Here is a 57,671-nt window from a genome sequence, read left to right as displayed (position 1 = left end):
AGGAAAATGCCAGACCAGGTTTCCGAACGTCATTTTTCTGGATTCGGTCTTGCGCGTGTCGGGTTGTGATAGTCAAGCGTTTATTCGAATGGAGTGTAAATATTTTCTGAATATTTCGGATGAAGCAGATGCCTGACTGGAGAAATATTCGATTAGTGAGGCTTCATGCTGCACATTGAATGTTCTTGATTAACCTCAAGAGGGCTAAAATGATTCAAGCGATTCTTAATAAATGCTTCATATTTGCAGCGATTTCCTGGCTGTTGATCGATACGACGGCCGCGAATGCGCAAACCATCCTGGCCAGGCCCATCACAACGACGAATTGGGCCGGATACGCGGCCAGCAATGCAACCTATTCGAACGTTTCTGCATCGTGGGTTGTGCCGACTGTGAATTGCGGCTCGCCCAGCGACGGCAAATTTTCCGTTTCATTTGCGTGGGTCGGCTTGGGCGGCAATAACGATCCAATAAAGAATACACTGGAGCAGATCGGAACTGCTCATTCATGCATAGGCCCAATACCGGTTTATGGCCTCTATTATGAGTTTGCACCTTCCACGCCGCAGATCGGCGACGCGAGCTATCCTCTTTCTGCCGGCGATACCGTATCAGCGAAAGTCACGCGAAACTCTGACGGAAGTTACACCTTGTCGGAGACGACAACCGCGCCAGGCGCCAATTCTCCCAAGTGGACATTCAGCATAACGGCACGTCGCCAGGGACCGGCGACTCGAATCCGGGGAACGACTCAGCTGAAGTCATCATGGAGCAGCCAGGAACGGGCCGTGGTACCCCGATGTCGCTCTGCAGCAGTATTACTTTATTCAATATCGCCTACACGAAAACAAGCACGGCGAGCGATCAATGGTTTCCGATCAACTATTCAAACTCGATCGACGGCAATACGATTTACAACGCCACGGCGGCGGTGGCCATGTTTTCGCCTGCCAGTTTCATGGTGTTCCAGTACTACAAGTAGAGACGCGTCCTTCACCGCCCTTACCGGTGGCGACGGGCAGCTATAAAGACTCGATGTGCATTCTGAGCAATCAGATTCGCATGGAAACCAAACTTTGGCGACAAGTCGTTGTTTCTATTATTTTCCGCTTACGCGCCGCTGCGAACTCCCCCCGTCGCGCCCTTACCTTCACCTCTCTGGCTGGCCGTACCTCCGGGTTCTCGATTTCCGAACGTCATCAACCTGGCTTCAACTGCGCTTGAATCAGGTCGAAATAGTGGAATGATTGGTTGATTGAAATCTGAAAAATTTCTTCAATTCCGTCGGGCAAGGTAGATGGATCAGCTGGAAAAGCCTTAATTTATAAAGGCTTCATGCCACACATTCAATGATCGTAATTAATATAGGAAGGTTGAAGTGAGAAAAACGGTGATTAATAAATGTTTCATGTTTGCAGCGTTTTCCTGGCTGTTGATCCATGCGACAGCTTCCGGTGCCCAAACCAGTTTGGCTAGCGTCAGCACGATGCTGAATTGGGCAGGCTATGTGGTCAGTGGCGCGTCATATTCGGGCATTTCTGCATCCTGGGTTGTGCCGGCATGTGACTGCAGCACACCCAGCGAAATTAATTCCGTTTCATACGCGTGGGTTGGCCTGGGCGGCTATAACGGCGAGACGCTTTCGGGCAAGAATGCGCTTGAGCAGATTGGGACTGCCCAGGGATGTAATGGTTCGACGCCGGCTTATGTTGTCTACCATGAGTTTTATCCCGCTACGGGCCAGTACGAATTATCCGGTTATCCTCTTACTGCCGGCGATACCGTAACGGCAAGCGTCGTACGAAACCTTGACGGGAGTTACACGTTGTCGGAGACGGCGACCGCGCAAGGCGCCAATTCGCCCAAATGGACTTTCAGTACAACCGGCGCGTCGACAGACGCCAGCAACTCGGATCCGGGCAACAGCTCCGCTGAAATCATCATGGAGCAGCCGGTGTTTTCCAGTCCCCTCCCGATGGCGGTCTATGGCAGTATCACTTTCTTCAATATCGCTTCCATGAAGGCAAGCACGGCAAGCGACGAAGTAACTCCGGTAAAATTTTCGAATCCAACGAACGGCAAGACGTTAGCCAACTCTACGTCGGTTCCATCCATGATTTCGCCCACCAGTTTCATCGTGTACCAGTATTGACAAAAAAAGAGGCACCCGTTGCCGCTCTGTATCTGTGGCGACGGGCATATAGAAAGACCCGAGGTCGCACTGCCCGCGTCGCCTGGTGCACCGTTACTACACTGGTAGCCCGTACCTCCGGGTTGTCATTTTCGGAACGCCATCATTCTGCATTCACTCACGCCTACATAGAGTCGAAATAATGGCGTGATTAATTGAATGGAATTGAAAACTTCTTGTAAGTCATCAGACAAGGTAGAGGCGTTGGCTGTCGGAACCTTAGATTAACGAGGCTTCATGTTGCACCGTCAGTCACCTTGAACATCGAATAGATGATTCGCTAGTGAAGGACAAACTGGCAGTGGCTTCGCATCATTGATCGAGATCGAAGCGTGCATCTGAAATCTGCAACGTGTCAACTGCGCTGACAACGAAGAACAAGCTTTGGCTAACGGAATTTGCAATTCACCGAACGGCAATTTCGTTAATCTCGAACGCATCAGAGATATACGTTTTCATTTTCCGACATCCGCCTGAAAAATCAGATAGATTATCAAGCGAATCTGAGGGGGATTTCGTGTAGCACGGCGCGGAACGAGATCATCGAGCTGGAATTAAAGACCGCATGCGCCTAGTGCGCATGTTGAATAAATCAGACAATCAAATGGCGGGAAAATGGGGAAATCAGTCTGCAGAAGGTGTTTGATGTTTTCAATGCTTTCATGGCTGTTGATCGATACGACTGCCTCTCTTGCAGAAGACACGAACAGTACTGCCTGGGCCGGCTACGCTGTAAACAACGCAGCCTACTCGAATGTCTCCGCGTCCTGGGTCGTTCCGCAAATCGATTGCAGCTTGGTTGCCGCCGGCAAGGCAACCACTGTCTTGGAGTGGGTCGGCTTGGGCGGCAACGGCGACGCCACACTTTCTCAAACCACGCTCGAACAAATCGGAACAGGTCAGGGATGCAACGGGCCGACGCCTTTCTACATTCTCTTCTACGAGTTTTTTCCGGCGGCAGGACAATACGGAAGTTCGAAATATCCCGTGTCGGCGGGTGACACAGTCTCGGCAAGAGTCATGCGAAATTCCGACGGCAGCTACACTCTTTCGGAGACAGCTACGGCCAAGGGCGCCGAATCGACGAAATGGACATTCAGCACAACGGGCTCGTCACCTGCCGCCAGCATTTCCGATCCAGGAAACCGGTCCGCTGAAGTCATCATGGAGCAGCCGACTTCTTCTGGGAGCGCGGCCCGGCTGCCTGTCGCGAGTTACGGCAGCATTACCTTCTTCAATTTCAGCTACACAAAAGCAAACGCGATAGCCGACGTTTCGGATTCAATCCAGTTTTACGAACCGCTTGACGGAAACACCTCGTCAACCCAGAGGGCCATCCCGGCCATGCTTTCACCGACGAGTTTCATCATCTATCAACTTTAAAGGGCAGACGCGCGACCGTTGCCGCCATAGACTTAATGGCGACGTGAAGTCGGCGACCCCGCTCACGGCACGCATGAAGACCCGAGGCGCTTTTCCGTACAATCGGATTCACTCGAACAACAACGCACAACGACATGCCGTGGCTCCCCGTCTTCACTGCCGACGCGCCCATGCACACTGCCCGCGTCGCGCTCTGCACCTTCGCCTTGCTGACAGGCTGTACTTCGAACACATCCGCGCAAGGCGAACAAACGTCGCAGCCGCTCGATACGACCCAGCCCCAGCCGCTGCATCACGCGAAACGCACGGCTTCGGGCTTCGACAACAACTACGGCACGTTGCCGCGCGAGTCCTTGTTGAAATGGCGCTGGGAGCGCTTCACGCAAGGCCTGCCGAAGCCGCCAACGAACGGCTATCACTTCCCGACGGCGCAGCCCGACGTCTCGTGGCTGAAGGCGAACCGCACGGAAAACACGCTCACCTGGATCGGTCACGCGAGCGCCCTGGTGCAGATCGGCGGCGTGAACATCCTCACGGATCCGATGTTGTCGGAGCGCGCCTCACCGTTCTCGTTCGCCGGCCCGAAACGCAAGACGCCCCCCGGCCTCACGCTCGAGCAACTGCCGCACATCGACATCGTGCTCATCTCGCACAATCACTACGATCATCTCGACAAGCCCACCGTCGAGGCGCTGAATCGGCAGGCAGGCGGCCCGCCGCGCTTTCTCGTCCCGCTGGGTGTGAAGGCGTGGATGAACGACATCGGCATCACGAATGCGCAGGAGTTCGACTGGGGCGATGAAACGCAGGCATCGGGGCTCGATGTCTGGTTCGTGCCGAGTCAGCACTGGTCAGCCCGTACGCCGTTCGATCGCTCTGAAACGCTGTGGGGCGGATGGGTGGTGAAAACGTCTGCGGGCGCGGCGCATCCGTATTCGTTCTACTTCGCGGGCGACACCGGCTATTCACCGGACTTCCGTGACATCGGCGCGCGGTTTGGTGGCTTCGATCTCGCGTTGATTCCGATTGGCGCCTATGACCCGCGCTGGTTCATGCACGCGCAACACGTGGATCCGGAAGAGGCCGTGCGCATCTTCCAGGATGTCCACGCGAAGAAGGCGATTGGCATTCACTGGGGCACGTTCGAACTCACCGACGAGCCGCTCGACGAACCTCCGCGCCGTCTGGCCGAAGCCGTCCGCCATGCTGGTCTGCCTCCCGATGCGTTCACGGTGCTGAAATTCGGCGAGACGCTGAAACTCGAGACGACGGGCCGCTGAATCGCGTGGCCATAAAAAAACGCGCGGACTCGACAGCAGTCCGCGCGTCTTGCGTGCGTCAAAGTGGCGTCATCGCCTGAACACGCCCAGCAGCAAGGTCGCGAGGAAGATCACGATAAAGATGAAGAACAGGATCTTGGCGATCTCCGCCGCGCCTGTTGCGATCCCGCCAAAGCCAAAGAAGGCAGCGATGATCGCGATGATGAAGAAGATGACAGCGTAACGAAGCATGAAGTCCTCCACGGTATCGGTTGATCGAATGATTCGCAGCCAGGCTGATGCCGATGCCGCTTCGCTCATGGCGTGCATGCCGCGCGATGGCATCAAGCAACGCCTGTGCCCAGAAGCAAAAACGCCACACGTCTGGATGACAGTGCGGCGTCGCAGGGTGCGCCATTGGAGACGCAAGGGGCACGGCTTGAGAAGGCTAACGGCCTACGGTGCGTTCGGAGTCGGATTCATCGTCGAGATCGTCTTCATCATCGACGCTGTTTAGCGCATCCGGCAGGTTGTTCTCCAGTTCATCGCGCTCGATCTGATCGGCGAGATCGAGGGATTTGCGCGTGGCGGGACCGGACGGGCGGTTGGCTCCAGACATGACGTACTCCTTGAACAGATTGCAAAGCCGCGCCGGAGATTCGGCGCGAATTGACGAACAAGCAAGGCATGTACGCGCCAGATTGTGCCGTCCCAGAAGCAGTGACGCAGGTGCTTTCTGGAAGCGGCCGTCCCGACCTGCCCAAACTTGCAAGCAGGACGGCAGATTTTGCGTGCTGGCGCGTCGGACCAGTATGCACCGGTCCCGACGATCCGGCAAAGCGCACGGCGCTTCAGTGCATCATGCGAAAAAATGGGCCACGATCGGGTACAACGAAAGGACCAGCAGCAGCGCCATCGACAGGTTGAACATGCGCAGCCAGCGCGGATTGGCCAGGAAGCGCCGCAGCGACATGCCGAATGCCGCCCACATCGTGATGCAAGGCAGGCCGATGACGACGAGCACGAGCGCCATCAGCGCCGCATTCAGCGAGAGGCTGGCATGCAGGTGAATGGTGGTTGCGGCGGTCAGCACCATCATCCACGCCTTCGGGTTGATCCACTGGAACGCAATCGCTTCGTGAAAGCGCATCGGGCGGCTTTGGCCGTCGCGCAACTGCACCGACGACGACGTGCCGATCTTCCACGCCAGATACAGCAGATACGCGACGCTCGCGGCTTCGAGCACGGTGTAGAGCCAAGGCAACCGCTCGAAGGCCTGCGCGAGTCCCAGTCCGACCGCGATCATCAGGATCGCGACGCCCGTGCTGATGCCGAGCACGTGCGGCAGCGTGCGCTTCAGGCCGAAATTGACGCCCGAGGCGAGCAGCATCGTGTTGTTCGGACCGGGCGTGATGGTCGTGACCAGGGCGAACAGCGCGGCGGCGGGCAGAGCGTTGAAGAGTTCCTGTGGCATGGCGCGCTCCTTGAACTGAGATTCGATGAACCCAGTGTACTGGAGTGGTCCGGTACAGTACCGGTACAGATCACCGACAGATTTCCGGTACGGAAAAAGAACGCGCCTCGTTGCTTACTCAAACGGGAAACGGATTGCGCTCCGCAAAGCCCTGCTGATGCCAGTACGGATACGCCGGGCGTACGACGCTCGCTTCATCGAGTTTCCTGACCTGTTCCGGCGTGAGGTTCCAGCCCACCGCGCCGAGGTTCTGCCTCAACTGTTCCTCGTTGCGCGCGCCGATCAGCACGGTTGCAACCGTCGGACGCTGCAGCAGCCAGTTGAGCGCAACCTGCGGGATGGTCTTGCCGGTTTCCTCGGCGATGGCATCGAGCGCATCGACGACACGGTACAGATATTCGTCCGGCACCGGCGGCCCCATGTCGGCGGTCTTGTGAAGGCGGCTCGTCTCGGGCAGCGGCTGACCGCGCCGGATCTTGCCCGTCAGACGCCCCCAGCCGAGCGGACTCCACACCACGGCGCCGACCCCCTGATCGAGTCCGAGCGGCATCAGTTCCCATTCGTAGTCGCGGCCGATCAGCGAGTAGTACGTCTGGTTCGCGACATAGCGCGGATAACCGTAGCGAGCAGCGACATCGAGCGATTTCTGCAGATGCCAGCCTGAGAAATTCGACACGCCCGTGTAACGGATCTTGCCCGCGCGCACGAGGTCGTCGAGTGTGGAAAGCGTCTCTTCCACGGGGGTTTTCGCATCGAAACCATGTAGCTGGAACAGGTCGATGTAATCGGTCTGCAAACGCGTGAGCGCGGCGTTGACTGCCTCGATCAGATGAAAGCGCGACGAGCCGACCGCGTTCGGTTGATCGGGATCGAAACGAAACGTTGCCTTCGTCGAGATGATGGCCTTGTCGCGGCGGCCCTTCAGAGCTTCACCGAGAATCGATTCCGATGCGCCGCGTGAATAGAGGTCGGCGGTGTCGAACATGGTGACGCCGGCGTCGAGACAGATGTCGATCAGCTTGCGTGCCTCGCTCACGTCGGTCTCGCCCCAGGCCTGGAAGAATTCGCCCTTGCCTCCGAACGTGCCGGTGCCGAAGCTCAGGACCGGAACCTTGAAGCCGGAAGCGCCGAGATGTCGATATTCCATTTGCGTGTCCTCGTTAAGATGAACTCGAAGAGACGCCGCTCGTTTTCCTCATCGGTGACGAGCGGCGCGCGAGTATTCAGCGGACGAGACTACCGCAACCGCCCGCGGAATGCAGAATGCAAAACGCATAATGCCAACGCGCAGCCCGCAGCCCGCAGCCCGCAGCCCGCAGCCCGCAGCCCGCAGCCCGCAGCCCGCAGCCCGCAGCCCGCAGCCCGCAGCCCGCAGCCCGCAGCCTGCTGAACGGTGAACGGTGAACGGTGAACGGTGAACGGTGAACGCAAAACGCAAAACGCAAAACGCAAAACGCAAAACGCAAAACGCAAAACGCAACCGCAGGATCAGCGTTTGTCCGCCGCCGCGCGGTCGCCCAATGAGTCATAGATCGGCGGCACGCGCAGCAGCATGGGCACGATCATCGCGGTGAAGCAGGCCGTGAGCATCGGCAGCAGCAGGGTGAAGCTCGCGGTCATCTCGGTGACGAGCACGATGCCCGTCAAGGGCGCACGCACCACCGCGACGAAGAACGCGGCCATGCCGACAACCGCGAACGTGCTGGTATCGCCCGTCACCGCCGACATGCCGGGGAACCAGTCGAGACACAGGCGACCGAACACGAGGCCGGTCTGCGCGCCGAGCACGAGCAGCGGCGCGAACAGACCGCCGGGCGTGCCCGCCGCATACGACACGGTGCCCAGCACGAAGCGCAGCGCCAACGTCGCAAGCACGCCCGCGACGGTGCCCGCACCGAGCAGCGCGCGTTCGGTCAGCGCATCGCCGCCGCCCGCGAGATCCGGCGCGAACCACGCGAGCACGCCGACCGCCGCGCCGATGAGCGCCGCGCGCGCCGTCGCGTGCGTGACCGTCAGCGGTCTCGAAAGCGATTCGGCGAGATCGAGCGTCCACAGAATCGCGCGGCAATACGCCACGCCCAACAGCCCCAGTAACACGCCGAGCAGCAGATGCGCGCCGGTCATCGCGAAGCCGGGGAACGGTTGCGCGGGCACGTGGAAGTCGGGCAGATCGCCGTGCAGCAGACGGGCCATCGCGATGGCGCTCGCCGAGGCGCCGAGCGCCGCGACCGCCGTGCGTGTGTCGAAGCGCCGCATGAGTTCTTCGAGCACGAAGACCGCGCCGGCGATGGGCGCATTGAAGGCCGTCGCGAGTCCCGCGCCCGCGCCGGCCGCGAGCAGCACGCGGCAATCGCCGCCGGTGCGTCGCATGAACCGGCCGATGGCATGCGCGATCGATGCCCCCATCTGCACGGTCGGACCTTCGCGGCCCAGCGCGAGCCCTGCACCAATGGCGAGCACGCCGCCCACGAACTTGATGGGCACTAGCACGAGCGGCGCGGGCGGCAGCTTGCCGTGCAGCACGGCTTCGACGTGCGGAATGCCGCTGCCGCTTGCCATCGGCGCGAAGCGCGCGACGAGCCACGTCGCGAGCCCGGTGCTCACGGCCGCCGCAAGCACGACGAGTACAAACGCGGCCTCATGTCCCGCGTGGCCCCACGCGACGAATGCCGTGCGCCACGCCTCCGCGCGTTCGAGGGAAAAGCGGAAGAACACGCCGATGGCGCCCGTTGCCGAGCCGACGATGACCGAGGCCACCGCCAGCGATATAAGTCCTGCGCGTTCGTCGTTTTGTTCGAGGGAGTCGGTGTCGTTCATCGCGCAAGATGCTCCGCATCGGCATGTGCTGCGAAGGGTAGCATCGCGCCGGGCATGCTGCTTGCAAAACACAAGTCTCATTGGAAGCAAAGGAACGCGAAGGCGTGAGACACGCATGAATCAGGCAAGCGACGATGAGCCGTTTTTCCAGCCCGGACGCAACTGCGCGAGCGTGCGTCATGCGGAGCGCTTCAGCCTGCTCATCGATGGCGCGGATTATTTTCGTGTGCTGCGCGAGGCGATCACGCGCGCCGAGCGCACCGTGTTCATCCTCGGCTGGGACATCGACAGCCGCATGAAGCTCACGCCCGAAGGCGCGAACGACGGCTTTCCCGAAGCGCTCGGCGACTTCCTGCATGCGGTCGCGAATCACAAGCGGCGTCTGCGCATCTACATCCTGGCGTGGGACTTCGCGATGCTCTATGCGTTCGAGCGCGAGTGGCTGCCCATCTACAAGATGGGCTGGCGCACCAGCCGGCGCATTGCGTTCCAGATGGACGGCAAGCATCCGATGGGCGGCTCGCAGCATCAGAAGATCGTCGTCATCGATGACCGGCTCGCGTTCGTTGGCGGTCTGGATCTCACGCGCTCGCGCTGGGACAGCACCGCGCACGCGCCCGACGAGCCGCTGCGCCGCGATGCGAACGGCACGCGCTATCAACCCTTTCACGATGTCCACACGATGTTCGACGGCGCGGCCGCGCGTGAAATCGGCCTGCTCGCGCGCGAGCGCTGGGCGCGCGCCTGCGGCAAGCAACTCGCGATCCGCGCGCATCGGGCGAACTTCGAACACGATGCCTGGCCGCCGTCGCGGCGCGTCGATCTCGAAGATGTCGAGATTGCCATCTCGCTGACCGAGCCCGGTTATCTCGGCCGCGAACCCGTGCAGCAGATCCGCACGCAGTATCTCGATGCCATCGCGCGGGCGCGGCAGAGCATCTATATCGAGAACCAGTACTTCACGTCGGGCACGATCGGCGCGGCGCTGGCGAAATCGCTTGCGCGCGAGGACGGTCCGGACCTTGCCATCGTCGTGCCGCGCAACCAGAGCGGCTGGCTGCAGGAAGTCACGATGGGCGTGTTGCGGGCGCGGCTGCATGCATTGCTGAAGCACGCCGACACGCATGGCCGCTACCGGCTCCTGTCTCCGAGCGTGCCGAAACTCGGCGACGAGATCGTCAACGTGCACAGCAAGCTGATGATCGTCGACGACGAATTGCTGATGGTCGGTTCGGCGAACCTGAACAATCGTTCGATGGTGCTGGACAGCGAATGCAATATCGCCATCGATGCCGGCGCCGACGTGCGCATCCGCCGCGCCATCGCCACGATGCGCGACACCTTGCTCGCGGAGCATCTCGGCTGCGACATCGCGGACATCGAGCGTGAACGCGCCGCGCACGGCGGCATGAACGCGGCGATTCAGGCGCTGCTGCGTGAGCGCGACGAACATCGCACGCTGGTGCCGCTGGACCCGGTGGTATCGAGGGAACTCGATCAACTGATTCCGACCGAAGCACTGATCGATCCAGAAACGCCGATCGCCGCCGACGAACTCGTCGACCAGTTCGTGCCCGCCGAAAAGACCCGGCCGCTGATCGGACGCTTCGCGTTGCTCGGTGTGCTCGCGCTGCTGGTCGTGGTCGTCGCGGGCGTGCTGCACTGGACCTCGCTCGGCGACTACGTCAATCTCCGCTCGCTGACGACCGCGACGCGCCGCATCGATGCGCTGCCGCTCGCGCCGCTCTGGATCGTGCTGGCCTATGTGGTGGCCGCGGTCATTTCCGTGCCGATCACACTGCTCATCGCGGCCACCGGACTCGTGTTCGGCGCGGCATGGGGCGGGCTGTATGCCTTCCTCGGCACGATGGCCGCGGCGGCCATTTCCTATTCGCTCGGCAACTGGCTCGGGCGCGATGTCGTACGCAGAGTCGCGGGAGCGCGCGTGAACCGCCTGTCCGAACGCGTCGCGAAGCGCGGCATCGTGGCCGTCGTCGTGCTGCGGCTGCTGCCGGTGGCGCCGTTCTCGATCGTCAACCTCGTCGCAGGCGCCTCGCATATCCGCATGCGTGACTTCATGATCGGCACGATGCTCGGCATGGGGCCCGGCATCTTCCTCACAGTGGCGTTCGCGCATCAACTGGTCGCCTCCCTGCACCGGCCGACGGTCGGCTCGTTCGCGGTGCTGATCGGCATCGGCGCGGCGCTGATCGGCGTGTCGCTGCTGTTGCAGCGCTTCCTCGGCGGCGCTCAGCCCGACCCGCACGAAGGCGCACCCGGCGACGCCGACAAACCGCGCGCCAGCGAAGAAGCGAAGCGCGCGAGCGAACTGCACGAGACCGGCGCGATGCCGCGCGATCCGGCGGCGCGCAACGAGCGGCCCGACGAGGTCAACTCATGACGCCGCTGCGCGAACCCGTGATCGACTTGCATGACAGCAGCGCAAGCCGCGCGCGCGAACTGCGTATCGCGACCTACAACCTGCATGGCGCGGTCGGCATTGACGGGAGGTTTGCGCCGCAGCGCATCGGCGAAGTGCTCGCGGAGATCGACGCCGATGTCTTCGCGCTTCAGGAAGTGCCGCTTGGCGGCAGCGGCGCGCATGACGTGCTGGAGGTGTTGCAGCGCATGACGGGTCTGCATGCCGTCGCCGGTCCGACGCTCGATACGCCAGAGCGCCGTTATGGCAACGCAGTGCTCACGCGCTATCCGGTGCGCGCGGTGCGCACGCTCGACCTGTCGTTCAGGAGCCGCGAGCCGCGTGGTGCGCTGGATGCCGACATCGATTGCGGCGGTGAAGTGTGGCGCGTGGTCGCAACGCATCTCGGGCTGGCGTCGAGCGAGCGGCGCGCGCAAGTGCAGCAGGTGCTGCAGAGCTTCGACACGCCCGCACTGCCGGTGATCCTGCTCGGCGATCTCAACGAATGGTTCGTCTATGGCCGCACGCTTCGGCGGCTCGTCACGCACTTCCATCGCGCCACTGCGTTGCGTACCTTTCCGACGCGCTTTCCCTTGTTCGCGCTCGACCGCATCTGGGTGCATCCGGGCGAGCGTCTGATGCGCGTGGACGTGCATCGCACGCCGTTGTCGCGCGTCGCGTCGGATCACTATCCGCTCATCGCGCACATCGCGCATCGATGATGAAAGTGCCTGCGTGATGCGCGGTAAACATCGTTGAAGGGTGCATCGAGATGCCTTCATCGCCCGCATGTTTGCGCGGCACCACGAAAAACCCCTGTAAAAGCGATATAAAAACGCAAAAGACTCGCACGAACTCGCTTGGCGTATGTAGAATCCGGCGTGATACGAACGCATCGGTGCGAACGTATTCGAATATCACTGACCAAAAAACAGGTAGGAGAAACATGCCGACTTCCGCTAAAACCGCTGCCAAGAAAGCCCCGGCCAAGAAAGCCACGGCGAAGACTGCCGCACCGGCGAAGAAAGCTGCAGCACCGAAGGTTGCCGTCAAGAAAGTCGCTGCGAAGAAGACCACCACGGGCGCACTGTCGCCGGTCAAGGATACGTTCACGAAGGCATCGCTCGCGAACCATCTGGCCGAGCGCGCAGCAGTGGACGTGAAGGCCGTCAAGGCCGTGATGGTCGCGCTGGAAGACACCATTCTCGGTTCGATCCACAAGAAGGGCGCCGGCGAATTCACGCTGTCGGGTCTTCTGAAGATCTCGGCGCAAGCCGTTCCGGCCAAGAAAAAGCGCTTCGGCAAGGACCCGTTCACGGGCACCGAGCGCTGGTTCCCGGCCAAGCCGGCAAGCGTCCGCATCAAGGCGCGCGCGCTGAAGAAGCTGAAGGACGCAGCAGCCTGAGTGCTCTGATGCTCTGATGTTGCGTTCGAAGTTCGCGTCCGTCAGGTTCGGCGCACGCGAAGCTTCGTGAAAAGAGGCCAGTACCCCATGCGTGGGGTACTGGCCTCTTTGACTTTCATGCTTGCTTTCAAGCGTGATTCGACGCTCGGCCAAGCAACGCGTGATCGGTCTCGCTGAAGATCGCACTCACCCAATCCGCGAAAACCCGTACGCGCGCGGACAACTGTCGGCTATGCGGATAGAGCACCGAGACGGGCATGGGCGGCGGTGCGAAGTCCGGAAGCACGAGCTGAAGGCGTCCTTCGGCGAGTGCATCATGGATGTGATAACGCGGCACCTGCACAATGCCGAAGCCCGCCAGCGCGGCCTGCGTGTACATCTCCACGCCTGTCACCGATACCGTCGCGTTCAGCTCAACCGCTTCGATGCGGTCCTTCACGCTGAACTCCAGCGGCACCACGCGCCCCGTCGCGCTCGACACATAGTTCACCGCGCGATGCGACGCCAGTGCATCGAGATCGTGCGGCACGCCCGCGCGCGCGAGATACGCGGGGCTCGCCACCGTCACTTGTTCGAGCAATGCAACGCGCTTGCCGATCATCGACGAATCCTGCAACGTGCCCGCGCGCAGCACGCAATCCACGCCTTCGCGCACGAGGTCGACAAGCCGGTCGTCTTCACCGATATGCAGCTCGATCTGCCCATAACGTTCGATGAAAGCCGGCAGCCCGGGCATGATGAAGGTGCGCGCGAGCGTGCCTTGCAGGTTCACGCGCAGCAGACCTTTGGGTTCGGCGTGACGGAACGATCCTTCCGCTTCCTCGAGGTCGGCGATCAGCCGCACACAGCGCTGATAGTGCGCTTCGCCGTCGTGCGTGAGGCGCACGGTGCGCGTCGTGCGTTCGAGCAGACGCGCGCCGAGCCGCTCTTCCATGCGCTTCATCAAATTGGTGACGGTGGCGCGGGGCATCTGCAGATCGTCGGCGGCCTGCGTGAAACTATGCCGCTCCGCGATGCGCACGAAGACCTGCATTTCCTGGAAGCGATCCATGATGGTTCGATATCGATGAAGGATTGTTGAAGCAGATGGAACGATGATACTAAGTCACGCGCGATGATCGCGGAAACGGAATGATTCATCATGTTGCTCATCGAACCTCACTCTTCAAGGAGCAGCAGCATGAACAAGACGGAACGTCAGCGCGTTGCCATCGTCACGGGCGCATCGCGCGGTATCGGTGCAGAGCTTGCCCGGCGTCTCGCGCGCGATGGCTTCGCGGTTGCGGTGAACTATGCATCGAGCGCGAACGAGGCGGACGCCCTCGTCGCCGAGTTGCGTGAAGCGGGCGGCGCGGCCATTGCGGTGCGCGCGAACGTCGCGCATGCCGAAGAAGTGCGCGGCCTGTTCGCGACGGTCGAGGCCGAGCTCGGCAAGGTCGATGTCCTCGTCAACAACGCGGGCGTGATGAAGACCATGCCCATCGCCGACACCAGCGACGCCCTCTACGACCAGACCTTCGACATCAACGTGCGCGGCACCTTCAACACCTTGCGCGAAGCGGCGGCGCGCATGGGCGAGGGCGGACGCATCGTCAACTTCTCGAGTACCGCGCTTGCCCTCAACATGCCCGGCTACGCGATCTACAACGCGACCAAGGCAGCAGTCGAATCGATGACGCATGTCTTCGCGAAGGAACTGCGCGGGCGCGGCATCACCGTGAACGCGGTGGCGCCGGGGCCGGTGGCCACGTCGCTGTTCCTCGACGGCAAGTCCGACGAGCAGATCGCAGGCATGGCGAAAATGGCGCCGCTGGAGCGGCTCGGGCAGCCGGAGGACATTGCATCGGTAGTCGCATTCCTGGTCGGGCCGGATGCGGGCTGGGTGAACGGCCAGGTGCTGCGCGCGAACGGCGGTCTCGCTTAACGCTTGTTCAGAAGCTCAGAAGCTCAGAAGCTCAGCGCGAACTGCGCCTCGACGGGGGTGCGGCGTCGCGCCGGATGCGTTGCCTTCGCTGCATGTGCCGCGCGGCGCACGCCTGCGGACGCCTCCTGTGCGATGAGATGAAAGCCCGGCCGCGCATCGCACGCGATCCATTCGAGCCGGCCCGCTGCGAGGCGTTTCGCGATCAGACCATACACATCGCAATCGAACGGACGGAGGTCGGGGGCATCGGCGAGCAGCGCGGCGATGTCCTCGCGTCTCGCACAGGTGCCGATGTAGCACCAGCGGTCGATCACATGCCACGCCTCGCGCAAGGAATCTTCGTCGCGTTCGGCGATGGCGATCGGTCCTTCATGCGGCCAGCGCACGAGACGGGCGTTTGCCAGCGCGTCGAGGGCGCGCGCGGCGTGATCGGGGAAGCTTTCCACGCCCGCGCACGAACCCTGGCAGCGCTTCACCTGATAGCCGAAACAGCCGCGTCCGCGCGACAACGGCGCTTTCTCGAGACCCAATGTCGCGGGGCAGAGCGTGTGTTCATCGGCGAGATGACGCAGGAACGCATGCGCCTTCGCGCGCGTCGCGAAGACGCCGAACAGGTGATCCTCGCGTGACAGATCGCGCCGGCTCGCCTTCACGAGCACCGGCGCGGGCGCGCCCGGCAGCCATTGCCAGGCGCATGCGCCCGACGCGCCTTTCAACAGCCGGTTATGCGCCGGTTTCAGATCCTTCACGAGCTTTGCTTCGAGCAGCAGCGCGCCGAGTTCTCCGACCGTCTCACGGGTTTCGATGCGACGGATGGACTGCGAGATCGCCAGGTCCTTGGCAAGCCTGTGATCGCCCGAAAAATGCGCCGCGACGCGCTGTTTCAGGTTGATGCTCTTGCCGACGTAAAGCGGAATGTTGTCGTCGCCGTGGAAGAGATAGACGCCGGGCGTCGCGGGCAGCGTGTCGAGCGCGCCTTCGGGCAGCGCGGCCGGCAGGCTCGCGCGGCGCACCAGCGCCTTGATGGCGCTATCGACGAGATCCTGCGAATACAGCGCGTGGATCTTCTGCCAGAACTGCCAGAGCAGGTCGGCGTCGGCGAGCGCGCGATGGCGTCCCGTCGGCGCGAGGTCGAGCCGTGCGATGAGCGCGTCAAGACCATGCCGCTCGACCGACGGAAACAGCGCCCGCGACAGCCGCACCGTGCAGAGCGTATCCGCGCGAAAGGCCATGCCCGCGCGGCGGAATTCGTTCTTGAGAAAGCCGTAGTCGAAGCGCGCGTTGTGCGCGACGAAGAGCTTGCCGTGCAGCCGCTCGGCCAGCGCGGGGGCCAGCGAGGCGAAGCTCGGCTGGCCGCGCAGCATGGCGTCTTCGATGCCCGTCAGCCGCGCGATGAACGGCGGCACCGGCACGCCGGGATCGACCAGCACGCTCCAGCGCTCGATACCCGCCGTGCTCGCCTCCACCACGCCGATTTCGGTAATGCGGTCTTCCGTCGCATTCGAGCCGGTGGTTTCGAGATCGACGAACACGACGGGGCGCGCCAGGCCGGCGAGCAGGGCATCGGCGAGGGCGTCGGTTGATTCTGTTGCGTCGGGGACTTCGGACATGATGAGGCGCGGGGCTTGAAGCAGGGAGTCTAGCGCGAAACGCCTTTTTCCCTCACGAACGCCCTGAAAAAGCGCTCGTGCCGTGCCGATAAGTCCTCAGAAGCACGCCGGATGAAATGCGCACGCGCGCTCGATACAATGACGTTTTGCTTGCTTCAGGACGGATCGACATGACTTATTGCGTGGGTATGTGCGTGGACGAGGGACTGGTTTTCCTCTCCGATACCCGCACCAACGCCGGCGTGGACCACGTAAGCGCCGCGCGCAAGATGGTGGTCTTCGAACAGCCGGGCGAGCGCGTCCTCGTGCTGCTCACGGCGGGCAATCTGGCCATCACGCAGGCCGTCACGCAACTGCTCGCCGAACCGTCCGATCCGAACGCGCCCACGCTCTACAGCGTCGCGACCATGCCGGAGGCGGCGCGGGTCGTCGGCGACGCGGTTCGGGAAGTGCATCGGCGCGATGCGTCGTCGCTCGCGGAGTTCAGCGTCGACTTCAATTGCAGTTTCATTCTCGGCGGACAGATTTGCGGCCAGCCGCCGCGCCTGTTCATGATCTACGCGGCGGGCAATTTCATCGAATCGACGCGGGTGTCGCCTTATTTCCAGATCGGCGAATCGAAATACGGCAAGCCGATCATCGACCGCGTCATCACACCGGCATCGCCGCTCGACGAAGCCGCCAAGTGCGCGCTCATTTCAATGGACTCCACGCTGCGCTCCAATCTGTCCGTTGGGCTGCCGCTCGATCTGCTGGTGTACGAGAAGGACGCGCTGAGCGTGACGCGCTTCGCCACCCTCGACAGCAACAGCGCCTATTACCAGATGATCAACAAAACGTGGGGCGAACGGCTGCGGCAGTTGTTCGGCGAGATTCCGAATCCTGCCTGGACGGAACCGGGCAACGTGCCGCTGCGTCCGCGCGATGCGCGAAACACGGTGCCGCGGCTCGTCATCGGCGATCTGCCGTGCCCCGAGGCGCCCGCGCAGACACTTGCCGAAGACGTGCCCTCCGGCAGCGTGCCACGGCAGTAGTCATCAGCTCGTGCCCGCCGCACAGGACGACGGCAGCGCCGCCTTCACCGCGCTCATCTTCGACGGCGAATCCACCAGAACAGCGTCAATGCCCAGGCACGCGGCCGCGCGATAGTCGTCCGCCGTGTCGATGCCGATCGCGACGATTCGCGTCTTGCCTCGCTCGGCGAAACATCGCACGGCGTCGTGCGTCCAGAGCTTCGCCGTCACCGCCGTGCGCGCTTCGCCGAGCGTGAAGGTTTCGACGAGCTCCATCTTCCTTTTGAACTCGAACGCGGTCCATGTGCCGGGCGACGGGGGCGCGTCGCAGGTCTGTTCCAGCGCGACGGCCGCGAGCCGCGCCCGGGTGGCATCGCGCGATTCGAACAGGGCCGCTTGCGGCCAGGCGGCGAAGGCTTTCTGATAGGACGCGTCCGTCGAGTAGATCAGCACGCGCGGCCAGGCGCCTTCCTCGTTCAGCACGCGCGCAACCGCGGCGGCTTGCGGCTCGGCGGGCAGCGCCTTCATGTCGAGCATGACGGGCACGCCGGGTGGAATGGCGCGCAAGGCTTGCGTGAGCGTGGGAATGCGCAGCGGCATTTCGCGGTACGGATAACGCGTGACGCCTGCTGCGTCGATGCGCGCGAAGCGCCAGCCGGCGTCGAGACGTTCGAGCGAGGCGAGATCGGTGTCCGCGATGGCGCCTCGGCCCTCGGTATTCGCCGACAGATCCGCCGGACGATACAGCACCGGCACACCATCGCGCGTGAGTTGTACGGTCAGCCAGATGGCATCGGCATGATTCGCCAGCGCACCTTCGATGGCCAGCAGCGTGTTCTCGGGGAAGTCGGCCGCGCCTGCGCGATGCGCGATGATCAACGGCGCAGCGGGGGAATCGTTGCTGCGGGCGGCCCCGCATCCCGCGCCGGCGATGCAGGCGGCAAGCGCGGCGACGAGCACGACGGCGTGGCGAAGCGGCATCGAATCACACTCCGAATGGCTTGAGGTTCCGGAGATTCTGCCGCGATCATCGAACGAAGTGACCTTCGACCCGCTCGATTCAACGCTTTGTTACGTTGCTGATTCCTGAGACGCAAAAAAACAGCCATCGGCATGCCGATGGCTGTTCGAGGGTCCTGCGGTCCTGCCAGCGCGACATCTGCATGCCGCGCGAGCCGGTTGTTCTTAGAACTTGTGGCGAACGCCGACGATGACCATTTCCTGGTGGCTGCGGCCGCTTTCGTAGCCGTACGAGCCGATCGACGCTTGTGCCGAGTTGACTCCACCCGTCGTTGCATCGCGCTGGTCGCCGCTTGCGTGCTGGTAAGCCGCAACAGCGTAGAAGTCCGTGCGCTTCGACAGCGAGTAGTCCGCGCCGAGGCTGACCTGATGGTAGGTCGCCGACGTATCGCCGCCTGCCTTCGTGTAGGTGTAGCCCAGACCCGTCAACAGAGCCGGCGTGACCTGGAAGTTCACGAAGCCGTTGCCGGTGTTGAAGTGTTCCGAACCGAAGCGCGAACCACCGTCAGCCTTGAATTGCGAGTTGCTGTACGAACCGCCGACCGTGAATGCGCCGATCGAGTACTGGACCGCGCCGCGAGCGATGCCGATGGCATGCGCCGAAGCGTAGGCGTTGTTGATCGGGCCGTCGAACAGGGCGTCGGACGTGGAGCTGGTCCAGCCGCTTGCGCCCGTCGGCGGCGTGCGGCCGGCGCTCGGGTTGTTCGCGTAGAAGTAGCCGCCTGCAACAGCCAGCGGGCCGTTGTTGTACGTCGCTGCGCCCGACCACGTCTGACCTTGACCGCTTGCGCCGGCAACGCCCGACACGCCGTACAGACCTTCAACCTGGAAGCCTGCGAAGTTCGGCGAAACGTACTTGACCGCGTTGCTTACGCGCAGCGAGTTGTCGTAGTTGTCGATGTCGCCCGGCGTTGCGAAGATGGCGCCCCAGTAGTTGTCAGCCGTGATGCCCTGGACCATGTCGACCAGCGGATCGTATTGACGACCGAGGGTGACCGTACCCCACTGATTGCCCGACAGACCGACGAATGCCTGACGGCCGAATTCGCGACCGCCCTGACCGAGCGCGCCGGTGCCGACGTCAAAACCATTTTCCAACTGGAAGATTGCCTTCAGACCGCCACCCAGGTCTTCTTGACCCTTCAGGCCCCAACGGTCGCCGGACAGGTTGCCGTTGATCATGCCGACCAGCTTGTCGCCGTTCGCGTTGGCATGGCTCACATAGCCAATGCCCGCATCGATCACGCCGTAGAGCGTCACGCTCGTTTGTGCCTGTGCTGCGCCTGCTGCGCCGAGCAGCGCCAACGACAGGGACGTCAGTGCGAATTTCTTCATCGAATTCTCCACGCGAATGTTTAATATGTTGTTGCTGGCGCAGAGAATAACGCAACGTTTCGAAACTTTAGAAATGAAAAAATATAGATTGTCTCGAAAAACACACACTTGATGTAACGCAAGCCAGTCAAGGGTTTGCGGCAAGTTTCAAAGCAGTCGAGTGACGACACGAGGCATCTCGAAAAGTTCCGCGCGAATGCCGGCCCGTCGAAACTGGATTCGCGCTGCTTTATTCGATTACCTTCGATTTGAATAACAAACGGCCTTTCTAGCTTGGGTTCTTTCGGCCGTTCTGGATTGCTGCCGCTTGAAGTCAGTCGCGCATAATTTCCTCTGACGATCGGTGCGTGTCGCGGCGCGAAAGTAAAGCGACCGCCATGCCGGCGCTCGCCGCCACCAATACCGCACGCCACGGATGTCGGCGCACCGCTTGGTTCGCGTGCGACGCCTTGCGGCTCGCGCCGATCATGGCCATCGCGGTGGCGCGCGTCGCCGTCGATTCGGCCCGCGCGATCTTGCGCGACAGTTCGAGCGCCCGCGCGACGGCCGAAACCTTCCTGCGAGCCTGACCGGTCAACTGCTGTGCATGCTGGGTACGCGCACCGATTGCGCGTCGCGCGCTCGCGCTGACGGGGGCATCGGGACGCATGCTGGCGGGCGTTACCGGCGCGGCGGACGAGGAAGCCGCAGCATTGGCCGGCGTCGCGGGCCGCGTCGAGGATGCGAGCAGCGAGCCGATCTTCGCCCGGCTGCCGGGCGGCACCTTGCCATTGTTCTGCATGCCCCAGGCGCCGCGCGGATCGTGCATCCGCGCCCGCGCCGCCGAGAATTCCGCGCCGAGCAGCAGCACGGCCGCGGAAAAATACAGCCACATCAACAGCACCGCGAGCGAACCCGCCGCGCCGAATGCGCTGGCCGTCCCCGCATGCGTCAGATAGACGGCGAACAGCTTCTTGCCTGCGGAGAACAGCACCGCCGCCACCAGTCCGCCGACGAGGGCATCGCGCCATTCGACCGGCGCATCCGGCAGGAACTTGAGCAGTCCGCCGAATGCGACCGACAGAATCGCGAGCCCGACCACCATCTGCACGACGTCGCCGATGATCACGAACGGCGATGCGCCCCACAGCCACATGCCGACCGCCTGGATGGCGGTATCGAGCACGAGGGACACGATCAGCAGGAAGGCAACGCCCAGCACCAGCCCGAACGAGACGAGCCGCACGCGCACCATCGCGAAGACGCCGGAGCGCTGCTCGCCGGTCATCGGCCAGACGAGGTTGAGCGCGGTATTGAGCGACGAGAAGGTCGCCGACGCGCCAATCGCCAGCAGCACGAACGAGATGATCGCGGCGATACCTGTCCCGCTGCTGCGGTGCGCATTTTCGACAATGCTCTGCACGCCAGCCGCCGCCTGGTCGCCGATCAGTCCGTTGACCTGATGGAACAACTGTCCGCGCGCCGCCTCCGGCCCGAAGATCCAGCCCGCGACAGCGATCACCATGACCAGCGTCGGCGCGAGCGAGAAGGCGGAATAGAAGGCAATGCTCGCCGCCATGGCGGCGCAGCGGTCTTCGGAAAATTTCTTGAGCGCGCCGACGGCCCAGGAGGCATCTTTCCTGACGACGGCTTCGATCTTCTGCGTTGATACGGAACTCATGGCGGACCTCTCGGTTCGATACGACGCGCAGGGCGCTCGGGCTTCAAGGCGGGAGAGCAGGTTCCATTCCAGAACGTCCGGGAGGCAGCGCGCGCGGCCCAGGCGCACGCATTGCTTCGTTCGGACGATTACGGACATGCGCCGTACTGCAAAAGCAACTGCATCTTTACTGCAGGCGTCATCAAGCACCCTTACACTCTAAAAACCCACTTACGACGCGCCGAGGGCAATCATGCTCCAAATGTCACGTCGACAGTTCCTCAAGGTCTCCGCGAGCACGCTCGCCGGATCGAGCCTGGCGGCATTGGGCTTCTCTCCGGCTCCCGCGCTTGCCGAAGTCCGGCAATACAAACTGTCGCGCACCACGGAAACGCGCAATACCTGTCCGTACTGTTCAGTCGGATGCGGCATTCTGATGTACGGCCTCGGCGACAACGCGAAGAACGCCAAGGCGAGCATCATCCACATCGAGGGCGACCCGGATCATCCGGTCAATCGCGGCACCCTCTGTCCGAAAGGCGCCTCGCTCATCGACTTCATCCACAGCCCGAGCCGGCTGCTCTATCCGGAATATCGCGCGCCAGGGTCGAGCGAGTGGAAACGCATGTCATGGGAAGACGCGCTCGACCGCATCGCCACGCTGCTGAAAGAAGACCGCGATGCGAATTTCGTCGAGAAGACGGCGGACGGCAAGACGGTCAATCGCTGGCTGACCTCGGGCTATCTGGCGGCGTCGGCGGGCAGCAACGAGGTCGGTTATCTGACGCACAAGACGGTGCGCAGCTGGGGAATGCTCGCATTCGACAATCAGGCGCGTGTCTGACATGGCCCGACGGTGGCAGGTCTTGCCCCGACGTTTGGCCGTGGAGCGATGACGAACCACTGGGTCGACATCAAGAACGCGGACGTGATTCTCGTGATGGGCGGCAATGCGGCCGAGGCGCACCCGTGCGGCTTCAAGTGGGTGACCGAGGCGAAGGCGCATCGCAAGACGCGTCTTATCGTGGTGGACCCGCGCTTCACGCGCACGGCATCGGTCGCGGACTTCTATGCGCCGATCCGCACTGGATCGGATATCGCGTTCCTGGGCGGCGTGATCAATTACCTGCTCACGCAGGACAAGATCCAGCACGAGTACGTGAAGAATTACACGGACATGTCGTTCATCGTGCGCGAGGACTTCGTGTTCAAGGACGGCTTGTTCTCGGGCTATGACGCCGAGCATCGCAAATACGACAAGTCGACGTGGGACTACGAGCGCGGCGACGACGGCTACGTCAAGACCGATCCAACCCTGCAGCATCCGCGCTGTGTCTACAACCTGCTGAAGCAGCATTACGCCGCCTACACGCCGGAGATGGTGAACAAGGTCTGCGGCACGCCGACCGACAAGTTCCTCAAGGTCTGCGAGATGCTCGCGACGACCGCCGCGCCGAACCGCGCGGGCTCGATTCTCTACGCGCTCGGCTGGACGCATCACTCGGTCGGCGCGCAGATGATCCGTACAGGCGCGATGGTGCAGCTCCTGCTTGGCAACATCGGCATTGCGGGCGGCGGCATGAACGCGCTGCGCGGGCACTCGAACATCCAGGGCCTCACGGATCTCGGCCTGATGTCAAATCTCCTGCCCGGCTACATGACCCTGCCGATGGAAGCCGAACAGGACTTCGACGCATACATCACGCAGCGCGCGTCGCAGCCGTTGCGGCCGAACCAGCTGAGTTACTGGAAGAACTATCGGGCGTTCCACGTGAGCTTCATGAAGTCATGGTGGGGCGACAACGCGACGGCCGACAACAACTTCGGCTTCGACTATCTGCCGAAGCTCGACAAGCCCTACGACATGCTGCAGGTCTTCGAGCTGATGGCCGCGGGCAAGATGAACGGCTATATCTGCCAGGGCTTCAATCCGCTGGCCGCGACGCCGAACAAGGCGAAGGTCGGACTCGGGCTCTCGAAGCTGAAGTGGCTGGTCATCATGGATCCGCTCGCGACCGAGACATCCGAGTTCTGGAAGAACCACGGCGAGTTCAACGATGTCGATTCGTCGACGATCCAGACCGAGGTGTTCCGGCTGCCCACGACCTGCTTCGCGGAGGAACGCGGCTCGCTGGTCAGTTCGTCGCGCGTGTTGCAGTGGCACTGGCAGGGCGCGGTAGGACCGGGCGAGGCGCGCAGCGACCTGGAGATCATGTCGGGTCTGTGGCTGCGCATGCGTCGCGCCTATCAGGAGAAGGGCGGCGCGTATCCCGATCCGATCCTCAAGATGAGCTGGCCCTACGCCGATCCGGAAAGCCCGACGCCGGAGGAGATCGCGATGGAGTTCAACGGCCGCGCGCTCGCCGACGTCACCGATCCCAGCGACAAGACCAAGGTGCTCGCGAAGCAAGGCGAGCAACTGGCGAGCTTCGCGCTGCTGCGCGACGACGGCTCCACGGCGAGCGGCTGCTGGATCTTCTGCGGCTCGTGGACCCAGGCGGGCAACCAGATGGGCCGGCGCGACAACGCGGACCCGACCGGTATCGGCCAGACGCTTGGCTGGGCCTGGGCGTGGCCGGCGAATCGGCGGGTGCTGTACAACCGCGCCTCGTGCGACGTGAACGGCAAGCCGTTCGATCCGTCGCGCAAGCTGATCGCATGGAACGGGCGCGCGTGGACCGGTTCAGACATCCCCGACTTCAAGGTCGACGAACCGCCCGACAAGGGCATGAGTCCGTTCATCATGAACCCCGAGGGCGTCGCGCGTTTCTTCGCCCGCGACGGCATGAACGAAGGGCCGTTCCCCGTGCATTACGAGCCGTTCGAGACGCCCATCGGCTATAACCCGTTCTTCCCGGACAACAAGCTCGTCACGAGCAATCCGGCCGCGCGCGTGTTTCCGGATGACCGCGCTGCGTTCGGCACGGCCGACAAGTTTCCGAACACCGGCACGACCTATCGCCTGACCGAGCATTTCCACTACTGGACCAAGCACGCGCGCCTGAACGCGATCGTGCAGCCGCAGCAGTTCGTGGAGATCGGCGAGGAACACGCGAAGGAAGTGGGCGTGGTGGCGGGAGACCGCGTGAAGGTATCGAGCAATCGCGGCCATATCGTCGCGGTGGCGCTCGTCACCAAGCGCATCAAGCCATTGATGGTGGAGGGCAAGAAGGTGCATACCGTCGGCCTGCCGCTGCACTGGGGCTTCAAGGGCCTCGCGCAGCCGGGCTATCTCGTCAACACGCTGACGCCTTCCGTGGGCGACGGGAACTCGCAGACGCCCGAGTTCAAGTCGTTCCTCGTGAAAGTGGAAAAGGCATAGGGAGGACGGCATGGCATTGCAATCGCTGGATATCAAGCGCCTCTCGGCCACCACCACGCCGCCGCCCGGCGACCGCGTGCCCGCCACGGGCACGGTCGCGAAGCTGATCGACGTGTCGAAGTGCATTGGCTGCAAGGCGTGTCAGACCGCCTGCATGGAGTGGAACGATCTGCGTGACGACATCGGTCATACGACCGGCATCTACGACAACCCGCGCGACCTGACCGAGCACTCGTGGACGGTGATGCGCTTCACCGAATACGAGAATCCGAAGGGCGATCTCGAATGGCTGATCCGCAAGGACGGCTGCATGCACTGCGAGGATCCGGGCTGTCTGAAGGCGTGTCCATCGCCGGGCGCGATCGTGCAGTACACCAACGGCATCGTGGATTTTCATGAAGAGAACTGCATCGGCTGCGGGTATTGCATCACGGGCTGTCCGTTCAACATTCCGCGGCTCTCGAAGGAAGATCATCGCGTGTACAAGTGCACGCTGTGTTCGGATCGGGTCGCGGTGGGGCAGGAGCCCGCGTGCGTCAAGACCTGCCCGACCGGCGCGATCATGTTCGGCACCAAGGTGGACATGCAGCAGCAGGCGGCGGAGCGTATCGAAGATCTGAAGGAGCGCGGTTTTGAGCATGCCGGTTTGTACGATCCGGCGGGCGTGGGCGGCACGCATGTGATGTATGTGCTGCATCACGCGGATCAGCCTGAGCTTTATCACGGCTTGGCGAAAGATCCGCATATCAGTCCGCTGGTGTCGATCTGGAAGGGCGTGACGAAGCCGCTGGCGATGATCAGCATCGGCATTGCGGCGCTGGCCGGGTTCTTCCATTACACGCGTGTTGGGCCGAACGAAGTCAGTGACGAAGACGAAGCCGAGGCGCAGCGCGAGGCCGATGAAGTGCGTCGCCGCCGTGAAGGCGGAGAGGAGCGAAGCGATGAAACACGATAGCGAATTGCGTGACATCAAGGGACATCGGCTGATACAGCGCTATACGCCGAACGAGCGCACGAATCACTGGATCACCGCGATCACCTTCGTGCTGCTCGCGCTCTCCGGACTCGCGATGTTTCATCCGTCGATGGCGTGGCTCTACGCGGTGTTCGGCGGCGGGCAATGGACGCGCATTCTGCATCCGTTCGTCGGCTGCGTGATGTTCGTGTCGTTCCTGATCCTCGCGCTGCGGTTCTGGCATCACAACTATCTGGACCGCAACGACGTGCAGTGGATGAAGCAGATCGGCGACGTGCTCACCAACCGCGAGGACCGTCTGCCCGAGATCGGCAAGTACAACGCCGGGCAGAAGCTGCTGTTCTTCGTGATGGTGGCGAGTCTCGTGCTGCTGCTTCTGAGCGGGATCGTGATCTGGCGGCGGTACTTCGCGTTTTATTTCCCGATCACGGTGGTGCGCGTGGCCTCGGTCGTGCATGCGGCGACGGCCTTCGTGCTGATCGTCTCGATCATCGTGCATATCTATGCGGCGCTGTGGATCAAGGGATCCATCGGCGCGATGACGCGCGGCACGGTCACGTTCGGATGGGCGCGCAAGCATCATCCGAGGTGGTTTCGGGAGATGATTGGGAAGTAGGAGGCGATTGCGGTCCGGCATCGACGCTTGGTGGGTGACCCATCCCATTAGGATTTAGCTGATATGCTTGGCCGGCTACTTCATCCCCAGGAGCCGCGTGTGGTCCAACGCATCATCGAAGCCGCTGAGATCGAGTCGCTCGATCCCTCGGCCATCCCTAGATTGCGCATGCCCGAGCGTGCCACGGTGTTCGCTGCGCGCGCCGCGCGTCTGCTGCAACTCGCAGATGCGAACAGTCCCATCAGCGGATATCTGCGCCTGATGTCCGCGCTTGCCGACACCCAGCAGCGCGTCCTGTCCCGGTTCCAGGCGCCGATGCCCGCGCGCGAATCGATCGAATTGAATCAGCGGCACTCGATGCCGATCATCCCCGCACTCACCGATCATCGCGATCCCGCCTGGCGCGACGTGCTGTTCATGCTGCTCGACGGCATCGAGGCGGCCGGCGCGTTGACTCCCGCCCTGGTGCAACTCGTGGCCCGTCTGCGCACCATGGACGCCGCCACGCTCGACAACCAGGCCGACGCCATCCTGACGCTGCGTTTCGCTGAAATCGACCCGGCCGCCGCGCCCTTCGTCGCCGCGGCGCTGCAAGTCGTGTGGACGGACCTCGCGAGCCGCGTCAACATGCGCGACGTGCCTTACCTCGACGCGCCCGGCGTCTGTCCGGTGTGCGGCGCGGTGCCGGTGGCGAGCATCGTGCGCGTCGGCGGGCCGTATGAAGGATATCGCTACGTGCAGTGCGGGCTGTGTGCGACGGAGCTGCACGTGGTCCGCGCGAAGTGCACCAATTGCGATTCGACCAAGGGCATCGCTTATCACGCAATGGGGACGGGCGAAGAAGGCGAAGACGACAAGGCCGCGCACGCAAGGCGCGCGGCGCTCAAGGCGGAGTCGTGCGACGAATGCGGCACGTATCGCAAGATCGGTTACCAGGACAAGGCGTTCGACTTCGAGCCTTACGCCGACGATCTCGCGAGTCTCACGCTCGATCTCCTGATGGGCGATGCCGGTTATCGCCGTGCCGCGCCTCATCCGTGGCTGTGGCCCGAACAGCCTGACGAATCATGAGCGACGTCCGGGGAAGCGACGGCAGCGAACTGCGCGCGTTGATGGCACGCGTGCCGTCGGTCGAGCGCGTGCTGGCGGCGGCGGAATTCGCGGCTGTGATCGCCGAGCATGGACGCACGCAGACGCTCGCGGCCTTGCGCGCCACGCTGGACACATGGCGAAGCGATGCGCAGGCCGGCCGGGCGGCGGTCGACGCCTTGAGTGACGCCGCGCTCGCGCAGGCGGTGAACGCGGCGCTCTCGGCGCGTGCGCGCAGCGCGGTGCGCAGCGTGTTCAATCTCACCGGCACCGTGCTGCATACGAATCTCGGCCGGGCGCTGCTGCCGGACGAAGCCGTGAGCGCGGTGGCCGAAGTCCTCACGCGGCCCGCAAACCTCGAATTCGATCTTGAAACCGGCGCGCGCGGCGATCGCGACGACCTCATCAACGGCCTGATCTGCGAGCTGACCGGCGCGGAGGCGGCCACCGTCGTGAACAATAACGCGGCGGCCGTGCTGCTGACGCTGTCGGCGCTTGCCTCGCGCAAGGAAGTGATCGTGTCGCGCGGCGAACTGGTGGAGATCGGCGGCGCGTTCCGCATTCCCGACATCATGAGTCGCGCCGGCGCAAGACTGCGCGAAGTCGGTACGACGAATCGCACGCATCTGAAAGACTACGACGAAGCGATCAGCCCTAAAACCGCGCTGCTGATGAAGGTGCATTGCAGCAACTACGCGGTCACCGGTTTTACCAAGGAAGTGACACTCGCCGACCTCGCGCCGCTGGCCAAGGCGCGCGGCCTGCCCATCGCGGTGGACCTGGGCAGCGGCACGCTGGTCGATCTCGCGCAGTGGGGCCTGCCGCGCGAAGCCACAGTGCGGGAAACCGTCGACGCCGGCGCCGATCTCGTCACCTTCAGCGGCGACAAGCTGCTGGGCGGCCCGCAGGCCGGGCTGATCGTGGGCCGTCGAGAGCTGATTGCGACAATCAAGAAGCATCCGCTGAAACGCGCGTTGCGAGTCGGCAAGCTGACGCTCGCGGCACTCGAAGCCGTGTTGCGGCTTTATCGGGCGCCGGAGAATCTCCGTGAACGCCTGACGACGCTGCGCCTGCTCACGCGTCCCGCCGACGCCATGCGCCTCTGCGCCGAACGCGTCCAGCCCGCGTTGCAACAATGGATCGGCGATGCCTTCATCGTGAGCGCCGAACCGATGTTCAGCCAGATCGGCAGCGGCGCATTGCCCGTGGATGTCCTGCCGAGCTATGGCGTGGCCGTGCGTCTCGCGAACGGCAAGCGTCCGGGCAGCCAGTTGAACCGCGTCGAGAAGCGGCTGCGCGAATTGCCGCGGCCGGTGATCGGACGCATCGCGGACGGCGCTTTGCGGCTCGACCTCCGCTGCCTCGAAGAAGCCGACGAAACCGCCTTCATCGCGCAACTGCGAGGGCCGGGCGCGCGAGGCGAGGCGGCATGATCGTCGGCACGGCGGGGCACATCGATCATGGCAAGACGACGCTGACGCACGCGCTGTCGGGCGTCGATACCGACCGCCTGAAGGAAGAGAAGGCGCGCGGCATTTCCATCGAACTGGGCTATGCCTACGTGCCGCTGGCGGGCGGCGGTGTGCTCGGGTTCATCGACGTTCCCGGGCACGAGAAGCTCGTGCATACGATGGCGGCGGGCGCGTGCGGCATCGACTTCGCGCTGCTGGTGATCGCCGCCGACGACGGCGTGATGCCGCAGACCCGCGAGCATCTCGCGATTCTCGAACTGCTCGGCGTGACGCGGGGCGCGGTGGCGGTGACGAAGGGCGATCGCGTGGACGCCGCACGCCGCCGCGAAGTGCACGCGGACATCGACGCGCTGCTCGCGCGCAGTCCGTTGCATGCGGCGCCGCGCTTCGACACCGACGCCACGCGCGAACACGACGCAGGCGTCGCCGCGCTGGCCGCGCATCTGCACGAAGCGGCGGCGCACGAGCGCACGCGCCGCGACGACGGCCTGTTCCGGCTGGCGGTGGACCGCGTGTTCACGCTGGCGGGGAAGGGCACCATCGCGACCGGCACGGTGTTCGCGGGCCGCGTGACGACGGGCGACGTCCTCGCACTCGCGCCGCGTGGAACCTCGGGCGAGGCCGTGCGCGTGCGCAGCATTCATGCGCAGAATCGTGCGACGCAGACGGGCCGCGCGGGCGAGCGTTGCGCGCTGAATCTTGCCGGCACCGAGAAGGATGCGCTCGGTCGCGGGGACTGGATCGTCGATGCGCGGCTGGCGCGTGCGTGTGAGCGACTCGACGTCGAACTGAGCCTGCTTGACGATGCCGCTGTCACCCTCGCGCACTGGTCGCCCCTGCATGTTCATCTCGGCACGACGCATCGCGTGGCGCACGTCGCGCTGCTCGACGGCGACACCTTGCAGCCGGGACACACGGCGCGCGTGCAGCTCGTCTTCGATACCCCGGTGTGCGCGCTGCCCGGCGACCGCTTCATCGTGCGCAATGCCCAGGCGAGCCGCACGGTCGGCGGGGGCCGCGTGCTCGATCCGTTCGCGCCGGCCAGGAAGCGCCGCACGCCGCAGCGTCGCGCCTGGCTCGATGCGCTCGCGACGTGGCTCGATACGCAACGAGTGGACGCGCTGTTCGAACAGGCGCCGTATGGACTGCCGCGCTCGCTGATCGAGCATCTGTGCGGCCTGCCGGCGGCGGCGCTCGCGTTGCCGGCCGACACGCGCGAAGTTCCGATGTCGAATGATGTGCTGTATGTGTCGGCGGCGCACTGGAACGTGCTGAACGCACGGCTCATCGACGCACTGGGCGCGTTCCATGCACGCTTCCCCGATGAACAGGGCCCCGACGTCGCGCGCCTGCGCCGCATGGCCGCGCCGCTCGCGCCGGATGCACTGTGGCGCGCGCTCGTCGACGACGCCGTGGCGCGGAAGACGCTTGCGCGCAGCGGTCCGTGGCTGCATCTGCCGGCGCATGCGGTAACACTCGACGCACGCGAGGAAACGCTGGCGCGCGCGGTGCTGGCGTCGCTGCAACAAGGCCGCTTCGATCCGCCGTGGGTGCGCGATCTTGCCAAAACGCACGGCGTTGCCGAAGAAGACATGCGCCGGTTGCTGAAGAAACTCGCGCGGCGTGGCGACGCGTATCAGGTGGTGCGCGACTTGTTCTATGACCGCGCGACGATCGGCGTACTCGCGCGGCTCGTGGCGGAACAGGCGGCGGCGCAGGGCGGCGCGCTGGGTGCGGCCCATTTCCGCGATGCCACGGGCCTCGGCCGCAAGCGCGCCATACAGCTTTTGGAGTTCTTCGACCGGGTTGGATACACTCGATTCCACCGCGACCTCCACCTGTTGCGCACCGACAGCCGCTGGCACGAGTCCGTCTGACCCATCCTATCCCTGGCCGCGTTCACCCCTGACCGCGATGGAGCATTACTACTTCAAGCTCTTGCACGTCCTGTCGAGTTACCCGGAATGGGCGCTCGCCGTGGTGCTGCTCGCGTCGTTCCTGGAATCGGTGGCGTTCATCGGCACCTTCGTGCCGGGCAGCACGGCGATGTTCATCGCGGGCGCGCTGGTCGGCACGGGCGCACTGAATCTCGGCTGGGTATTCGTCTGCGCGATCGCGGGCGCGATTGCCGGCGATGCCGCGAGCTTCTGGTTCGGCCAGCGCTACGCGGACCGCATCGCGCAGATGTGGCCGTTCCGCACGCATCCCGGCGCGCTCACGGCGGGCAAGAAATACTTCGAGAAGCACGGTGCGAAGAGCGTCGTGCTCGCGCGCTTCGTCGCGCCGATGCGCGCCGTCGTGCCGGTGGTGGCCGGCGTGACCGGCATGACGCCCGCGCGCTTCCTGGCCGTCAACATCCTGAGCGCGCTGATCTGGGCGCCGACGCATATCCTGCCGGGCGTGGTGTTCGGCGCATCGATCGAACTGGCGGGTGCGGTCTCGATCCGGCTCGTCGTGATCCTCATCATCCTCACCGCGCTCGCGTGGGTCGTGTTCAACGTGGTCCGCGTGCTCGTTTCGCATGCGATGCGCTGGACCATCCTGTCGCGCGATGCGTTGCTCGGCTGGGCCCGGAACAGCCGCGGCCTGCCGGCGCGGCTCGTCGCGCGCGCGCTCGATCCGGCCAATCCGGCCACCGGCCTCATCGTGATGATCTCGACGCTGCTGCTCGCCTCGGCAGTGCTCTTTTTCTCGGTGCTCGCGAATGTCGCGCGCGGGGCGTCGATCGTGCAGGTGGATGTGTCGGTCTATCGGCTGCTGCAATCTTTCCGTTCCACCTGGACCGACTCCATCCTCGATGCCGCCGCCACGCTCGGCAGCACCGAGACGCTGCTCGTGCTCGGCGTGATGGTGATCGTGTGGATGAGCATCGAGCGGCGCTGGCGCACGGTCGCCTACTGGGTCGCGGCGCTGGCGTTTTCGCAATTGCTCGTGGCCGCGATCCGCTTCACCGCGCACGAGCCGCTGGCCGTGTCGTTCGCGCCTTCGACGCATCGCTTTCCAAGCAGTCATGTCGCGGCGACGGTCGTGATCTACGGCTTCCTCGCATTCCTGCTGTTGCGCCGCGTGCGGCTGCTGACGGGCGTGCTGGTCGCGACGGCGACGTCGGCCATCGTGACGGCGGTGGCGCTCGCGGGGCTCTACTTCGGCCGCTTCACGATCTCAGACGCGCTCGGCAGCGCGGCGCTCGCGGCCGTGTGGGTGTTCCTGATCGCGCTGACGGCCGTGTGGCGCAATCCATCCAAGCCGAAGCCGCGGCCGCTGATGCCGGTCGCGGTGCTGGTCGTGATCTGCGCGAGCGTGGCGCTGCAACTGAGCGACGACACCGAAGCGCGCAGCGCGCCGCCCAAGTCCGTCGTCATCACGCCCATTCAATGGACCGACACGGTGTGGCGGACCTTCTCGTGTTACCGCGCGAACATGGAGGGCGACCGGCGCGAGCCGATCACCGTGCAATGGGCCGCGACGCCCGCGCAGATCCGCGCGCAGTTGCTGAGCCGCGGCTGGACCGAGGTGTCGCACGTGTCGCTGAAGAGCGTGTTGTCGGTGGTGCTGCCGAATGCGCCCGCTATCGATCTGCCCGCGCTGCCGCGCCTGAACAATGGCGAGCCGTCGAAACTCGTGTTCGCGCGCTCGCCCTACGGCGCCGACGAGCGCGACGTGCTGCGTTTCTGGTCGACGCAATACGACGTGCGCGAACGTCCAGGCGCCGCGCCGACGCCCATCTGGCTCGGCGCCGTGGTGCACGAGCGGATCCGCCGTCCCTCGTGGCCGTTCAACGTGCTGAGGCCCGACCGGCGCGTCGATCCGATGGCCTTCGACCACGGCAAGAATTCGCCGTGGCAAGGCATCGAAATTGCTCGCAGCGCGGGATGCGGCGATGTGCCGGTGATGCTCGTCGAATCGAGGGCGGAATGATGCGTTGTAACCAGCGTTTGCGAGGTGCCGTTTGATCCAGATTCCGCCGTCGGCCATCGTGCAATGGGGCGGCGCGGCCGTTTTCGCGAACGTGCTGCTGACGCGTCTCGGTGTGCCGTTGCCGTCCGCGCCGTTGCTGGTGTTCGCGGGATCAGCGGTGGCGAGCGGGCGGCTCGCGTTCACGCACGTGCTGTTTGCGGCGGTATGCGGCGCGTTGCTGGGCGATGGCGTGTGGTTTGCCGCCGGGCGCATTTACGGGCGCAAGCTGGTCGCAGCGCTGTCGCGCAGGTCGTATGCGGTGGATTCGGGAATGCGCACGACCGGCGAACTGTTCGAGCGGCACGGGCCGCCGATCGTGGCGCTATCGAAATTCGTTCCCGGTCTCGGACTCGTCACGCCGCCATTGATGGGCACGACGCAAATTGCGGTGCCGGCGTTCTTTCTGTGGGATACGGCGGGGATCGTGGCGTGGGCGGCGTTCTGGCTGCTGGGCGGAGCGCTTTTCGAGCATCAATTGCATCTCGCGGTGCTCGAACTTCAGGCGCACGGCACCACCGTGGTCGATCTGCTCGTGGCCGTGGGGTTGCTGTATTGCGTCTATCGGCTGCTGAGGCGGCGTCAGCCGCGACGGCACTTGAAGGACAAGGGCGGCGGACCCTGACTCATGTTCGGCCGATGACGTAGTTATAATCGGTCGCGCCCTGGAGGTTTTAGCTGGGCGGCTTCAGGTGAAACATGGAAGGCATCCGTATCCGGTGGTGCGGCTGGGCTTCAAACCCAGTTGGGGATGTCAGACATTCTCAGGTCGGTTCGACTCCGGCTGCCTTCCGCCATGTGGCGCTCACTTGTTTTGATTTGCTGGAGAATCTGCGGCCTGATTTCCGCAAAAAGCACCCATTTCCGCAAGATGTTCAGCGGGTCGGCCTTGTTGCATTTGCCCTGTGAGATGGGCAGGAAGCCGTCGCGGATGTCGTACTCGCCGTGCAGCAAGCTGTTCTGCGGCTGTTGCCCGGCGAGATCAGCAAGGTCCATCGCATCGCGCGTCGTGTGTCCGCTTGGTCGTACATTTTCCAGCAGGTGCTGTCGTCGACATAGATGTCGCGGCTCCCCCGGCGCATATCCGCCGGTTGGTCGAGCCCGACTTCGCGCGTCAGGCCGCGCCGGCCGACTTCTTCCGCGCTGAGGAAGGCTGCACTTATCCGTCTCCAGATACTCGCGCGTAACGCGCACGAATCCCTGGATTTGCTGCTGCATTTCACTTCCTAAAGTTGGTGCACGGACGTGCCGTTACTGCGGGCATGAATAAGCTCCAAGCCCAAGCCCTCCTCGATTTCGCCGATGCCGTCGCTATGGCCGACGTCGCCACAAGATATGGCAGCTACGATCCGTTCAGGACGGATCACGGCGATCTGTACTGGAAGTCTTTCATTGGCCAGCTCGCGGAGCAGGCCCCCTACATGGGGCTGCCGGACATCATGGCGCTCGCCGAGTCCTGATTCAACGCATCTAAAGCGATTCATCTTTCCTGGCTGGGCAGCAGTCGCTGCCCGGATGACTCGTTACGAGTACCTCCTTGGCGCAGCATCGGATCGATGGGACCATGTCTTCTGTTTCGGCACGCCCTCAGGTCAACCTGGTCTCGCGCTTGAGTAAAGGACTCGCTCTGCACCGTTTCTCAAGCAATGGAGTGCGATATGTTGCGTTATCCAGCCCGATTCGACCCGGACACAGGCGGCTTCGTGGTGACATTCCGGGATATACCGGAGGCCATCACACAGGGTGATAGCCTGGAACGGGCTCGTGAGATGGCAGCCGACGCACTGCTGACGGCGATGGACTTTTACTTCGAAGACAAGCGCCTGGTGCCGCGGCCGTCGAAGGCAAATAAGAACGAAGAGTTGGTTGCGCTGCCGACAAGTGTCTCGGGCAAGATCCTGCTTCTCAACGAGATGATCGCGCAGGGCGTCACGCCGTCGGAACTCGCGCGCCGGCTGAACACCAGGCCGCAAGACGTCAACCGCATCATGACGCTGAACCATGCGACCAAGATCGACACGATCGCGGACGCGCTCGCGGTGCTGGGCAAACGGCTGGAGATCAGCGTCGCCTGAGAAGGGGGTCGTCAACCCGTTCCGGCTTTTCCCAGACTCTGTGTTTTGCAAGGTCTGGCGCCCTCAGTACTCACCCCCTGGTCGCATCGACAGAGATAGTGTTTTCCCTGATGGGAGCGACTTCATCGCGGACGTACTCTTTGTATACAGAATTTAGAGTACCGTAGTCATGGCGCCTGAAGCCATGATGATCGCGCTTCCCCCAAAGCGCCAATCGACAGATCCGAAAATGGACGTCCCCAACTACCTCATTCTGCGGTCCGATGCGAGCGCTCCTGTCGAATGTGAGACCCTGAGCCATAGCGATGGCGCTTTCGGCGGCCTCCACCGACCGCCTCACGCCCTTGCACAGTGGACGGAGTCCGACGCGTTTCCCGCTTCGGCACAATGCGTTTTGAATGCAAAAGCCTCGTTGACGGGACTCGAAGGACTCTCGCGGGTGCTCATGCGATCCGAAACGCGTACGGATTACGCAGCCGCATGGATCCTGGCGCGCTCGAAGCTCGGACTGGTGTCGATCCTCGTACGTGATGCGCGCGACTTCACCGCAGCAGCGTTTATCGACGATGCGGGCTTCGTGTTGAAGCAGGCAAGACGCTACTTCGCGTCGCAATCGCTCGTGCTCGTGCAGGCCAATTCCGAATCCGGCCTGGCACGCGCGCGCGTGGTCATGGAAGCAGTTTTGCAGATGCGCGACGTCGCGCCGGACGTGCTCTACGAAAAGCATGCCGTCGAAAACGAAACGCTTGGCGTCGCGCTTCTGTCGATGGGCTGAACGCCGCAACCAGAACCCATTGCCCGAGCAAAAACCCTCTGGAAAGCTGATAGGATTCGGTATTCAATATCGATTCTGATTTGCCATGCCGGCCAAACTCGTCAAGATTCAGGCTCGTACCGATTACGTCGACGAGGTCTACAACATTCTTCTCGACGCCATCAGCGAAGGCTCTATCGCGCCTGGAACGCGGATCGTGCAGGAGGAGATTGCCGAGCAGCTCTCGGTCTCCCGGTCCCCCGTGCTCCAGGCGTTTCGTTTGCTCAAGAAGGATGGGCTGGTCGAAGACGCTCCGGGGCGCGGCCTGCAGGTCACGCCGCTCAACGTCGAACGGGTTGGTCATCTGTATGAATTCAGGGAAGCGCTCGACGGCCTCGCCGCCAAGCTCGCCGCCCGCCGTTCCGTGCGGCTCGACAAGTCGCTGATCGCCAACGGCCGCAAGGCGATGCGAGGTGACGACATCAAGGCCATGGTCGAGGCCGACATGGCGTTTCATCTGGCCATCTACGCGGCCTCGGGCAATCCTTTGATCCTGGAAAATGCCCGTCTTCACTGGATGCACCTGCGGCGTGTGATGGGCGCGGTGCATCAGGTCGTCGGCCAGAGAAAGGTGGTCTGGGACGAGCACGCGGCCATCGCGGACGCGATCGCGGCCGGCGACGAAGAACTTGCCTCACGCCTGAGCGTGCTGCACGTCGAGGCAGCGCGCGCGAATCTCGTGAAGCATATGAGCACGAACAGCGAGATCGCTCAGGCGACGTCCTGAGTCGCAATCCTTACTGCATGAGTCCTGTGGCTGCCTGACGGTTCGGCGCGTCGTCGAACCCGCATCAAGCGGCCTTCTTCGTTTCATCTCCCCCGGCGTCCGCCAACTCTCCCGCCCAACGCAGCATCTGCGAAGACCTGCGCAACGCCAGCAGCGTCTGAAAGCACCTCCACGATTTCCTGAACACCACGCGTATCCGTGTTTACCCATAGAGACAAGGCGGTCGCATGCGCCTAATCTTTGGATACAGAGTTCAGAGCACGGAACACCGACGACGGAAACCGGCTCTGACGACAACAACCGATGTGGTCCCTAACAATCATTGGAGGCAGGACATGAGCGTCAAATCGGACAAGATGGACGACCAGAAGCGCACCGGAGGGTCGGCGCCGGTGGCGAAGAAGCTGATTCCGTTCGGTGGCTACTACGCCAACAAGACGCCGGAGCATGATCCCGAACTGACGGAAACCGGTCCGGGAACGCCGACGGGCGAATACATGCGCCGCTTCTGGCACCCGGTCTGCATGTCGATGGAACTGACCGACACGCCGCGCTTCCTCAAGATCCTCAACGAAGAACTGGTCGCGTTCCGCGACAAGAGCGGCCGCGTCGGCGTGCTGCATGCGCACTGCGTTCACCGTGGCGCGTCCCTCGAATACGGCGCGATCCAGGAGCACGGCATCATGTGCTGCTATCACGGCATGGTGTTCGACGTGGACGGCGCCTGCCTCCATGTGCCGTTCCCGAAAGGCGAGGAAAAGGAAGCCGAGCGCTACGCGTGTTCGATCCGTCAGGGCGCGTACAAGGCGGTCGAGCGCAACGGCCTCGTCTTCGCCTACATGGGACCGCCGGAAGAAGAGCCGCCGTTCCCGGAATGGGAAGGCGACTACACGGTCTCGCCCGGCGACGAGCTCGTGCCCTACAGCAACTTCCAGCATTGCAACTGGTTGCAGGTTCAGGACAACGCGGCCGACAACTACCATCCGACCGCACTGCACGCCGGCAAGAATGTCGTCGATGGCAACTACCAGGGAACGACCTTCGACGAAGTCGGCGCCGCGTCCATGGAAGTGGCGCCCGACATGAATTTCGTGCCGGTGCAGGGCGGCCGCAGTCTGGCGTGCGCCGGCGCGCGCCGCGTCAACAAGGACCGGCTGTTCGTCCGGGTCCAGCATCAGGTGCTGCCGAACCTGAGTTTGCATGCCTACACGTCGGAAGACGGTTCGAAGAAGAAGTATTTCAGCCGCTTCCACATCATCCGCTGGACCGTGCCCGTCGATGACGAGAACAGCAAGATGATTGGCTGGCGCGTCATGGGCCCGGGCATCGATACACGCGGTATCGGCAACAAGGAGATGGTCGGTTACGAGACCATCGACTTCCTCGAAGGGCAGGTGGCGATGCGCCGTCCCGAGCGCTTCGGCAAGTACAAGCTCGAAGACATGCCGCCGATTCCCCCGAACCATCGCGAACGCGACATCTACAAGCAGGCTCAATATGCACCCGGCGACTACGAGGCGATCATCAGCCAGCGTTCCATCGCCGTGCATGCACTCGAGAACCCGACCAAGTTCGACGCGGGCCTGTATCAGTTCCGCAAGATGCTGCGCGATGCGGTGCGCGGCACGAACGTGGCGGCATCGGCGCAGGGCTTCGCCGAATGGTTCCGCGCTCTGGGCGGCGCGCCCAACAGCTTCTGCTCGGGCAACGTATTCGAAATTGAAGAAGGCGCGACGGTGGAAGAAGAAGTGGCGCGCCGTCGCAAGGTGCTGAAGACCGTCGTCCAGATCCTGACCGAGAGCGACAGCCTGAAAGGCGAAGCGCGCGGTGACTTCGTGCGCAACAAGTTCAAGGACCTCGAACAGTCGCTGAAGAGTTAATCGGCGCACATGGTGCCGGTCGTTTGTATGAGCGACCGGTCACCCGCCACGGAGCAAGGATCATGGACACGGTATTGGAACGTTTGGAACGGGAAGAAGCGGTAGTGGAAATCGAAGCCGGCACGCTCGATGTCCGCGTCAAGCAGATCCGTTACGAAGGCAAGGGCATCAACTCGTACGAACTCACGAACCCGAGCGGCAAGACGCTGCCTCGCTTCGAGGCGGGCTCGCACATCGACGTCCATCTGAAGAACGGCGTCATTCGACAGTACTCGCTGTGCAATTCGCCTGCCGAGCGCAATCGGTATGTCATTGCCGTGCTCAAGGACGAAAGCGGTCGCGGAGGATCGCGTGCGGTGCACGAGAGCATCGGCGCCGGCGACATCGTCACCATCAGCAAGCCGCGCAATCACTTTGCGCTGGCCGAAGGCGCGCGCAAGGTCGTGCTGATTGCGGGCGGTATCGGCGTTACGCCATTGAAGGCGATGGCGCATGAACTGGAACAGCGCGGCGTGGCTTTCGACATGCACTACTGTGCGCGCAGCCAGGATGCAGCGGCATTCGGTCCTGAATTCGCAAGCATGCTGAGCGCGGGCACGCTGCACTACCACTTCGACGATGGCGCGGAAGCGGACCGTCTGGACTTGCGCGCATTGCTCGCCGAGCCGCAGCCGGGCACGCATGTTTATTACTGCGGGCCGGGCGGATTCATGGCGGCATGCGCGGACGCGGCGAGTCACTGGCCGAAGGGCACCGTGCACTTCGAGCACTTCAAGGCGCCGGACCAGCCGAAGCGCGAGCCTTCGGACACCGAGAACGCCGAGGGTTGCGACGTAACCATCGCCAGCACCGGTCAGGTGATCCACGTGGGACCGGAGCAGAACTTCAGCGAAGCGCTGGGCGAGGCGGGTGTCGAAGTCCCGACGTCCTGCTGTGCCGGTCTGTGCGCAACCTGCAAGGTCCGCTATCTCGAAGGCGAAGTCGAGCACAACGACTTCATCCTGGATGAAGACGAGCGCAAGGAGTTCCTGACGGTATGCGTCTCCAGGCCCATCAGCAAGACCTTGGTCCTGGACCTGTAGGCCACGCATCGCGCGTGGCCCCGACATCAATCAACGCTTCATCGCACCCATCTGAATACAGCATGAAAATCTTTTACGACAAGGATGCCGACCTTGCCCTTTTGAAGAACCGCAGCGTCGCCATCATCGGCTACGGTTCGCAGGGCCATGCTCATGCCCTGAACCTGAAAGACAGCGGCATCAACGTTTGCGTCGGTCTGCGTCAGGGCCCTTCGTGGGAGAAGGCGCAACGCGCTGGCCTGACCGTCAAGCGCATCGCCGATGCAGTCAAGGAAGCCGACATCGTGATGATGCTGCTCCCCGACGAGCAGATTGCCGAGGTCTATCGCGCGGAAGTCGAACCGCATGCCCGCGAGGGCGCAGCGCTCGGCTTCGCTCACGGCTTCAACATCCACTACGGCCAGGTTAGCCCGCGCGCGGATCTGGACGTCATCATGATTGCGCCGAAAGCGCCAGGCCATACGGTCCGCAGCACATATGCAGCAGGCGGCGGTGTGCCGCATCTGATCGCCGTGGCGCAAGACCGCTCGGGTTCGGCGCGCGACATCGCGCTCGCGTATGCGGCGGCAACAGGAGGCGGCCGCGCCGGCATCATCGAGACGAGCTTTCTGGAGGAAACCGAAACCGATCTGTTCGGCGAGCAGGCCGTGCTTTGCGGCGGTCTGGTGGACCTCATCAAGGCGGGCTTCGACACGCTGGTGGAAGCCGGCTACGCGCCGGAAATGGCGTACTTCGAATGCCTTCATGAAGTGAAGCTCATCGTCGATCTCATCTACGAAGGCGGCATCGGCAACATGAACTACGGCATCTCCAACAATGCCGAGTTCGGCGAGTACGTCACCGGCCCGCGCATCGTCACCGCGCAGACCAGGGCAGCGATGAAAGACGTGCTGCACGACATTCAGACCGGTGAGTACGCGAAGCAATTCATCCTCGAAAGCAAGGCCGGCGCGCCGACCCTTCAGTCGCGTCGCCGTATGACCGCCGCGCATCCGATCGAAATCGTCGGCGCCAGACTGCGCGCAATGATGCCGTGGATTACCCAGGACGCATTGGTCGATCGCTCCAGAAACTAGGCCGCCGCTCTCTTGACGTTTCAGTGTCCCCCAATCAACAACAGGAGTATCTGATGTCCACCATCGATGAACCGAAGCAAGCCACGCAGGAATCGATTCTGAAGCCGGGCAAGATCTCGATCTACGAGCCGGATCAGGAAGGTGTGATTTTCCCGCGCATGCCCGAGTTCAAGGACCACGCCGAACATCGCAAGTATCTGAAGGAGCGTCTCGTCGCCGCATGCCGCGCCTTCGCGCTGCAAGGCTTCGACTACGGCTTCGCGGGTCACCTGACGGTGCGCGATCCAGAGCATCCCGGCCTTTACTGGACCAATCCGATGGCCGTCCATTTCTCGCAAGTGAAGGTCTCGAACCTCATTTGCGCGGACCACGAGGGCACGGTTGTCGAAGGCGAATACGCGATCAATCGCGCGGGTTTCGTCCTGCATGCCGCGGTGCATGAGCAGCATCAGGACATCGTCGCGATGTGTCATGCGCATACCGTCTACGGCACGGCCTTCGCCTCGCTCGGCAAGCCACTGGCGCCGATCTCGCAGGACGCGGCCGCCTTCTTCGAAGACCACGTGGTCATCGGCGATGAAGCAGGCAAGGTCGCGGTGGAAGTGAAAGGCGGCAATAAGGTCGCGAACGCATTCAAGGGCGTGAAGGCCGCCATTCACCAGAATCACGGCCTGCTGACGGCGAGCCGTCACAGCATCGACTCGGCCGCGTTCTGGTTCATCGCGCTCGAGCGCTGCTGCCAGCAGCAACTGATGATCGAAGCCACCGGCATCACGCCGAAGGAAGTCACGCCCGAGCGCGCCCGCTACAGCCGCGAGCACGTGGGCAGCGACTACATCGGCTGGCTGCACTTCCAGACCATCTGGAGCGAGCTGGTCGAGACCCAGCCGGACATGTTCGACTGAGTACGCAGGGTAGTGCGGGATGCGCGCGCCAAATCTGACGCGCGCATCTCCAGCGCTGGCGGAGTAGCGTCCGGTACAGGACACCCGCTGGTCACACGATGGCCCCACAGGAGACACACCTTGAGTTCCCAAAGCCCAGCCACCTTCGTGGAAGGCGCCGACACGTCTGTTTTCACCAAAGCAGCGTGGCGTCTCGTTCCCTTTCTATTCGTCTGCTACCTGTTCGCTTATCTCGACCGGATCAACGTTGCATTCGCCAAGCTTCAGATGCTGAGCGACCTCGGCTTCAGCGAGGCCGTTTATGGATTCGGCGCGAGTGTGTTTTTCGTCGGCTATCTGCTGTTCGAAGTGCCCAGCAACCTGTTGTTGCTTCGCGTGGGTCCGCGCCGCTGGATCGCCCGGATCATGGTCACATGGGGCCTGATTTCAGCGGCGATGATGTTCGTCAGAACACCGACGATGTTCTACGTCATGCGCTTCTTCCTCGGTGTCGCGGAGGCCGGTTTCTTTCCTGCCATCGTTCTCTATCTGACCTACTGGTTCCCGGCTTCGCGGCGCTCGAAGGTGACGGCGTTGTTCATGACCGGCATTCCGATGTCCGGGGTCATCGGCGGGCCGTTGTCCGGCTGGATCATGACCGCGATGAACGGCTCGCATGGTTTTGCAGGGTGGCAGTGGCTGTTCCTGGTCGAAGGCATCCCGACCGCCGTGCTGGGCGTGATGGCGTTCTTCTATCTCGACGACCGGGTGCGCGACGCCAAGTGGCTCACCGAGTCGCAGAAAGACACGCTCGAAACGGCGCTCAAGGCCGAACAGCCCAAGAGCGGGCTGCATTCGATGCGAGATGGCCTGATGAACCCGAAGGTGCTGCTCGTCAGCGTCATCTACTTCTTCTACACCATGGGCCTGTACGGGGTCAGTTTCTGGCTGCCGACGCTCATCAAGTCCAGCGGCGTGGCCGATCCGCTGCATGTCGGCTTGCTGACGGCGATCCCGTATGCCGCCGGCGCGCTGGCAATGGTGTTCGTGAGCCATAACTCGGACCGGACGGGTGAACGTCGATGGCATCTGATCGTGCCGGGGCTGGTCGCGGCATTCGGCCTCACGATGAGCGTCGTGTTCTCGAACTCGACGATGCTCGCAATGATCGCGCTGACCATCGGCACGATGGGCGTCATGACCACCATCTCCCAGTTCTGGGTGATTCCTCCGTCGTTCCTCGGCGGAGCGGCGGCGGCGGCGGGACTTGCGCTGGCGAATTCGGTCGGCAGTATTTCGGGCGTGGTGAGTCCTTCGCTGATCGGGTTGGTGAAGCAGGCGACAGGTTCGGCAGGGGCGGGCGTGCTGGCGCTTTCGGTGAGTCTGGTTATCGGCGGGGTGCTGGTGCTGTTGGTGCCTGCGGCGCTGGTGAACAGCCGGCGACAATAAACGCTCCGTATTTCTTCTGAAAAACCGGCACGGGCTGACCCCCGTGCCGGTTTTTTGCATTCGAACCGGCGCGAAGCACTCGGGGTTTTCTCTGATGCGTGAAATCTGATGCATCAGGCATCATGCATCAAATCATGACGCAGTCACCATCCGATATGAGTGTCATCGCCGATTCACCGCAAGTCATCCTCGACTGTCGCCACTGTCTCGGCGAGAGCCCGGTGTGGGATGACGTCACGCAGACGCTGCACTGGACCAATATCCATGCGCGGGAAGTGTGGTCGTGGAAGCCATCCGACAGCGACAGCGCGCCCACCGTAAGAACGATGCCGGAGCGTATCGGCGCGCTCGGCCTGCGTGCGGGCGACGGTCTCGTCCTCGCGCTTGAGCGCAGTTTCGCGACGCTGGACGACGGCAGCCTGGAACCGCAACCGCTCGCCGCACTGCCCGCATCGGTGGCTCACACGCGTCTGAACGACGGCCGCGTGTCGCCGGACGGGCGCTTCCTGTGCGGCGGCATGAATGAAGAGACGCCGCAACGCGCCAACGCCGCGCTGCATTCCCTCGACGCCGATCACCGCGTGCATGAACTGCTGCGCGGCATCGCCTGCGCAAATTCGCTGTGCTGGAGTCCGGACGGCGGCACGCTGTATTTCTCGGACATGCCGACGCGCCGCATCGACGCCTTCGATTACGCCGATGGCGCCCTCGCCAATCGCCGCGTGTTCGCCGAACTCGCGACGCCGGACGCGCCGGATGGCTCGATCGTCGACGAAGAAGGCTTTCTCTGGAACGCGCAGTGGGGCGGCTCGAAGCTGGTGCGCTACGCGCCGGACGGCACGGTAGACCGCGAAGTGCCGCTGCCCGTATCGAACCCGACGTGCATGATCTTCGGCGGCCCGGAGCTCGACATCATGTTCATCACGACCGCCTGGTTCACGCTCGACGACACCCGGCGCGCACGCGAGCCGCACGCAGGCAGTCTGTTTGCGTGGCGACCGGGTGTGCGCGGTCTCGCCAGTCCGCGTTACCGGGGCTGAGTCGATGCCTGTGATACAACCGGGCGCGTGATCCAGACACATTCGAGGTTGAAACGAGATGAAGGTCTTCGATAGAGCATCACTCAGCGAGCAAGTCGAACTCGCACTGAAGGAAGAGATTATTGGCGGACGCGTGCGGCCGGGGCAGCGCATCAACATCGGCGATTTCCAGACGGCGTGGAAAGTCAGTTCGACGCCGTTCCGGGATGCATTGCGTTCGCTGGAAATACAGGGCTTCGTAACGGTCGAGGCGCGCAAGGGCGTGTATGTCGCGCCGCTCGACCAGCAGACGGTGAACGAGATTTTCGATCTGCGCATCGCGCTCGAATGCATGGCGGTGGAGCGCGCGACGCTCGCCGTTCCGCCCGAGGAAGCCGAACGGGTGCGGGCCGCGTATCTGAACGCCGCCGAAGCGCTGCAGCAAGGCGACCCGGAGCCGATCGCGCAGGCGGACCGGCAGGTGCATGAACTCGCCCATGTGTACTGCGGCAACGTGCGGCTGCAAAAGGCGTTGTCGTCGCATATGGAACTGATCCGCTGGGCGCAGCGCGCGATCGTCGACAAGCTGACCGGCGCGTACGAAATTGCCTTGCCGGAGCACATCGCGATCATCGAAGCCGTGTGTCTCCGCGATGCCCAAGGCGCCGCGAAAGCCATGCGCGCCCACCTGGAGAATTCGCGCGACCGCTTGAGCGCCAACATCGATCTTGCGGATCTCGATTCCGAAAACTGAACGCTGACAACCCTCAATCCACGACACGACATGAAGATCAGGACGATCCGTTCCTACGTGCTGCGCGTGCCGCTCGGCGACAAGCTGTTTTATTCGTCGCAGGCCGCGTTTCCCGAGCGCAACAGTTATCTGGTGCGCATCGAAACCGATACCGGCCTCGTCGGCTGGGGCGAGGGCGGGCAGTACGGTCCGCCGGAGCCGGTGGCCGCGTGCATCGACCACGTGCTTGCACCGAAGCTGATCGGCCGCGATCCGACCGAGCCGGTGCGCATCTGGGAAGAGCTGTACAACTTCTCGCGCGACTTCGGGCAGAAGGGCACGTACGTCGAAGCGATCTCCGCGCTCGATATCGCGCTGTGGGACATCGCGGGTCAGTCAGCGGGGCTCCCCGTGTGGAAAATGCTTGGCGGACGCTTCCGCGAATCCGTCCCGGCCTACGCAACCGGCTGCTATTACCCGCAGGACTACAGCCGCATGCCCGAACTGCTGCGCAGTCTGGAAGCGGAAGCATCGAGCTATGCCGATGCGGGCTTCGAGATGTTGAAGGTCAAGATCGGCCTGCTGAGCCTGAAGGACGATATCGAGCGGTTGCGTGTGATTCGCGCGGCGGTCGGCCCGGACATTGCCATGCTGGTCGATGCGAACCATGCGTATAACGCGACCTCCGCGATTCGCATGGGACGCCTGATGGAACCGCTCGACGTGCGCTTCTTCGAGGAGCCGGTGGTGCCGGAAGACAAGGCGGGCTACCGGCGCGTGCGCGCAGAGAATCCCGTGCCGGTCGCGGGCGGCGAGTGCGAATTCACGCGCTATGGTTTCGCGGAACTGATCGGCACCGGGTGCGTGGACATCGCCCAGCCGGACCTGGCCGTGTGCGGCGGCTTCACCGCGTTCAAGCAGATTCTCGCGTTCGCGAGCACGCATGGCGTCGGCGTGATTCCGCATGTGTGGGGTTCGGGCATTGCGGTCGCGGCGGCGTTGCAGGCCATCGCCACGATCCCGCCGATCCCGCATACCGCCAATCCCATTGCGCTGCAAAACGAACCGATCGTCGAGTTCGATCGCAAGCACAACCCCCTGCGCGACGATCTGCTGGATCAGCGCTTCGCACTTGTGGAAGGCAGGCTTGCCGTGCCGGATGCACCGGGTCTCGGCGTGACCGTCAACGAAGCCGCGCTGCAGCGCTTCTCTGTTCAATGAAGGAGGAGGTGTCGTGAGTCGATTCGTCAATCAGCGGGTGATCATCACGGGCGCGGCGGCGGGGCTCGGACAGGTCATCGCGAGTGCGTTTGCCCGCGAAGGCGCGGACATCGCCGTGCTGGACTTTCAGGCGGCGGACGAGACGCGTGCGCTCGTCGAACAGGCGGGGCGCCGCTGCCAGGTGTTCCGTTGCGACGTCCGCGACGAACACGCGGTCAACGAAGCCGTGAGCGCCGCCGCCCGTTTCTTCGATCAACGCGTGGATGTGCTCGTCAACAACGCGGGCTTCAACGGCCATTACAACCTCGTGAAGGACATGCCGCTCGCGCAATGGCGCGAGACGCTCGACATCAATCTCACCGGCACGATGCTCGTCACGCGCGCGGTGCTGCCCTTGATGATCGCGGCGAAGCGCGGTGCCATCGTCACGACGGCGTCGAATGTCGCGCGGCGCGGCTTGCCGTTGCGTGCCGATTACGTCTGCTCGAAATGGGCGCTGCTCGGTCTTACGCAGACCCTCGCGCTGGAGAACGCAGAACACGGCATCCGCGTGAATGCGGTGTGCCCCGGACCGGTGGAAGGCGAGCGAATCAAGGACGTGATGGCGCATCACGCGACGAAGGAAGGCAAGAGCATCGAGCAGGTGCGGCGCGAGTGGGAAGCGGCGGCGCCGATGAACCGCTTCGTCACGCCCGAGGAAGTTGCCAGCACGATGATGTTTCTCGCCAGCACGGATTCGAGCGCGATGACCGGCCAGGCGCTGAACGTGACCGGCGGCTTCCTGATGACCTGACCCGAACCAGAACAAACACACCATAACCGGAGACAAAAATGTTAGTACGACACATGAAGGGCATGAGGATGGCCTGCGCGCTGGCGATGGGCGCGGCGAGCCTGATCTTCTCGATGCAGGCCGATGCCAGCAAGGGCCTCGTCGCGATGTCGCAATCGGGCATGGAGAACGAGTGGCGGGTCGTCAACACGAAGGACATGGAGAAGAGCTGGAAGGATGCGGGCTATGACTTCGTGTGGACCAACGCGAACTGGGATCCGGCCAAGCAGCTATCCGACGTGCAGGACTTGCTCGCACGCAAGCCCAAGGTGCTGATCGTCGAGCCGGTCGAGTACGAACCCGCCGCGCCGGTCCCGGGCATGGCGAAGAAGGCGGGCGTGCCGCTCATCGTCGCGGATCGCGCGATGCCGGGACAGCCGGGCAAGGACGGCTGGATTTCGCTTCTCACGATCAGCTATGAAGACACGGGCGTGCGTGTCGGACAGGATGTCGTCGCGCAGATGACGAAGAAGAATGGCAAGCCCGAAGGCAAGCTGCTGCATGTGACGGGCAACACGGGCGCGGCGCCGGTGCTGGAAGAACAGAAGGGCCTCGACAGCGTGTTCGCGAAGAATCCCGGCATCAAGTTCGTGGCGAAGTGCGATGGACGCTATAGCCGTGAAGGCGGCCGCAAGTGCACGGAAGATTTTCTGCAATCGTTCCCGAAGGGCTCCATCGACGGCATCGTGTTCGACAGCGACGACGAAATGATCGGCGGTCTGACGGCGATCAAGGCCGCGAATCGCGACGACCTGAAGGGGTATCTGTGGGGCAAGGACGGCACCGCCGACGGCCTGCGCGCGATCCTCGACGGCTGGGCGAGCTACACGGTGCAGACGCCGCCGACCTTCGGCGCGCTGGCGGTGAAGGTCTTCAACGACTCGCAGGCCGGCAAGCCGGTGCAGCCGGTCGTGTACTCGGACAAGAAAGAGTTCGATGCGCATACGCCGGAACATCGCGCGCTGATCGAGCAGCGTTTGAAGGAACTGAAGGCGATGGGCGTCGGCTGCTGCTGAGCCGGATGACGTCCTCGAACGGAGCACGATAGCGATGAACCACGAGACCACGGCCCCGCTGCTGCGCATGGCGGGCATCGTCAAGTCCTACCCTGGTGTGCGCGCGCTCAAGGGCGTGGATTTCGACCTGCGCGCGGGCGAGATCCATTGCCTGATCGGCGAGAACGGCGCGGGCAAGTCCACGCTGATGCGCGTGATGTCGGGCGCGGAGAGACCGGATGCGGGCAGCGTGTCGATGGCGGGCCGCGAGTTCGCCGCGCTCGATCCGGTGCTGAGTCATGAACTCGGCATCACCGTGATCTATCAGGAAACCGACCTGGTCTTGCCGTTGACGGTGGCGGAGAACGTGTTTCTCGGCCACGAGCAGACCGGACGCGGCGGCTTGCTGGACCGGGCCGGCATGCGGGCGCGCGTGGTCGAATTGATGGAGCGCTTCAACCTGCGCTTTCCCATCGATGAACCGGTGCGCAATCTCGGTCCCGCGCAGCGTCAGCTGGTGCAGATCGTCAAGGCGGTCTCGCGCGAGAGCCGCATCATCGTGCTCGACGAACCGACCGCTTCACTGACCGACAACGAGATCCGCCATCTGTTCGACCTGCTCGCCGTATTCCGCAAGCAGGGCATCGGCATCGTGTATGTGTCGCATCGGTTGCAGGAGATCATCGCCATTGGCGACCGCGTGACCATCATGCGCGACGGCGCACGCGTCGCGACGCACGAAGTCAGCATGGTGCGCGAGGCCGATCTGATCCAGGCGATGGTCGGCCGTCCGCTCGAAGACGCCATGCCCTCACGGCCCGAACCGAAACGCGGGGGCGACACCGTGCTGACGACGCGCGGCCTGACGGTGAAAGGCCAGTTCGAGGACGTGAGCTTCGAGTTGCGCAAGGGCGAGATTCTCGGCCTTGGCGGACTGGTGGGCGCGGGCCGCAGCGAACTGCTCGAATGCCTGTTCGGCATCACGAAGCCGGATGCCGGCGAGATCGTCATCGACGGCAAGCCGGCGCTGTTCGGCGCACCACGCGATGCGATCCGCGCGGGCCTGGGTCTCGTGCCGGAGGAGCGCCGCGAAAGCGGCCTCGTGATCGGGCGCTCGGTCGAGGACAACATCTCGTATCCGATCCTGAAGCGCGTCTCGCGCCTCTCGATGATGCGTCGCAGCCGCCTGCGCGAGATCGCGCAGGAGCTGGTCACGCGCATGCGCATCAAGACGCCTTCGTTGCAGCAGACGGTGCGCACGCTCTCTGGCGGCAATCAGCAGAAAGTGGTGCTCGCCAAATGGCTGGCGAACAACACGCGCATCCTGCTGCTCGACGAACCCAGCCGGGGCGTCGACATCAACGCGAAGTTCGAGATTCATCAACTGATCCGCAAGCTCGTGGCCGAAGGCATGTCGGTGATCATGGCGTCGTCGGACATGCTCGAACTGCTCGCGCTGAGCGACCGCATTCTCGTCATGGCTGAAGGACGCGCCGCCGCCGTGCTCGAAGGCGAACACGCGACACAGGTCGAGGTGATGCGCCATGCGGTGCCCCGATCGACCCCAGCCATGGAGGCCGCGGCATGAGCCATTCCCCGTCTTCTTCACCTTCGCATCGGGCGGTGTCGTCGCATCATGCGCCTGCCCGGCACGACCTGAAGCGCCTGCTCGCGCGCTACGACGTCTATCTGATTCTGCTCGCATTGTTCGCGCTGGCCTGCGCGGTCAGCCCGCAGTTCATGACGGTGTCCAACCTCGGCAACCTGCTGACGCAATCGGCGGTGCTGGGCATCCTGTCGGTAGCGCAGTTCCTCGTCGTGTTGACAGGCGGCTTCGATCTCTCGGTGGCCGCCGTCATGGCGCTCTCGTCCATCCTGCTCGCCCGTTATGCGGAGACGAGTCTCGTGCTCGCGCTCGGCGGCGCGCTCCTCGCGTCCGCGCTGTGCGGACTGGCAAGCGGCGTCTCGGTCGTGCGCGGACGCGTGCAGCCGCTTATCGCCACACTCGCGATGATGGGCATTGCGCGCGGCCTCGCCTTCAGCGTCAGCGAGAAGAGCGTGCTGACCGGCAACCCGCTGATTCAATCGCTTGGCGGCATGGGCGGCCTCTTGACGCCGCCGGCCATCATCTGGCTCGTCCTCGTGATCGTGGCCGCCGTGTGGCTCGCCTATACGCGCGCCGGGCTGCATTGTTATGCGGTCGGCGGCAATGAAATCACCGCGAGGCTCGCGGGCGTGCGTTCGGACCGGCTGAAGATCGGCGTGTACACGGTAGCGGGACTGATCTCGGGTCTCGCGGGCGTGGCGCTCGTGATCCGCTCCAGCAGCGGCGTGCCCAATGGCGGCATCGGCTGGGAACTGGATTCGATCGCGGCCATCGTCATTGGCGGGGTGCGCCTGTTCGGCGGCGAAGGGCGTCTGCTCAAGGCGATGGCCGGCGTGCTCATCTATCAGCTGATCGCCAATGTGATGAACCTCACTGGCATCGATCCTTACTATCAAAGCATCATCCGCGCCGTGGTCATCGTGATCGCCGTGGGGCTTTCCGTGCTGCGGCAGGGAAGGCAGGAACGCCGCACGCTCGGCAACAGGGGATGAACATGACCAGCCTGGCTCAAGCCGCGCAGGAACCGTGGTGGCGCTCCGCGCTGGTGCGCAAGAACGCAATCGTCGTGGTGTTCGCGCTGTTTCTGATCGTCGGCACGGCGGTGTCGCGCGGCCGCCTGATGGAACCCGGCAATCTCTCGAACATCCTGTTCCAGAGTTCGGTCATCGGCGTGCTCGCGCTCGGCGAGGCGCTGGTGATGCTCACCGGCGGCATCGACCTGTCGATCGTCGCGCTGATGGTCGCCTCCGCCATCTTCATGGGCGGCGCGGGGTCGGAGTTGCAGCAGCAGATGAGCATGTCCAACGCGCTGCCGTATGTCGGCTTCCTGCCGGCCATTGCGATCGCGATGATCGGCGCGGCCGGGGTCGGCCTGCTCAACGGGCTGATGGTGGTCGTGCTGCGCATTCCCGCGTTCATCGCCACGCTGGTGATGGCGCTGGTGCTGTCGGGCGTATCGATGCTCTTCACGGGCGGCGCGCCCATCTATAACCCCGATGCCTTCTTCGCCGATCTCGGCGCGACACGCGTCTTCACTCTGCCAGTGCCGGTCTATATCTTCCTGGTCCTGACCGCGGTGCTCGGCGTCCTGCTGGCGCGCAGCAAGCTGGGCGTGGTGCTGTATGCGCTCGGCGGCAATGCCCGCGCCGCGCGTCTGTCGGGCATCGCGGTCGAACGTACGACGGTGGCCATCTATACGCTGTCCGGCCTGCTGTCGGGACTGGCGGGCTTCCTGTTCCTCGCGCGCACGGGTTCGGTCGCGCCGACCTCCGGCGACAACTTCCTGCTCGGCACGATTGCTGCGGTGGTCGTGGGCGGCGTGAGTCTCGCGGGCGGCAAGGGCTCGATCCGCAATGCGTTCGTCGGCGTGCTGTTTCTCGCGACACTGAGCAATTTCCTGAATATCCTGCTGGTGTCGCCGCATATTCAGGATGCCATCAGCGGCGTGGTCATCATTCTGGCGATTGCGATCAACGCGCGGCTCGATCCGGATGCGTAAGCCACAAGACAGCAGGGGAGACAACACATGAAAGATTCGAAATGGTGGAGCGTCGGCGGTTCGTTGATGCTTGGACTGTGCGTTGCATATCTCGACCGCACGACGCTTTCGGTCGGCTTGCAATCCGTTGCGCAGGACATGGGCTTTTCGGGCCCGCGCTTCGCCGTGACCGCGAGCCTCGCGCTGACCATTTTCCTCGTCGGCTACGCGCTGTCCAACGTGCTCGGCGGCATCCTGACCCGCAAGTTCGATCCGAAGCCGGTTGTCATCTGGACCTTCGCGCTGTGGTCCGCCGCGACGGTGTTCGTCGGCTTTACGAGTTCGCTCGCCGTGTTGCTCGCTTGCCGCCTGATTCTCGGCGTCGCTGAAGGCGTGTACTGGCCGCAGCAGTCGCGCTTCGCCAAGGCGTGGTTTGCGCCCAGCGAACGCACCAAGGCCAATGCGATCATCCAGTATTACGGGCAGTATCTGGCGCTGGCCTTCGGCTTCATCGTGCTCACGCCGATCTATCACGCGTTCGGCTGGCGCTCGATGTTCTTCCTCATGGGCGGACTCGGCCTCGTCGTGATTGTGCCGCTCTACATGAAGATGCTGAAGCCCGAAAGCGAAGCGCCGTATCGCACCCCGCCGTCGGCGAATGCGTCGGGCAGGCTGACGCTCGAAGCGCTCGGCGGCCCCGCCTTCCTGCTCCTGCTGGTCAGCTACATCACGCAGGGCATGCTGTTCTGGGGCGTGACGCTGTGGATTCCACTCGCGGTGCAGTCGGTGGGCTTCACGGGCATGTCGCAGGCGGTTGCGAGTTCGCTGCCCTACGTGGCTGCCGTCCTGCTCGCCGTGCCGATGTCGCGGCTCTCCGACCGCACCGGCAAGCGCGTGCTGATCGCCGCGCTCGGCCTGCTGATTCCCGGCGTGCTGATGATGCTGCTGCCGATGGTGCACAGCGGCTACGGCAAGCTCGCGCTCATTACCATCGCGCTCGGCTACTACGCGAGCAGCTATACACCGAACATCTGGTCGATCCTGCAATCCACTATCGAGCCGCATGCGATCGGGCCGGCGTCGGGCATCATCAACGGCATCGGCGCGGGCGGCGGCGGCACGCTGGCGGGTTTCCTGGTCGGCATGCTGTATCAGTCCACCGGCTCGTACATGTCGGGCTTCATGGTGCTCGGCGCGCTGGTCATCCTGGGCGGCATCGCGCTGCTGGCCTACGGGCGCATCCAGCGCACGCGCCGCAAGGAAGACCGGCCTACCTTGGGCGCCAGCGCCCGCGAGGCGGTCTGAGCGATAACCTCAAATCTCCCCCGTGGCCCGCAGATGCGCGAGCCGCTTCTTCATGTGCATGACGTCACGCGTGTGGTTCTCGCCGCGCCTGAGCGCCACGCTGGTCGAGAGAATATCGATGACGACCAGCGCCGCCAGCCTTGAGGTGGTCGGCGTATAGACATCGGTGTTTTCGAGCGTCTCGGCAATCACCGCGACGTCGGCGTACCGTGTGATCGGGCTGTCCGAGCCGGTGATGACGACCACGCCCGCGCCGCGTTCGCGCGCAGTGCGGGCGATCTCGATCAGCCCGCGCGTGGATCCCGTGTTCGAGATGGCCACGACCGCATCGCCCGCCTGGAGCATCGAGGCCGCGATGAACTGCTGATGCGAATCCTGATGCGCGACGCACGGCACGCCGAACAACGGAAACTTCTGCTGCGCGTCCTGCGCGACGATGCCCGACGCCCCGAAGCCGAAGAACTCGATGCGCCGCGCCTTCGCGAGCAGATCGACCGCGCGTCCCACGGCCGCGAAATCGAGCTTCTTGCGGGCCCAGTCGAGGCTCGTGATCGTGTAGTCGAAGATCTTGGTGGCGACGGCCTCGGGCGAGTCGTCGTTGGCGAGCACCGAGTGCGCGGCGGGCGCGCCGAGCGCGAGACTCTGCACGACGCGGATCTTGAAGTCGCGAAAGCCGTTGCAGCCGAGCGTCGTGCAGAAGCGCAGCACGGTCGGCTCGCTGACGTTGGCGAGCCGCGCGAGTTCGGCGAGGCTCAGGTCGGGGAGGGTATCGAGATTCGAGAGGATGAACTCGGCGACCTGCCGGCTGCCGCGCTTCAGGCCCGGCCGTGCGCGGTCGATCAGTTCGAGAACGTTGATGTCGGACACTCGATGTTCCTTTGAAGGACGCCGGACGCGCGGGCTTCAACGGCAGCGCGGCCGGCGGGGTCACGCGAAAGGAACAGTTTATCGGAACGAGAAACGGCGCCAGAAGCCGCCGCCGCGCTGCGACAGCACCGCCGCGACGATGATGACGCCCATCACCACCTGCTGGTGATAGCCCGGCACGCTCGCCAGATTCATGATGTTGCCGATCACGCCGAGAATCAGCACGCCCATCAGCGTGTTGAGCGCGCCGCCCTTGCCGCCCGCGAGACTCGCGCCGCCGATCACCACTGCCGCGATCACGGTCAGTTCGTCGCCCACGCCGACGGTCGGCGCGCCGACGCCCGCGCGCGAGGTCGAGATGATGCCGGCCATTGCCGCGAGCACGCCCGACGCCACGTAGGTGCCGAGCACATGCCGCGCGACCGGCACGCCGGAGAGACGCACGGCTTCCTCGTTGGAGCCGATCGCGCGCACTACGCGGCCCGCGCGCAGCCGGTTCAGCGCAATGCCGCCGCCGATGAACACCAGCAGCATGACGAGCGTCGGACCCGGAATGCCGAGATACGAATGACGGCCGAAGTCGAGCAGCGCCTGACCGGGATCGTCGACGAGAATCGGCGAGCCGTTCGACACGATCAGCGCGATGCCGCGTGCGACCGTCATCATCGCGAGGGTGACGACGAACGGCGTGAGCCGGAACCACGCCACGAGCGCGCCGGAGACGAAGCCGCACAGCGCGCCGGTCAAAAGCGTGGCGAGCAGCGCGAACCACAAACCGTGTTCGGGAATCAGCAGCGCGCACAGCACGCTGCCGAGCGCGGCGACGGATCCTACAGAAAGATCGATGCCGCCTGTGAGCACGACGAGCAGCATGCCCACCGACATGATGCCGACACCCGCGACCTGCCGCGAGATGTTGGCGAGGTTCGGCACGGAGAGAAAGTCGCTGGATACGAACGAGGCCGCGATCACGAGCACGAGAAGAATCGCGACCGTATTGAAGCGGCGCGCGGCGGTCCACCATGAGGCGGCCGTAGCGCGCTGCGTGCGCGCATTGGACGATTCCGGCGTGGCGGCGCTTTGATTCATGATGTCATCTCCGCATGAGTATGAGTGAGCGAGGGCGCTTCGCCGGCCTCGCGTTGCAGCGACAGCGCGAGGATCCGTTCCTCGCTGTAGTCATCGGGATTCAGTTGTCCGCGAATGCGGCCTTCGCCCATCACGAGGATGCGGTCGCACAGGCCCATCAGTTCCTGGTGATCCGACGAGATCACCAGCACGGCCTTGCCGCGTTCCGCCAGCTGATTGACGAGCGTGTAGATCTCGACCTTCGCGCCCACGTCGACGCCGCGCGTGGGCTCGTCGAGGATGATGAGATCGCCGTCGGCGTGGAACCACTTCGCCAGCACGACCTTCTGCTGATTGCCGCCGGATAGCGTGGAGACATCCGCATCCATCGAGCGGGCCTTGATGCGCAGCGCGTCCATCAGCTTGGCCACTGCCGCGCGCTCGCGCCGGAAGGCCAGCCAGCCGAACGGACCGCTCACGGAATCGAGCGCGGCGAGCGTCGCGTTGATGCGGATCGGCATCCCGAGCACCGCGCCCTGGCCCTTGCGGTCCTCCGGCACGAAGCCGATGCCCGCGCGGACGGCGGCCATCGGCGAGCGCGCATGGAGCGGCTTGCTCTTCAGTTCGATATGCCCCGCGTCGCGCATATCCGCACCGAAGATGAGCCGCGCCACTTCCGTGCGTCCCGAGCCGATCAACCCGCCCAGACCGACCACTTCGCCGGCGCGCAATGAGAACGACACATCCTGCACGGCGCGGCCGCGCGTCAGCCCTTCGACCTTCAGCACTTCGGCGCCGAGCGTCGCATGGCGTTCGGGAAACAGCACGGACAGCGGACGGCCCACCATCTTGCGAATCAGTTCGTCGCGCGTGATGTCGCCGGGTGTGACGGTATCGACACGCTTGCCGTCCTTCAGCACGGTGATGCGATCCGCGATCGCGAAGACTTCTTCCAGCCGGTGCGAGATATAGACGATGCCCACGCCGCGCGCTTTCAGGTCACGCACGATATCGAGCAGACGATTCGCGTCCGATGGCGCGAGCGCGGCGGTCGGTTCGTCGAGCACCAGCAGCTTGAGCGTGCCGCTCAGCGCCTTGGCGATCTCGATGACCTGGCATTGCGCCGCCGACATCGTTTCAACCAGCGCGGCCGGATCGATCTCGAAGCCGAGGCTCTCGATCAGCGCGCGGGCTTTCATGCGCAGCGTGCGCCAGTCGAGCACGGCGGGCATCGCACCGAGGAACACGTTTTCGGCCACCGAGAGATCGGGCGCGAGCGCGGTTTCCTGATGGATCACGGCGATGCCTTCGGCCAGCGACGCATGCGGATTGCGGAACGTGATCTCGCGGCCTTCGACGCGAATCGTGCCTGCATCCGCCTGATGGCCGCCGCCGATCACGCGCATCAGCGTGGACTTGCCCGCGCCGTTCTCGCCGACGAGCGCATGGACCTCGCCCGCGTGGACGTCGAAGTCGATGCCCTCGATGGCGTGCACGCCGCCGAAGCGCTTGGCGATGCCCGAGAGAGCGATAAACGGAAGCATGATGGGTTCTCCACTCCAGCACGCCGCGCGCATGACGGCGCGCGCAGCGTGCGGTCGGTCCGGCTTTAGAAGATCGCCTTCGGGTTGTAGAACTTGTCGACGTTGTCCTTGCTGATGACGGCCGAAGGCGTATAGGAAATCTTCGGCACGCTCACGGCCTGACCTTGCGCCGCCTTCACGCCGATATCCACGGCCGTCCGCGCGACCAGCGCCGGGTCGTTGAGCGCGGTGGCGCCGTACTTGCCCTGCTTGATGAGCGCGAGCGCTTCCTTCTGGCCGTCGGCTGCCGCCACCAGCGTGATGCCCTGGCGGTTCGCGCTTTCGATCGCGCGACGCGCGCCGAGGACCATGCTGTCGTTCTCGCCGAGCACCATGTTGATGTCCTTGTTGGCGACCAGCAGGTCTTCCATCGCTTTCAGGCCGCCTTCGTCGGACCAGTTGCCCCAGCCTTGCCCGACCACCTGCACGTTGACCTTGCCGGTCTTCGCGAGCTGCGCTTCCATGATCCCTTCGAGCACGCCGTCGCGGCGTTCCTTGCCCACCGGGTTGCCCTTTTCGCCGGAGATGAGCGCGATCTTGAGCGGCTTGTCGCCCATCGTGTTGACGACCCACTGGCCGACCAGCGACCCGTTCTCGCGGTTCGACGACTGCACCAGCGTCAGATAGTTGGCCTTCGGGTCGAGCGTGCTGTCGATCACGACCACTTTCACGCCGGCCGCGGTCGCGGCGTTCACCGCGTTGACGAGGCCTTTCGGATCGGCGGGATCGATGATGAGCACCTTGATGCCGCGCGTCACGAGATCTTCCACGTCGGAAATCTGTTTCTGCATCTTGCCCTGCGCGTCGGCCACGATGACGTCCTGACCCAGTTCGGTCGCGCGTGCCTTGGCGGATTCCATCGCGGCGGCGAAGTAGGGCGCGTTGAGTACTTTCATCGAGATGCCGACCTTGATCTTGTCGGCGGCGAACGCGGACGACGACAGCGCAATGGCCGCAACCGCAAGTGCGATGGCGCCGGCTGCTTTCTTCATGACTCGGGACATGTCTCCTCCTTTATGAGCGCGAGCGCGCGGGTGTGATGCGAGTGATCGACTGCTGCTTTGTCGAGTGAAGCGGGTCAGGCCGGAAGCAGCTTTCCGGGATTCAGCAGGTTCAGCGGGTCCAGCGCGTGTTTCACCGCGCGCATCGCGGCGAGTTCGGCGGGCGTGCGAGACAGCGCGATCACGCCGAGCTTCTTGAGCCCGATGCCATGCTCCGCCGACACCGAGCCGCCAAACTCCGCCGTGACGCCATACACCACGGCCTGTACGCGCGGCGCGGTATCGGCGGGCCAGTCCGGTTCCTGCACGACGATATGCAGATTGCCGTCGCCGAGATGGCCGTAGATGAGGATCGTTGCGCGCGGCCACTGCTCGCGCAGCCTGGCTTCTGCATGACGCGCGGCCTCGCCGACATCGGCGATCGAAAAGCCCACGTCGAACGACACGCGCCCCGGGATCAGGCGTGGATACTCGCCGGGCGCGTCGCGGATTGCCCAGAACGCAGCGGCGTCCGCTTCGCTCGCGGCCAGCGCCGCGTCCGCGATCACGCCGTTTTCG

50 protein-coding genes, 1 tRNA gene and 1 pseudogene (1 of these 52 cut by a window edge) are annotated in these 57,671 nt (G+C 63.7%); 37 read left to right on the top strand and 15 right to left on the bottom strand.

Translation table 11 applies throughout. The annotated features are described in order from the left end of the window. Window positions 1-179 precede the first annotated feature (179 nt). The 5 genes and pseudogenes from QCE88_RS42130 to QCE88_RS38345 form a co-directional block, all read left to right on the top strand. Window positions 180-650, top strand: a pseudogene (locus QCE88_RS42130) (G1 family glutamic endopeptidase); the annotation flags it as partial. Between the two features lie 41 nt (window positions 651-691). Further along, window positions 692-982, top strand: a complete 291-nt coding sequence (locus tag QCE88_RS38360) for a hypothetical protein (RefSeq protein WP_309910947.1) — start codon at window positions 692-694, stop codon at window positions 980-982. 396 nt (window positions 983-1,378) lie between these two features. Further along, window positions 1,379-2,152 (top strand): G1 family glutamic endopeptidase, encoded by a 774-nt coding sequence (locus tag QCE88_RS38355; RefSeq protein ID WP_309910946.1) that lies wholly within the window; start codon window positions 1,379-1,381, stop codon window positions 2,150-2,152. A 684-nt stretch (window positions 2,153-2,836) separates the two neighbouring features. Then, a complete protein-coding gene (locus QCE88_RS38350) occupies window positions 2,837-3,574 on the top strand; it encodes a G1 family glutamic endopeptidase (protein WP_309910945.1) in 738 nt (245 codons plus the stop codon). Window positions 3,575-3,744: 170 nt separating this feature from the next. Continuing rightward, the gene (locus QCE88_RS38345) at window positions 3,745-4,854 is read left to right on the top strand and encodes an MBL fold metallo-hydrolase (RefSeq protein ID WP_309910944.1); all 1,110 of its coding nucleotides are present in this window, start codon (window positions 3,745-3,747) and stop codon (window positions 4,852-4,854) included. Between the two features lie 69 nt (window positions 4,855-4,923). Here QCE88_RS38345 and QCE88_RS38340 read toward each other — a convergent pair whose 3' ends face one another. From QCE88_RS38340 to clcA, 5 genes are all read right to left on the bottom strand, one after another. Next, entirely contained in the window at window positions 4,924-5,085 is a 162-nt protein-coding gene (locus tag QCE88_RS38340) for a DUF1328 family protein (RefSeq protein WP_035509367.1), read from the bottom strand. A gap of 196 nt (window positions 5,086-5,281) precedes the next feature. Next, on the bottom strand, window positions 5,282-5,452 hold the full coding sequence (locus QCE88_RS38335) for a hypothetical protein (protein WP_309838563.1): 171 nt from the start codon (window positions 5,450-5,452) through the stop codon (window positions 5,282-5,284). Window positions 5,453-5,692: 240 nt separating this feature from the next. Further along, on the bottom strand, window positions 5,693-6,307 hold the full coding sequence (locus tag QCE88_RS38330; RefSeq protein ID WP_309910943.1) for a LysE family translocator: 615 nt from the start codon (window positions 6,305-6,307) through the stop codon (window positions 5,693-5,695). A gap of 118 nt (window positions 6,308-6,425) precedes the next feature. Then, entirely contained in the window at window positions 6,426-7,454 is a 1,029-nt protein-coding gene (locus tag QCE88_RS38325) for an aldo/keto reductase (RefSeq protein ID WP_309910942.1), read from the bottom strand. Between the two features lie 341 nt (window positions 7,455-7,795). After that, window positions 7,796-9,124 (bottom strand): H(+)/Cl(-) exchange transporter ClcA, encoded by a 1,329-nt coding sequence (clcA, locus tag QCE88_RS38320; protein WP_309910941.1) that lies wholly within the window; start codon window positions 9,122-9,124, stop codon window positions 7,796-7,798. 115 nt (window positions 9,125-9,239) lie between these two features. On the opposite strand from clcA, the gene QCE88_RS38315 reads away from it, so the two are divergent. The 3 genes from QCE88_RS38315 to QCE88_RS38305 all read left to right on the top strand — a co-directional run bounded on the left by QCE88_RS38315 (window position 9,240) and on the right by QCE88_RS38305 (window position 12,948). Beyond that, complete coding sequence (locus tag QCE88_RS38315) at window positions 9,240-11,525, top strand: VTT domain-containing protein (RefSeq protein ID WP_309910939.1); 2,286 nt, start codon at window positions 9,240-9,242, stop codon at window positions 11,523-11,525. Further along, a complete protein-coding gene (locus QCE88_RS38310; RefSeq protein WP_309910937.1) occupies window positions 11,522-12,265 on the top strand; it encodes an endonuclease/exonuclease/phosphatase family protein in 744 nt (247 codons plus the stop codon). The genes QCE88_RS38315 and QCE88_RS38310 overlap by 4 nt, the downstream gene beginning before the upstream one ends. 224 nt (window positions 12,266-12,489) lie before the next feature. Beyond that, window positions 12,490-12,948, top strand: coding sequence for an HU family DNA-binding protein (locus tag QCE88_RS38305; RefSeq protein ID WP_309821010.1), 459 nt, complete (start codon window positions 12,490-12,492; stop codon window positions 12,946-12,948). Window positions 12,949-13,075: 127 nt separating this feature from the next. Here QCE88_RS38305 and QCE88_RS38300 read toward each other — a convergent pair whose 3' ends face one another. Then, the gene (locus tag QCE88_RS38300; protein WP_309910936.1) at window positions 13,076-13,999 is read right to left on the bottom strand and encodes a LysR family transcriptional regulator; all 924 of its coding nucleotides are present in this window, start codon (window positions 13,997-13,999) and stop codon (window positions 13,076-13,078) included. Window positions 14,000-14,128: 129 nt separating this feature from the next. On the opposite strand from QCE88_RS38300, the gene QCE88_RS38295 reads away from it, so the two are divergent. Then, window positions 14,129-14,872 carry an SDR family oxidoreductase gene (locus QCE88_RS38295; protein WP_309910934.1) on the top strand — a complete coding sequence of 248 codons (744 nt, stop codon included), beginning with the start codon at window positions 14,129-14,131 and terminating at the stop codon, window positions 14,870-14,872. 23 nt (window positions 14,873-14,895) lie between these two features. On the opposite strand, the gene QCE88_RS38290 is transcribed toward QCE88_RS38295, so the two are convergent. After that, window positions 14,896-16,482 (bottom strand): exonuclease domain-containing protein, encoded by a 1,587-nt coding sequence (locus tag QCE88_RS38290; protein WP_309910932.1) that lies wholly within the window; start codon window positions 16,480-16,482, stop codon window positions 14,896-14,898. Window positions 16,483-16,652: 170 nt separating this feature from the next. Between QCE88_RS38290 and QCE88_RS38285 the strand changes: the two genes are divergently transcribed. Further along, complete coding sequence (locus QCE88_RS38285) at window positions 16,653-17,516, top strand: proteasome-type protease (protein ID WP_309910930.1); 864 nt, start codon at window positions 16,653-16,655, stop codon at window positions 17,514-17,516. A 3-nt stretch (window positions 17,517-17,519) separates the two neighbouring features. Here the strand turns inward: QCE88_RS38285 and QCE88_RS38280 are convergent, their stop codons facing one another. The 3 genes from QCE88_RS38280 to QCE88_RS38270 form a co-directional block, all read right to left on the bottom strand. Next, entirely contained in the window at window positions 17,520-18,476 is a 957-nt protein-coding gene (locus QCE88_RS38280; RefSeq protein WP_309910929.1) for a glycerophosphodiester phosphodiesterase family protein, read from the bottom strand. A 204-nt stretch (window positions 18,477-18,680) separates the two neighbouring features. Then, window positions 18,681-19,850 (bottom strand): porin, encoded by a 1,170-nt coding sequence (locus QCE88_RS38275; RefSeq protein ID WP_309910927.1) that lies wholly within the window; start codon window positions 19,848-19,850, stop codon window positions 18,681-18,683. Window positions 19,851-20,163: 313 nt separating this feature from the next. Next, window positions 20,164-21,510, bottom strand: coding sequence for a YihY/virulence factor BrkB family protein (locus tag QCE88_RS38270; RefSeq protein ID WP_309910926.1), 1,347 nt, complete (start codon window positions 21,508-21,510; stop codon window positions 20,164-20,166). A gap of 232 nt (window positions 21,511-21,742) precedes the next feature. On the opposite strand from QCE88_RS38270, the gene fdnG reads away from it, so the two are divergent. The 27 genes from fdnG (at window position 21,743) to QCE88_RS38135 (ending at window position 52,594) form a co-directional block, all read left to right on the top strand. Continuing rightward, complete coding sequence (fdnG, locus tag QCE88_RS38265; protein WP_309910925.1) at window positions 21,743-24,811, top strand: formate dehydrogenase-N subunit alpha; 3,069 nt, start codon at window positions 21,743-21,745, stop codon at window positions 24,809-24,811. Between the two features lie 10 nt (window positions 24,812-24,821). Continuing rightward, window positions 24,822-25,766 (top strand): formate dehydrogenase subunit beta, encoded by a 945-nt coding sequence (fdxH, locus tag QCE88_RS38260; protein WP_309910923.1) that lies wholly within the window; start codon window positions 24,822-24,824, stop codon window positions 25,764-25,766. Continuing rightward, window positions 25,753-26,403 (top strand): formate dehydrogenase subunit gamma, encoded by a 651-nt coding sequence (locus QCE88_RS38255; protein ID WP_309910922.1) that lies wholly within the window; start codon window positions 25,753-25,755, stop codon window positions 26,401-26,403. The genes fdxH and QCE88_RS38255 overlap by 14 nt, the downstream gene beginning before the upstream one ends. A gap of 99 nt (window positions 26,404-26,502) precedes the next feature. Next, window positions 26,503-27,474 carry a formate dehydrogenase accessory protein FdhE gene (fdhE, locus tag QCE88_RS38250; protein ID WP_309910921.1) on the top strand — a complete coding sequence of 324 codons (972 nt, stop codon included), beginning with the start codon at window positions 26,503-26,505 and terminating at the stop codon, window positions 27,472-27,474. After that, window positions 27,471-28,925 carry an L-seryl-tRNA(Sec) selenium transferase gene (gene selA / locus QCE88_RS38245; RefSeq protein WP_309910920.1) on the top strand — a complete coding sequence of 485 codons (1,455 nt, stop codon included), beginning with the start codon at window positions 27,471-27,473 and terminating at the stop codon, window positions 28,923-28,925. The genes fdhE and selA overlap by 4 nt, the downstream gene beginning before the upstream one ends. Then, on the top strand, window positions 28,922-30,841 hold the full coding sequence (gene selB / locus QCE88_RS38240) for a selenocysteine-specific translation elongation factor (protein ID WP_309910919.1): 1,920 nt from the start codon (window positions 28,922-28,924) through the stop codon (window positions 30,839-30,841). The genes selA and selB overlap by 4 nt, the downstream gene beginning before the upstream one ends. Window positions 30,842-30,878: 37 nt before the next feature. Continuing rightward, window positions 30,879-32,882, top strand: coding sequence for a VTT domain-containing protein (locus QCE88_RS38235; RefSeq protein WP_309910918.1), 2,004 nt, complete (start codon window positions 30,879-30,881; stop codon window positions 32,880-32,882). Window positions 32,883-32,913: 31 nt separating this feature from the next. Then, a complete protein-coding gene (locus QCE88_RS38230) occupies window positions 32,914-33,543 on the top strand; it encodes a DedA family protein (RefSeq protein WP_309910917.1) in 630 nt (209 codons plus the stop codon). A gap of 76 nt (window positions 33,544-33,619) precedes the next feature. Further along, window positions 33,620-33,715, top strand: a tRNA-Sec gene (locus tag QCE88_RS38225). Window positions 33,716-34,180: 465 nt separating this feature from the next. Further along, window positions 34,181-34,378, top strand: coding sequence for a hypothetical protein (locus QCE88_RS38220; RefSeq protein WP_309838536.1), 198 nt, complete (start codon window positions 34,181-34,183; stop codon window positions 34,376-34,378). A 198-nt stretch (window positions 34,379-34,576) separates the two neighbouring features. Beyond that, window positions 34,577-34,993, top strand: coding sequence for a type II toxin-antitoxin system HicB family antitoxin (locus tag QCE88_RS38215; RefSeq protein ID WP_309910915.1), 417 nt, complete (start codon window positions 34,577-34,579; stop codon window positions 34,991-34,993). Window positions 34,994-35,438: 445 nt separating this feature from the next. Then, window positions 35,439-35,768, top strand: a complete 330-nt coding sequence (locus tag QCE88_RS38210) for a hypothetical protein (protein WP_309910914.1) — start codon at window positions 35,439-35,441, stop codon at window positions 35,766-35,768. Between the two features lie 85 nt (window positions 35,769-35,853). Next, window positions 35,854-36,534: a GntR family transcriptional regulator gene (locus tag QCE88_RS38205; RefSeq protein ID WP_309910912.1), complete on the top strand. Its 681-nt coding sequence runs from the start codon at window positions 35,854-35,856 to the stop codon at window positions 36,532-36,534. A gap of 335 nt (window positions 36,535-36,869) precedes the next feature. After that, window positions 36,870-38,414 (top strand): Rieske 2Fe-2S domain-containing protein, encoded by a 1,545-nt coding sequence (locus QCE88_RS38200; protein ID WP_309910911.1) that lies wholly within the window; start codon window positions 36,870-36,872, stop codon window positions 38,412-38,414. 62 nt (window positions 38,415-38,476) lie between these two features. Next, window positions 38,477-39,496, top strand: a complete 1,020-nt coding sequence (locus QCE88_RS38195; RefSeq protein ID WP_309910910.1) for a PDR/VanB family oxidoreductase — start codon at window positions 38,477-38,479, stop codon at window positions 39,494-39,496. Window positions 39,497-39,558: 62 nt separating this feature from the next. Beyond that, window positions 39,559-40,572: a ketol-acid reductoisomerase gene (ilvC, locus tag QCE88_RS38190; RefSeq protein ID WP_309910908.1), complete on the top strand. Its 1,014-nt coding sequence runs from the start codon at window positions 39,559-39,561 to the stop codon at window positions 40,570-40,572. A gap of 53 nt (window positions 40,573-40,625) precedes the next feature. Next, on the top strand, window positions 40,626-41,477 hold the full coding sequence (locus tag QCE88_RS38185; protein ID WP_309910907.1) for a class II aldolase/adducin family protein: 852 nt from the start codon (window positions 40,626-40,628) through the stop codon (window positions 41,475-41,477). Window positions 41,478-41,597: 120 nt separating this feature from the next. After that, window positions 41,598-42,905, top strand: a complete 1,308-nt coding sequence (locus QCE88_RS38180; RefSeq protein WP_309910906.1) for an MFS transporter — start codon at window positions 41,598-41,600, stop codon at window positions 42,903-42,905. 134 nt (window positions 42,906-43,039) lie between these two features. Next, the gene (locus tag QCE88_RS38175; protein ID WP_309910904.1) at window positions 43,040-43,945 is read left to right on the top strand and encodes an SMP-30/gluconolactonase/LRE family protein; all 906 of its coding nucleotides are present in this window, start codon (window positions 43,040-43,042) and stop codon (window positions 43,943-43,945) included. Between the two features lie 58 nt (window positions 43,946-44,003). Then, window positions 44,004-44,678: a GntR family transcriptional regulator gene (locus QCE88_RS38170; RefSeq protein ID WP_309820963.1), complete on the top strand. Its 675-nt coding sequence runs from the start codon at window positions 44,004-44,006 to the stop codon at window positions 44,676-44,678. Between the two features lie 30 nt (window positions 44,679-44,708). Next, entirely contained in the window at window positions 44,709-45,878 is a 1,170-nt protein-coding gene (locus tag QCE88_RS38165; protein ID WP_309910903.1) for a mandelate racemase/muconate lactonizing enzyme family protein, read from the top strand. Between the two features lie 13 nt (window positions 45,879-45,891). After that, entirely contained in the window at window positions 45,892-46,671 is a 780-nt protein-coding gene (locus QCE88_RS38160) for an SDR family NAD(P)-dependent oxidoreductase (protein ID WP_309910902.1), read from the top strand. A gap of 38 nt (window positions 46,672-46,709) precedes the next feature. Then, a complete protein-coding gene (locus QCE88_RS38155; RefSeq protein ID WP_309910901.1) occupies window positions 46,710-47,726 on the top strand; it encodes a substrate-binding domain-containing protein in 1,017 nt (338 codons plus the stop codon). 34 nt (window positions 47,727-47,760) lie between these two features. Beyond that, on the top strand, window positions 47,761-49,293 hold the full coding sequence (locus tag QCE88_RS38150; RefSeq protein WP_309910899.1) for a sugar ABC transporter ATP-binding protein: 1,533 nt from the start codon (window positions 47,761-47,763) through the stop codon (window positions 49,291-49,293). After that, window positions 49,290-50,303: an ABC transporter permease gene (locus QCE88_RS38145; protein WP_309910898.1), complete on the top strand. Its 1,014-nt coding sequence runs from the start codon at window positions 49,290-49,292 to the stop codon at window positions 50,301-50,303. The genes QCE88_RS38150 and QCE88_RS38145 overlap by 4 nt, the downstream gene beginning before the upstream one ends. 2 nt (window positions 50,304-50,305) lie before the next feature. After that, entirely contained in the window at window positions 50,306-51,310 is a 1,005-nt protein-coding gene (locus QCE88_RS38140; protein WP_309910897.1) for an ABC transporter permease, read from the top strand. Window positions 51,311-51,337: 27 nt separating this feature from the next. Next, entirely contained in the window at window positions 51,338-52,594 is a 1,257-nt protein-coding gene (locus QCE88_RS38135; protein ID WP_309910895.1) for an MFS transporter, read from the top strand. 9 nt (window positions 52,595-52,603) lie between these two features. Here QCE88_RS38135 and QCE88_RS38130 read toward each other — a convergent pair whose 3' ends face one another. The 5 genes from QCE88_RS38130 to QCE88_RS38110 all read right to left on the bottom strand — a co-directional run. After that, entirely contained in the window at window positions 52,604-53,461 is an 858-nt protein-coding gene (locus tag QCE88_RS38130; protein ID WP_309910894.1) for an SIS domain-containing protein, read from the bottom strand. A gap of 78 nt (window positions 53,462-53,539) precedes the next feature. After that, complete coding sequence (locus tag QCE88_RS38125) at window positions 53,540-54,550, bottom strand: ABC transporter permease (RefSeq protein WP_309910893.1); 1,011 nt, start codon at window positions 54,548-54,550, stop codon at window positions 53,540-53,542. Next, window positions 54,547-56,073 carry a sugar ABC transporter ATP-binding protein gene (locus QCE88_RS38120; RefSeq protein WP_309910891.1) on the bottom strand — a complete coding sequence of 509 codons (1,527 nt, stop codon included), beginning with the start codon at window positions 56,071-56,073 and terminating at the stop codon, window positions 54,547-54,549. The genes QCE88_RS38125 and QCE88_RS38120 overlap by 4 nt, the downstream gene beginning before the upstream one ends. Window positions 56,074-56,138: 65 nt before the next feature. Beyond that, entirely contained in the window at window positions 56,139-57,116 is a 978-nt protein-coding gene (locus QCE88_RS38115) for a substrate-binding domain-containing protein (RefSeq protein ID WP_309910890.1), read from the bottom strand. A gap of 74 nt (window positions 57,117-57,190) precedes the next feature. Continuing rightward, window positions 57,191-57,671, bottom strand: the 3' portion of a protein-coding gene (locus QCE88_RS38110) for an FAD-binding oxidoreductase (protein WP_309910889.1). It continues 923 nt past the right edge of the window; the window shows 481 of its 1,404 coding nt (coding positions 924-1,404); its start codon lies off the right edge, out of view; its stop codon occupies window positions 57,191-57,193.

The organism is Caballeronia sp. LZ035, from assembly GCF_031451175.1.
Lineage (GTDB): Bacteria > Pseudomonadota > Gammaproteobacteria > Burkholderiales > Burkholderiaceae > Caballeronia.
Note: the sequence above shows the minus strand (reverse complement) of the source record. Positions and strands in the feature narration are given on the sequence as shown.

What these genes read in the sequence shown, in the direction of transcription:
- QCE88_RS38350 (WP_309910945.1), top strand. Translation starts at nt 2,837, where the DNA reads ATGTTTTCAATGCTTTCATGGCTGTTGATCGATACGACTGCCTCTCTT.
- QCE88_RS38345 (WP_309910944.1), top strand. Translation starts at nt 3,745, where the DNA reads ATGCACACTGCCCGCGTCGCGCTCTGCACCTTCGCCTTGCTGACAGGC.
- QCE88_RS38340 (WP_035509367.1), bottom strand. Translation starts at nt 5,085, where the DNA reads ATGCTTCGTTACGCTGTCATCTTCTTCATCATCGCGATCATCGCTGCC.
- QCE88_RS38335 (WP_309838563.1), bottom strand. Translation starts at nt 5,452, where the DNA reads ATGTCTGGAGCCAACCGCCCGTCCGGTCCCGCCACGCGCAAATCCCTC.
- QCE88_RS38330 (WP_309910943.1), bottom strand. Translation starts at nt 6,307, where the DNA reads ATGCCACAGGAACTCTTCAACGCTCTGCCCGCCGCCGCGCTGTTCGCC.
- QCE88_RS38325 (WP_309910942.1), bottom strand. Translation starts at nt 7,454, where the DNA reads ATGGAATATCGACATCTCGGCGCTTCCGGCTTCAAGGTTCCGGTCCTG.
- clcA (WP_309910941.1), bottom strand. Translation starts at nt 9,124, where the DNA reads ATGAACGACACCGACTCCCTCGAACAAAACGACGAACGCGCAGGACTT.
- QCE88_RS38315 (WP_309910939.1), top strand. Translation starts at nt 9,240, where the DNA reads ATGAATCAGGCAAGCGACGATGAGCCGTTTTTCCAGCCCGGACGCAAC.
- QCE88_RS38310 (WP_309910937.1), top strand. Translation starts at nt 11,522, where the DNA reads ATGACGCCGCTGCGCGAACCCGTGATCGACTTGCATGACAGCAGCGCA.
- QCE88_RS38305 (WP_309821010.1), top strand. Translation starts at nt 12,490, where the DNA reads ATGCCGACTTCCGCTAAAACCGCTGCCAAGAAAGCCCCGGCCAAGAAA.
- QCE88_RS38300 (WP_309910936.1), bottom strand. Translation starts at nt 13,999, where the DNA reads ATGGATCGCTTCCAGGAAATGCAGGTCTTCGTGCGCATCGCGGAGCGG.
- QCE88_RS38295 (WP_309910934.1), top strand. Translation starts at nt 14,129, where the DNA reads ATGAACAAGACGGAACGTCAGCGCGTTGCCATCGTCACGGGCGCATCG.
- QCE88_RS38290 (WP_309910932.1), bottom strand. Translation starts at nt 16,482, where the DNA reads ATGTCCGAAGTCCCCGACGCAACAGAATCAACCGACGCCCTCGCCGAT.
- QCE88_RS38285 (WP_309910930.1), top strand. Translation starts at nt 16,653, where the DNA reads ATGACTTATTGCGTGGGTATGTGCGTGGACGAGGGACTGGTTTTCCTC.
- QCE88_RS38280 (WP_309910929.1), bottom strand. Translation starts at nt 18,476, where the DNA reads ATGCCGCTTCGCCACGCCGTCGTGCTCGTCGCCGCGCTTGCCGCCTGC.
- QCE88_RS38275 (WP_309910927.1), bottom strand. Translation starts at nt 19,850, where the DNA reads ATGAAGAAATTCGCACTGACGTCCCTGTCGTTGGCGCTGCTCGGCGCA.
- QCE88_RS38270 (WP_309910926.1), bottom strand. Translation starts at nt 21,510, where the DNA reads ATGAGTTCCGTATCAACGCAGAAGATCGAAGCCGTCGTCAGGAAAGAT.
- fdxH (WP_309910923.1), top strand. Translation starts at nt 24,822, where the DNA reads ATGGCATTGCAATCGCTGGATATCAAGCGCCTCTCGGCCACCACCACG.
- QCE88_RS38255 (WP_309910922.1), top strand. Translation starts at nt 25,753, where the DNA reads ATGAAACACGATAGCGAATTGCGTGACATCAAGGGACATCGGCTGATA.
- selA (WP_309910920.1), top strand. Translation starts at nt 27,471, where the DNA reads ATGAGCGACGTCCGGGGAAGCGACGGCAGCGAACTGCGCGCGTTGATG.
- selB (WP_309910919.1), top strand. Translation starts at nt 28,922, where the DNA reads ATGATCGTCGGCACGGCGGGGCACATCGATCATGGCAAGACGACGCTG.
- QCE88_RS38235 (WP_309910918.1), top strand. Translation starts at nt 30,879, where the DNA reads ATGGAGCATTACTACTTCAAGCTCTTGCACGTCCTGTCGAGTTACCCG.
- QCE88_RS38220 (WP_309838536.1), top strand. Translation starts at nt 34,181, where the DNA reads ATGAATAAGCTCCAAGCCCAAGCCCTCCTCGATTTCGCCGATGCCGTC.
- QCE88_RS38215 (WP_309910915.1), top strand. Translation starts at nt 34,577, where the DNA reads ATGTTGCGTTATCCAGCCCGATTCGACCCGGACACAGGCGGCTTCGTG.
- QCE88_RS38210 (WP_309910914.1), top strand. Translation starts at nt 35,439, where the DNA reads ATGCGATCCGAAACGCGTACGGATTACGCAGCCGCATGGATCCTGGCG.
- QCE88_RS38205 (WP_309910912.1), top strand. Translation starts at nt 35,854, where the DNA reads ATGCCGGCCAAACTCGTCAAGATTCAGGCTCGTACCGATTACGTCGAC.
- QCE88_RS38200 (WP_309910911.1), top strand. Translation starts at nt 36,870, where the DNA reads ATGAGCGTCAAATCGGACAAGATGGACGACCAGAAGCGCACCGGAGGG.
- QCE88_RS38195 (WP_309910910.1), top strand. Translation starts at nt 38,477, where the DNA reads ATGGACACGGTATTGGAACGTTTGGAACGGGAAGAAGCGGTAGTGGAA.
- ilvC (WP_309910908.1), top strand. Translation starts at nt 39,559, where the DNA reads ATGAAAATCTTTTACGACAAGGATGCCGACCTTGCCCTTTTGAAGAAC.
- QCE88_RS38185 (WP_309910907.1), top strand. Translation starts at nt 40,626, where the DNA reads ATGTCCACCATCGATGAACCGAAGCAAGCCACGCAGGAATCGATTCTG.
- QCE88_RS38175 (WP_309910904.1), top strand. Translation starts at nt 43,040, where the DNA reads ATGACGCAGTCACCATCCGATATGAGTGTCATCGCCGATTCACCGCAA.
- QCE88_RS38170 (WP_309820963.1), top strand. Translation starts at nt 44,004, where the DNA reads ATGAAGGTCTTCGATAGAGCATCACTCAGCGAGCAAGTCGAACTCGCA.
- QCE88_RS38165 (WP_309910903.1), top strand. Translation starts at nt 44,709, where the DNA reads ATGAAGATCAGGACGATCCGTTCCTACGTGCTGCGCGTGCCGCTCGGC.
- QCE88_RS38155 (WP_309910901.1), top strand. Translation starts at nt 46,710, where the DNA reads ATGTTAGTACGACACATGAAGGGCATGAGGATGGCCTGCGCGCTGGCG.
- QCE88_RS38150 (WP_309910899.1), top strand. Translation starts at nt 47,761, where the DNA reads ATGAACCACGAGACCACGGCCCCGCTGCTGCGCATGGCGGGCATCGTC.
- QCE88_RS38145 (WP_309910898.1), top strand. Translation starts at nt 49,290, where the DNA reads ATGAGCCATTCCCCGTCTTCTTCACCTTCGCATCGGGCGGTGTCGTCG.
- QCE88_RS38140 (WP_309910897.1), top strand. Translation starts at nt 50,306, where the DNA reads ATGACCAGCCTGGCTCAAGCCGCGCAGGAACCGTGGTGGCGCTCCGCG.
- QCE88_RS38135 (WP_309910895.1), top strand. Translation starts at nt 51,338, where the DNA reads ATGAAAGATTCGAAATGGTGGAGCGTCGGCGGTTCGTTGATGCTTGGA.
- QCE88_RS38125 (WP_309910893.1), bottom strand. Translation starts at nt 54,550, where the DNA reads ATGAATCAAAGCGCCGCCACGCCGGAATCGTCCAATGCGCGCACGCAG.
- QCE88_RS38120 (WP_309910891.1), bottom strand. Translation starts at nt 56,073, where the DNA reads ATGCTTCCGTTTATCGCTCTCTCGGGCATCGCCAAGCGCTTCGGCGGC.
- QCE88_RS38115 (WP_309910890.1), bottom strand. Translation starts at nt 57,116, where the DNA reads ATGTCCCGAGTCATGAAGAAAGCAGCCGGCGCCATCGCACTTGCGGTT.